The sequence below is a fragment of the Pseudophaeobacter sp. C1-32P7 genome, from assembly GCF_041008775.1.
Lineage (GTDB): Bacteria > Pseudomonadota > Alphaproteobacteria > Rhodobacterales > Rhodobacteraceae > Phycobacter > Phycobacter gallaeciensis_A.
Genome location: NZ_JAXGFR010000024.1, coordinates 1 through 43607, shown reverse-complemented (window position 1 = coordinate 43607; position 43607 = coordinate 1). Strand labels below are relative to the sequence as shown.

The following is a 43607-nucleotide window of genomic DNA, read 5'->3' as shown; positions in this document are numbered from 1 at the left end:
TGGTCCGAATGGACAGAGGTTGTGACCAGTGCAAACGTGCAGGCCAATGGGTTTGATCGGACCTCTGGGGCATTGCTCAAAGTCGGGGCGTTCGGGTTGGGCGGTCTGGGGGAGGTGATTAATGATTTCTCCACTGCCCCGCAATTTTGTGAGTTCATCGCGGGTGGCGGCGGAGGTGTGATAGACGGCCCCCCTGACAATGGTGCGTATCGTCCTGGGTTGGTGGCGTTTCGCTCCGCTTCTGACAGATCTTCAATTCTCATGTTCACAACCAATGGGATTGCGGTGCGCAACTACATTGCGGGCGCACCCGACGGTGACTGGATTACGTTGTTCAGCAACAAGAACCTGGTCGGAACCGTCTCCCAATCTGGTGGGGTTCCGACCGGCGCGGTGATCGAGCGCGGCAGCAATGCAAATGGGGAGTACGTGCGATACGCGGATGGGACGCAAATTTGTTGGTGTGAGAAAGCATCAACGGACGCGCAAAGCATTGGGTCAGGCGCGCTATATCGCACCCCCGGTGTGTCTGTGAGCTTTCCTGCCGCATTTTCGGATGCTTCGAAGGTGCAGGTGCTGCCTGGGCATAGCGACGATACGAGCGCTTGGTTCACCGCAGATAGCCCTGCCGCCACAGCAGCGTTTGTGCGGAGGATGGGAACTACCAACACGCCCACCAACGTCACATACCGCATTACAGCCATTGGCCCTTGGTTCTAAAGGAGCACTCACATGCAAATTACTTTCAACTGCATAGCCGGTATGCCCGGCCAGCCTGAAACAAGCGCCAGCGTCAGCGGTGACACAATCACCGTGGATGGCGTGGCTTATGACCTCTCCGCTATGCCCGAAGGCGGCTATGCCGAACCGGAGGGCGAGCATCCCTTCGTTGGCCAGATCGCCCGGATCGGAGGCGAGCTGCACCTGTCCCTGCGCTGGATCTATGACACCGCAACCGCTGAGCCGATCCAGCCCGCCGCCGCGCCCGTCCTGGCCGTTGCCGCCGGGGAGGTTCCAGACCCCATCACCCGAAAGCCCGTGCCACAGGAGGAACAGGCATGACCTTCGCCCTGAATATCACTACTGCCGCTGAAAAGGCCGCCACTGCCCGCGCGGCGCTGCAGGCCGATCTGGCCAATATCCGATGGCAGGCGGAAGCCGGTGGCGTCGCGCTGCCGAACGGCACAAACATCCCCACCGATCAGCAGACCCGCGTGTCGCTGACCGGCGCGGTGAATAGCCTCGACAGCGGCATGATGACCGAGCCTGTCGCATGGAAGTTCCCCGGCGGCTGGCAGGATCTGACTGCGGCCGAGATTAACGCTGCCGCTGCCGCAGTGGTCGCCCATGTGCAGGCCTGTTTCGAGGCAGAGCGCGCTGTGGAGGCGCAGATCGCGGGCCTGACCGACGCCGAGGTCGCGGCCTTTGATGCGCAGGCCGCCTTTGATGCGGCGCTTGCCGGGCAGGGCGCGTGATCTAAGCCGCGCAAGCAGACAGAAAATCCAATCCGAAACCACCCGCCTTTTCGGCGGGCTTTTTTGTGAAGGAGACACTATGAAACTGGAAACCCTGAGCGCTCTGTCGTCGGGAATATTCGCGACGGCTGGCTCTTGGCTGCTGGCAAATGGATCATCTCTGCCGATCTTGGTGATGGCCTTGATCGGTGCGGTGATTGCCGTTCTCGATCTGGAAGAACCGACCATCAAAAAGGCTGGCTCTCTGATCGTATTCAACACGGCAGTCGGCACGTTTGGCGGGCCGGTGCTGCTGACCTTTGTCGGTCTGCCGCCGAACCAGTTGCCACCAGCCGCATTGCTGCTGCTGCCGATGCTGATGGCTTGGGCTGGCCATTCAATGATCACAGAGCTCCGCGCGGGCTTTCTGGCCTTCCTTGTCAAGCGCATCGGAGGTTCGGGCAAATGAATCGCATCCCGCCATCAGTCCGGCGCGTGACAAGATCCCGCGCTTACCGGCTATGCAAAGCCATTTTGAGTGCCGCCATCATGGCGGCTCTTGTCGCTGCAATCGCGGCCTCTTCCTGACATTTCACGCAAAGGAGCTTGCCATGAAACTGGCCATAGTGGTCGGGCACAACGCCCGCTCACAGGGCGCGGTGCGCCCTGACACCGGCGAAACTGAATTCGCCTGGAATTCCCGGCTTGCCAAGATGATCGAGGAGGAGGCGCGCCTTTTTCCCCGGATCCGGGTAAAGACCTTTTTCCGCGAATACTGCGGCAGCTACCGGCGTGAGATTGCGGAGGTCTATGACCAGGTGGACGCTTGGGGTGCAGACGCCAGCAATGAGCTGCATTTCAACAGCCACAGCAGCCGCACGGCTACAGGCACAGAGGTTCTTTCCAGCGGGTCTGACGCCTCACTGCGCTACGCCAGAGCTTTGCAGGAGCGCATGGGCGCTGCGCTGGGGCTGAAGGACCGGGGAGTGAAGGTTCGCCGTTCTGGTCGGGGCTCTGAAAGCCTGATGAGCGGACGGGCCCCCGCCGTGTTGATCGAGCCGTTCTTTGGAAGCTCCCCGGAGGGGCAGGCGGCAACGGACGAAGAGCACGAGCAGCGCGCCTTGGCCAGATCCATCCTGCAGGCAACGCAGGACGCCTTCCTGTGATCCAGGCTTGGGTGATCCGCAACCTGCCTGCATTCGCTCTTGTCGCCGCGCTTGGTGCGGCGGTCTGGGTTATTGCGGACGCTTTCAGAGATCGCGCGCAGTTGCGTGCGGACTTGGCCGCGGCTGAAGACGAAATAGCCGCAAAAGCTGCGGCGCTGGAACGTGCTGCCGAGACAGCCCGTATCCACCGCGCCCACCTCGATCGCGCCGCCGATGAGGCGCGGCGATGGGATGCCATTTCCAATGAACTGCAGCTGATGGAGGGACGCGATGCGCCTTTGTCTCCTTTGCTTGCCGCTACTGCTGACCGGCTGTTTCGGTCTGGGGAGTGATCGGCCAGTGTCGCCGCCAATTGTGCCGGCCGATTTGCTTCAGCCAGCGCCTGGGTGGACTGGCCCGAAGCCTCAGACGGAGGGGCAGCTGTCTGATGCGCTGATAGCCGAGGCGCGGGGGCGCATGATTGCCAACGCGCGCCTTGCAGCGATTTCGGATATTCTGGAGGGAGCCGGGCCGCAGTAGGCAGCTGCGGCCTCCGGGGTTAGGTGGACTGTTCGTCCGCACGATTGAATTGATACCAAGGGTCGCCCGGTTCGGCTTCTCCGGTTTCGTCATAGTGACTTTCCGGGTCGAAGCCGCCGGGGATCGGTTCGAGGATATTGAAGCGCCGGGCGAGGTCGAATTTCTCAGACGCTTCGATGTCTCCGTGCATCCACCATTCTTCCATGATGGCCTGCCCGAAGCCTTTCCAGTCGGGCATCTTCTTTTTGGTTTCTTCTGCCATATCGGCCTCCGGGGTTAGCTGGACTGGGCCGCGCGGGCGGCGGCACCAGCCTCAAGGGCTTCTTGTTCGGTGCGCCCTTCCTTAAGCGCGCCGTAGTATCCTTCATCGAAGGCGGTCCATTCGTGCCAGAGCGCCCCGAGGCCACCGCACTCTGGGCATCCGCAGCCGCGATGGCACTGCATCGCCTTCGAGTATTCTCCGCTCGGGACGCCCTCGCTGCTTTCGTGGCAACCGCTGCAAGGATACCACCAGCCACCGTTTTCGGTCGTTACCTCTCGGAACGCTTCGACATTCAGGGTGTCGCCTTTCGTCGCCATTTTGGCCTCCGGCGGTTTCTGGATTAGGCGGCTGCCCGCCGCGCTGGGTGAAAGGTTTGGCCCAGGCTGGACGCTCGCAGCAGTGCTGCGGCGCCCTGCGCCCCGGCGGCGAAAAGGGTGGTACCAGTTCCTGGTTGCTCACCGATGCTGCCGTCTGGCCTCTCGAATTTGACCTTGGGAGAGACAAACAGAACGGCATCGGCCAGCGGGGCGAACTCCTGCCACCATGGCGCCGATGTGCGATCAGGCAGCAGAGCAATTCCGTTGCCATGGTCGAAGAATTTGCGGAGCCAAAGCCGCTTGGTGGATTGGTGGCCGAATGGCGGGTTCATCCAGACAAAGCCGGTCCATTCCAGTTCCAGTGATCCCTCCGAATAGAATGAATTGGCCGGGACGTACCGTGGCCCCTCCGGTGGGCAAGCCACGTCCAAATTGAAGGTCACGCCCAGGGCCTCGAAGATATAGGCCGGGGTGTACCACTCGTCGCTTTCGCCCTGTTTCTCGTAGCTTGCCATGGGTGCTCCTGCAGGCGGCGGTTTCTGGATTCAGAGTTCGGACAGAGCGAACGCGCACTGTCGGTGGACTTCATATTCGGCATCGGCATCGCCGCGATCAGCAGCTTCATCCTCGATCCAACCGCGCAGCGCTTTGATCCGCGCCCGCATTTCTTCGAGCTTTGCCTCGTAGTATCGCTCCGAGGTATCGTGAATGTCAGCGTCGATGTATCTGTGGAAATCTCGGTCGCGCTCTTTGTCGCCTTCCCATCGGGCCACTGTTGCATGTTCGGACAAGACCGCAGAGACAACGCCTTGATCGTGTTCGTCGCGCTCTGCCATCCAGATTTCGCGCGGCCATTCCGGGTTGTCTGTGTCGCTCATAGGTGCCTCCGGCGGTTTTAAGACTGTTTCGGGCGCGTCTCGCTGATCACCTGGTCAAAGGCGATCTGGGCGCACTCGCAGTGGGTTTCATCACAGGTTGATCCTGCCGGGGCGAAGCATCCGCCCGCCTGTTCTTGCCGTTCTTGGCGCAGCTTGTCGGCGGCGTCATAGTGCTCTTGCTGGGCGTTCATAGTGCCTCCTGGCGGTTTTAGGACTCAGGGTCCAAAATTATCTTCAAGCCCACGCGAGAGCAGGCACGATACAGGCGCTCGGCAACCTCATGTTGCGCCGCCTCATCTCCCCGATTGGCCGCAGGCATAGGCCCGGGATCATTCGCGAACCTGACGGCAGCTTTACGGATTGCGAGTACCCGTTTCGTTGGTGGATGGTGTGCAGGGTCGTGCATCTGTGCCTCCGGGGTTAGCTGGATTGTTCTTGGGTGGGGTAATGCTCTGCCACAGCCGAAACGATTTCAGTCGCTGCGCAGCGGTGGCCGCGTGTGAACAGAGGCTTCGAACCTTCGACCTGTATGTAGCAGCGCGGCGAAGGATCGTAGGCGATCCGGCGGGGGTTCAGTTGCATGTATCTGCGCAGGTCATGGCTGGCCTGCTGAACCGACATGCGAAACGCACGGGCGATGTCGCCGCGCTGAATCTGTCCTTCTTCCTCGATCAGGTCATCAATCCACATAAGGCGGACTACAGTGGCGAAAGCGTCGGTCATGGTGCCTCCGGGTTTAAGTCGATTGCCGCTCTTCACGACGGCAGTGGCGCAGATACGAAACGCTGATACCGGCGCGCCTGGCTTGGCGCTGATCAAGACGTCGCTGCAGGTCGCGGATAACGCAGGTCACATCCATCCACGCTTGAGTGTCCTCGGATGCCGAGGGGCTGGCATCATGCAGGATGCTCATTGCCCGCTTCGTCACTCGTTTGTGCCATGCTGCCCTCATAAATCTTAAAAGGTAGTCCTGAAACCTTTGCACAGTGCGCTTGCCTTGTCCAGTTAATTAGTCCAAATTGGTGCGGCAGAATCCAAGAAAGACAGTAAGAAAGTGGCGTCCGAATCCGAGAACCAGCCGACACGCAAGATCGGATACGCTCGCGTCTCCACCTCTGAGCAGAACCCAGACATGCAGATCCAGGCGCTGTTGAATTACGGTGTTCCGCGTGAATTGATCTTTGTGGACAGAGCCAGCGGCGGCACTATGAACCGGCCACAATTCATGAAGGCGCTGAAATATTCTCAGCATGAGGGGGCGGAGTTTGTTGTCTGGAAGCTCGACCGTCTCGGGCGCACTCTTGGGGGCGTTCTCGACACCCTGAAGCTGCTGTCAGATAGCGGCATTGTCTTCGTCAGCCTGACAGAGCGGATCGACACCACTGGCCCTATGGGCAAGGCTATGATCCACCTGCTGGCCGTCTTCGCGGAGCTTGAGCGTGACCTGATCGTGGAGCGCACCAAAGCCGGTATTGCGCGGGCGAAAGAGCGCGGCGACGTGGGAGGCAGGCCCAAGGCAATGACGCCGGAGCGGGTTGCCAAGGCAGAGGAAATGCTTGCCGCTGGTGAGCGCGGCAATACGGTCTGGAAGGCGATGAAAGAACTCGATGGCCCGACGATCAGCCGGGCGGCATACTACGCCTGGCAGAAGGAATGGGATGCGGGCAACCGTGCCCCGGATATCGTTGGCGAGTAATCTGAAAAAGGAGGAAATTATGCGTACATTGGAGCAACTAAAGGCAGCAAGAGAGCGCGCGGAGAAGCAAATTTCGGCTTGGGAAGAGGAAGACGCGAATTTCCCTGACGACAAAATCTATGACCAAGCGATTGCGGGGCAGAAGGCAGCACTGACCTACATCAACCGGAGAATTTCTGAAGAAGAATCCATCTAAGGAGCGCCCGCGAATGCATGACTGGCCGCACACAATTCCGGAAGACCTTCGTCAAGCGCTTGAGGCTGCACCGCATGAGGCATGGCTACCGGCATTCCGCAGCTGGGCAAAACAGCACGGCTTGCGCCTAAAGCTGCAATGGATTCCAGATCTGGAGCGGCGCGTGGGTGAGCTGGACAAATGGCGCTGGGCGCCCGGCCATCAGGATCGGTGGGGCGTCATGCGCGAATGGCTGGATGCGAAGCGCGTTTCGGCGCCGGAGAGCCTTCCGACGGCCCCAGAACGTCGCCACGGCGATCTTGGGCAAAGCACCCCGCCGCGCCGATAGTTATAACATAACTAATCTTATGCCGCTTTTTACGCTGGGCGGGCGGCGCCCTGTTCGGCGCGCGTGGCCTGATGATCGCTGCATAGTGTCTATATTAGTGTCTGTGCATCACCCGCCCCCTAGATGCTGAATCCTCTTGCCCGAATCTCTTTCCTTGGTAGTTATATACGGACAAGGCGCTACAGAACGCCCAAAACCGTAACAAACGGAAGAGCAAAGAGGCGGTAGAATGCATCAAACCATATCGCGCATCGACCAGCTGGTCGGCGACCATGCGCTGAACCTTTCCCGACAGCTGCAGGCGCTCCGGCAGCAGCATTACCCGCCAGACGCCCGCAAGGTAATCCGAAAATTCACCTCTGGCGAGGCTGCAGACCTGCTTGGTGTAAAGGACGCGTACCTGCGCAAGCTGCACCTCGACGGCAAAGGCCCCTCCCCTGAAATCCGCGGGAACGGGCGCCGGTTCTACTCCCCCCATGACATTCAGGATCTGCGCGTTTTGCTGGAGGCCGGCGCCAAGGCGCCAGGCACCTACCTGCCCGGCCGTCGCGATGGCGATCACCTCCAAGTGATCACGGTTATCAACTTCAAGGGTGGATCCGGAAAGACCACGACAGCCGCGCATCTTGCGCAAAAGATGGCGCTGGATGGCTACAAGGTGCTTGCCGTGGATCTCGACCCGCAGGCCTCGCTTTCGGCGCTGCACGGCTTTCAGCCTGAATTTGATCTGCTGGATGGCGGAACGCTTTATGACGCAATCCAATACGAGGATCCGAAGCCGCTTTCTGAGGTGATCCAAAAGACGTATCTGGCCAACCTTGACATCATCCCCGGCAACCTTGACCTGATGGAGTTCGAACACGACACCCCGCGCGCCTTGGCGCAGCGTGACGGCGAAATGTTCTTTACCCGGGTGAGCGATGTCCTGGCTACCGTCGAGGCGGACTATGACGTGGTGGTAATGGATTGCCCGCCGCAACTCGGATTCCTCACCATGTCCGCTCTGTCAGCTGCTACCGCCGTGCTGGTAACGGTGCATCCCCAGATGCTCGACGTCATGTCTATGTGTCAGTTCCTGCTGATGGTGTCGAACCTTCTTGGTGTCGTCGGCGAGGCCGGTGGAGACATGTCCTATGACTGGCTGCGCTACGTGGTGACCAGGTACGAGCCCGGCGACGGGCCGCAGAACCAAATGGTCAGCTTCATGCGATCGATGTTCGGGGAACATGTGCTGAATCACCCTGTTTTGAAGTCCACCGCGATCTCGGACGCCGGCATCACAAAACAGACGCTGTACGAGGTCGAGAAAGGCCAGTTCAACAGGGCAACATATGAGCGCGCAATGGAGAGCCTGAACGCAGTAAACGGTGAGATCGAGGCGCTGGTGCAGGCGGCATGGGGGCGGAACGATGGCACGTAAGAACCTGCTCAAAGGCCTGATGGAGGGCACAGCTGAACCGCAAGAGGGTGACGCCTCCCCTGCCCGCGTTGACGCATCGCGCCCGCGTTACAACACCGGCGCGATTGGGGTTGTCAGCAAATCCATCGCGGACCTGAAAAGCCGTTCCGTGACGGAGATCGATCCGGATCTGATCGACAGCGGCGGCCTTCAGGACCGGCTTGATGCCGGTGGCATCGATGAGCTTGCCCGCGCCATCCGTGATTATGGCCAGCAGGTGCCGGTGCTTCTCCGCCCGAACCCGGAAAACCCTGACCGCTTCCAGGTAGTATATGGCCGCCGCCGCGTCGCGGCGCTCCGAGCGCTGGGCGCAACGGTCAAGGCCATGGTACGCGCCCTTGATGACCGGGAGCTGGTCATCGCCCAGGGGCAGGAGAATTCCGCGCGCAAGGATCTGACGTTCATCGAGCGGGCCAACTTTGCGCGCCAGATGCGCGATGCGGGGTATGACCGAAAGGTCATCTGCGATGCGCTGCATACCGACAAGACGCTGGTGTCTCGCATGCTCTCTGTCGCCGACAGGATCCCGGTGGATCTGATCGAAGCGATTGGCGCAGCACCTGGCATGGGCCGCGACCGCTGGATGAAGCTGGCTGACAGCCTTGGTGGGCAGGATATGACATCCGAGGCGCTGGGCGACACATCGGACGCCCGTTTCGAAGCTGTCATGGCCGAGCTGAACGCGCCAAAGCCCCCTGCCCTGCCGCCTGCGGCGATCAAGGCAACGGATGGCGCCGATCTGGCAACAACGGACAGAAAGCGCGGCAAAACCGTGCTGACACTGAACACAAAATCCGCGCCGGGGTTTGACGACTGGTTGGTCGAAAACCTCGCCCGGCTGCATCGCGACTGGCAAAACAGCCGCGGGCAATAACCAAAGAGCAGCAACACAGGAGGCACGAAACAGACAGGACCAAAAGAAAAGCCCCCCGAGACGTATCCCGAGAGGCCCCAAAAAAGTCGTTTGTAGCAATCCGAACTTAGGGGCCTAGTTGACAGCTGTCAACAATCGCCGACTTCGGCGGGCTGAAAAGTTTTGTCTCGTGAAATTTGATGGAACGACTGACAGTGACGCCCTTCGGGCGGCGCCCGGTGACGGCTGGCCTGATGGAACAGGCCGCCGCCGCGCAAGCGCGCCCTGCCCTGCCCCATTTCAGCAAATGGGAGCTTTTCCGCGACCTCACCGCAGCCCGGTACGCCTTCGGGCTGTCTGACCGCGATCTGACGGTCCTCAACGCGCTGCTGACCTTCCACAAGGGCGACAGCCTGTCGGACAATGAAAACCTGATCGTGTTCCCGTCAAATGAGGCGCTGAGCGGCCGGGCACATGGCATGGCGGAAAGCACTCTGCGGCGCCACCTTGCCGCGCTGGTGCGGTCTGGGCTGATTGCCAGGCACGACAGCCCGAATGGGAAGCGCTACGCTGCCAGAGACGGCGATGGGCAGATCGTCCGCGCCTTTGGCTTCGATCTGCGTCCGATGCTGGTCTATGCCCGTCAGATTACCTCTGCCGCAGCAGAGGCCCGCGCAGCGGCAGAGCGCCTGAAGCGGCAGCGTGAAGAGGTATCATTGATGAAGCGGGATGCGCTGAAGCTGGCGATCTACGGCCAAGAGGAAGGCCTTACCGGCCCCTGGGACGTGATCGAGGCCGAGCTGCTGGACATTCACAAGCTGATGCGCCGAAAACTGGCGGCCGAAGATCTGGCGGCCCTTGGGGGTAAGCTGCAGGATCTGCTCGCACGGATCCGGGATATCGTCTCTAAAGCAGAAGAAATGGGCGGCAATGACGTCGATAGTGAGCGGCACTATCAGAATTCAAATACAGACTCCTTGGAATCTGAATACGCCATAGAAAAAGGCGAAGGCGGCTGCGTCGGCGATCCCTCCCCTGCCCCATCGCATCATGACCCCGAGCAAAACGCGCAGCGCAGAAAGGAGCCGAACATGCCACTTGGTCTGGTGTTGAAGGCCTGCCCTGATATCCTGCCCTATGCGTCGCAGGAGGTGAAGCGCTGGCGCGATCTGGTCGATCTAGCTGGGTTCGTAAGGGGGATGATGGGTATAAGCCCGGATGCATGGTCAGAAGCGCAACGGATCATGGGGCCAGAGGTCGCATCGATAACCGTGGCGGGAATCCTGCAGCGCGTGGATGACATTCGGTCGCCGGGCGGATACCTGCGGGCGCTGACGTCCAAGGCCGCGGCAAACAGGTTTTCCCCTGGCCCGATGATCATGGCGCTGCTCTCACCGGCGTCACAGAGTTGACAGCTGTCAACTCTTGCATGCGCTACTTGGATTTTCGGCGTTGCTTGCGTGCCGCCTTAATTTTATCCCGGTTCTTCCCGCGTGTTTTTCTTGGGCGAGCGGGAGACTTTTCTTCAGTGTGTGGGTTGGGTGGTAGAGCAAGCGTCGCAGCCAGCAATGCAGCGCGCAGCTTTGGGTTTGGCGTTGTCATTCCTACCTCTGCTGTCAGTTGGAAAGGCGTTTGCTGGCGCTCATGCCGCGATCCGAGAGGCAGTCACGCAAGAACCTTTCGTTTTCCCGCAGGCGCTCGATTTCATCAGCCATTTGCAGGATAAGGGTTTCGGCGTTCACGGCGCCAAAGCTGACCTTTGGCAGTAGATCGCTGCCCTTTGCGCGCCGCGCGAGTTTTACAATGTCAGGCATGCCTGTCTCCTAGAGGTGGTTGCCAGAGTTGACAGCTGTCAACTTTGACAACCTGATGGGGTTCGTTCCGGTGAATGCCATTGTCAGGGCATAATTGATTGGCCCTGACCGATTTTCTTGATCTGCGGTCGCGCGTATTCGGGCAGCCTCAGGTTGGTGGTCATAGGGGCCTTTCCGCCGATCACTGCCATTTCTGCTGCAGGTCGTTTGCCGGGCGACAGTTGGCCCCAAGGTTGCAGCTTGATGCTGACGCTACCCTTGATTCCGGAAGCCAGCCTGAATGCTTCCGTGTCACCAACTTCGGCAAGCTCAAGTTCAAGGATATGGTTTCTGCCTTGGTCATTGCTGAGCGCAATTTTCATCGCATCTTTTTCGGTATCCAGGACCCCGCCGAAGTGTTTTTCTTGGGCGGCCTTGGAAATGCCTATGCGGACGTGCTGTCCGTGCTTCCCGTCAGCGACTGAAATGGTGAACCCGGATTTTCCCGGTCCTTTTTGCTCGAACGGTTTTGGCCTGAATGGTGGCATTGGTATCTCCTTCCTTGGTTTTCGGTTGTCAAAGTTGACAGCTGTCAACTCTCGGTTTGGGATGATCCCCCTGCCCCGCTGGCACTGTCGCGCTCCCATGGCGCCGCTTGCATCGTTGGGGCCTTTGGCGCTCTGCCGACCATGGTGGCCTGCTGATGCGCCAGCCGTTTGATGGTCGTCATCGGGCGCGGGACGCGGTGAAGATGAATTGGCGGGTCCTGAAGCTCTTCTTCGCTCACGCCGCGGCCTCCTGGTCATTTGCCCAGCCGCCCCACTGGTCGGCAGCGGCGTTCATCATCATCGGAAAAGACCGGCTGCGCATACGGGCACGTTCAGGACCTGGCGGCATGCGGTGAATCCTGTTCCAGCTCTTCCATTCGTCAGAGCCTCGTTCCGGCTCCTGCAGGCGGTTGGTTTCGACCAGCTGGGGCAGGCCGCGCAGATACCAGCCAGTCGCCTTGTAGGCCGGTTCCCCGAACCAAAACGGCTGCACCATGTGGGGGACCGGAAGATCGGCAGGCATGCGGTCGCGCGCTAGATCGTTCATTTCCGGATTCTCGATGGCCACGCGATCAATCGGAGCTGCCCAGCAGGCCGTGAAGATGCTCACACCCTCTTCGAACTCAGCGCGCATGTCGGCCAAGCTGCGGCCCTTGGGCAGCTTCTTCGGCTCTGTCCATTTGCCCGGTCCAGACATCCAACGACGGCCAGAGCGACAAAGGCGCGTACAGGGTGGGTGCATGACCGCGAGCAGATCCCAGCCTTCGGACAAGATCCCGTCGCGAATGTCGCAGCGGATGTGGCGGTTTGATCCGTCTTCTGCGGATTCGATGTCGCAGGACCAGACGTCGTGCCCGCGATCGGCAAATGCCCGGCGCGCGATTCCAGAGGTTTCACACCCTATCAGGACCCGCAGCGGCCTCATGCTGTGGCCTCTTTTCTTGCCTCAGTGCGTGCAAGCGTCATGAGGCGTCCTGTCACAGAATTTGGCTTGCGGTTTAGCCGTCGCGCCATCTCTGACGCTGTCAGCCCAGCAGCCTCCATCTCGATCAGTTTGCGGTCTTCATCTGCGGTGAACCGTCTAACCTGATGGCCAGACCTGCACACGATCATAGGGCCGCGCTCTACTGGTGGTGCATGCTCTTGGCTCTTCGGACTGTCTGCGCCGAGACGCAGGCAATGCCAGTACACGGCGCCGTGTGACATTCCGAGCCGCTCAGCGATGGCGGCGTAAGACATTCCGCCTTCGCGCAACGTAGCGGCTTGATCCAGCAGGCTGTCGGAGTATTTTCTCGCTGGCATGTGTTACTCCTGGTTAGCTGTTTGTGGTTGAAGAAGCGCGTTCACAGGTCGCCCTCCCATCCAATGGGCGCCTGAAAGCCAGCCGCGCCGGGATGGCCGCCGCCGCCGTACTGCTCCGCGATCTTGGACACGTCCATGCCGCCCTCACGTGACCTGAGGGAGAAGATGCGGGCATCCGCCCGGTCGAAGTAGACAGCGGCGAATGGCGCGCCTTCGGCAAGCTGTCCCGCTGCATCTGACGCCATGGTGAATGGCAAGTTGACAACCGGCACCCGATGGCCACCGATCACCATGTCTCGCCGCAGCTCCGTCAGCAACTGCGCGATATCCTTGTCGTGCTTGCGCTTGATCGCAGTCCCTTCCTGCACCGCCTGACGCCATAGCCGCTCATCGTCCAGCATGTTCGCGCAACTCGCCCATGTTCCGAAGTCATAGGGGTGGCTATGCAGCCAGGCGGCAATCTCACGCGATCCCTCCAGCTCAAACAGCCAAAGGTCGCGGTCGGCCACGTAATCCACCAGCGCCGGTCGCATTTGCCCGGGGTGGAAAAAGTCCCATGCGATCTGCGCGCCAGATCGCTTCATGTCGAAGATCGCCCGCGGCAAGCCGGGCCCGATGTTCGATGCTGCCTCGCCAGAGGCCTCAGCCAGATGGTTATCCCAACTGTTGCGATCGATAGGGCAGGGGAGGCCAGCCAGATCTTTCGCTGCGCTTTTGTGGTGGTCCAGGACAAGGACCGTGCGCGCGGTGGTGGCCAGTTCTTCCAGCACCGGGCGCTTGTAGCTGAAATCGACCAGGACAACGTCCGCGCCACTGACGTCAGGCGGTGTTTGTCCGTAGACGCCCGGGACGAATTCGACCTGTGGGCCGAGCGCCACCTTGACCGCCCATGCGGCAGTGAACCCATCCGCGCAGTTGCCGTGGTAAATGCAGATTGTCTTTGTCATGCTGAATTCCCCTGATCGCCATCACTGCCCCCGCGCCGGGGGCAGACAAAGAGATCAATGAGCGCTGAACGTGACTGAGCTTTCCTCAGTCTTGAGTCTGGCAATCAGACAGAGCGGGACGCGTTCCAGCATCGCGCTGGCGTCCCTGCGCTCGACCTGTTCCGCGAGGCTGCTTTCCAATACGGCCATGCAGGCGCGTGCGATTTCCGTGTCACCGTGGTCCGCGACCTTGGCCAGAACGCTGCGCGCCTGCGCCAGTTCCCCCGGTACTGCTACCCCGTGAGTGGCGGAAGGAATCCCGGCAGCACCAGGGCCGCCGGGAAAGTTGCCTGCGGTCAACCCGCAGGTCAGGGAGGAACGGGAAACACTCATTGGAACACCTTCAAAAACCCGATCTTGCGGGCGCAGTCGCGCATCAGTTCGCGCAGCTTCTGCTGCAGGCCTGACACCTTTTCCGGATCAGCTGCGGAGTCAGCGCCATCGATGCGCCGTAAAAGGCTCCCGGCCTTCTTCACCAATGTGACGGGATAGCCCTTATCCTTGGCGGCCCAGGCAATGTTCCGCTGCGCATCGCTGGGAGCGGTCTGACCAATGACATGCTCACTGGCGTAGCGCTGGGCGAAGCCCATCACCTCGCGCTCCATCGCCTTCCAGGCATTCGCCTTCACTGCAAGGTCGGCTTCGGTTTCGACCAGGTAGCTCGACACGCTCATGCCGCTACCTCGGCGAAAGCCGCCTCCGTGCGTGTGGGCAGCTGTTGCACCGCTGCGGCCCGCCAGTTCTCGATCGCACCGGTTGCGCTGTCACCCCGTCCGAGGACGCCGAACATCTCGATTTCATAGAAATGGGACGTGATGCGCTGGGCGGGGGCTGTGGGGTCAACCCAAGATCCGCACCCGGCGCGAACGGACGCCAGCGTTATGGCGTAAAATTTGTCAGACCGGAAGGTTCCGAAGGCCTGAAAGAAAGTCACGAGCGGGTCGACGCCGTTCATCGCCTCAAGATCGCGCAGGACCTGATTGCACCATGCGCCAAGAGCATCGCCTTGTCCTGATCCGGTGATGGTAAGGCCATGGATCGAGACGGAGCACAGACCGGGCCGCTCACTGATCACGGCGCCAAGGCACGACACAGAGAGATCAGCCGCAGACTGTGGCCCAGCCACCTCCAGCCACTCTAGGATCGCAGCGGCAGATCTGGCCATTTGCGCCACTGGAACATGACCAGGTTCAGCGCCCGCGCAATTTGCGGCGGTCACCCTGTGCTGTAGCGCTGGAAGCCTATCAAAAACGCTCATTGTATCCTCCGACTCTCTGCTATGAGACATAAATATATCCGCTAAAGAGGATAGTCAACATATACGTCCGCTATTGAGGATGTCGGATTTACGCGAGTGAGTACCCAAATGGGATTGTCCGAGGGTGAGATTTTGGGTTTAGGTTCTGGAATACCAGCCAGAATTTTCCGCAAAGGGGTACGGATATTGTTTGGAGTTATAGAGAAGGGGAACGTGATCGGCGCGTGCACAACGCACCTCGCAGAGCGCGGCCTGCGCATCGAGCAGGTGACAGAATACGATAGGATTCCTGAAATTGTTGAGCGCGCCCAAAAGGAGTATCTGACCCCGGTCGTCTCGCCTGTTCATAACGATCTCACCCAGGGCAATTGCATTTGGCTTGTTGCGTGGCTTGGTGATCAGCCTGCCATGGTTGGAGGCGCTAGGCTGGAAGCTTTAGGGGCGGAGTCTGTATCAAGTTTCTGGCCGCGCAGCTTAGGCCGGATGTATGGTCGGGAACCTGGCGAACTTATCCATTCTGTTTCCTCAGAGATATCGTCGCGGTTGAACGGGAATCTGGCTTACTTCGGCGATCTGCATGTGAACCCAAGCATGAGGGGGATGCTTTCAAATCTTAGGGCTTTCATTGCGATCGGGCATATGGCGGTGTCACTTAATTGGGATCCCGATTTCACCTATGCCTTTGTTCGTGAGGCTGATGTTATGCGGGGCGCAGCAGCGCGATACGGATTTCTTGACGTATTCCCTCAGCCCATGGTGTGGAATAACCCGCCGAAACCTCGCTCTAATGGAGAATGGTGTGGGGTTTTGCCGCGAGATAAGTTGCGGATTATGGCAACGTCAGTAGTGCAGGGCCTTTCCGTTGCGCCCAAGTCCAATCCCGGGGCTCAGGCGATCAGACAGCAATATGAAAGCACCTCAGACGAGCCTGTCGCATCAGTGACATGAAGTAAGGTCCTGATGTAGTCCATCTTCACGCGCACTGGCTTGTTTGGCATTTGGATGTCCAGTTCTTCGACCGTGCATAGGCAGCCGCGGCTTTGCGCCTCCAGGTGATCGGCTATCAGCTTGGCCCTGAACCCTTCGTTTGGCGCAGTGTTCAGCGCAAGCTGAAGGACAGAAGCGTCATTCGTGCCCATTGTCACCCCAGCAAGGCTTTTGCGCCCGACCGCTTTTACAGACAGGCAGTCGTCGCCAGATGAAACGCAGTGATAGCGATCACAATACTTGAGCAGATGCTCGAACCCTTCCAGCATACCTCCGGTGCGAACATAGGTTCGCATCATAGCCTGTGGTGTTGGTGGGGTGACGCCATGCGTGAACTGGCCTGCAGAGGACGCAGCAAATCGCTCAACTGCGAGAGCGAAATCACGCTCCCCCTGTGTTATTTCTCGAGACGCGTTTTCACGTCCTGCCAGCCAATCGATGCTGACCCCAAGCAGGTTTGCGATTCGCGCGATGGAGAATAGGCCGGGTCCCGTCTTGGTGACGTCGATGCTCTCATTTGACAGCATATTTGAGACAGTACGCTCCCCGAGCTCTGCGTCTATCGATAGGGATCTGTAGCTATTTTTGTACTTTGACCCTTCGATGGCAGCGCTCAATCTGTTCCTAAAGTCGTTCACTTCAAATCTCCAACAATGTCCTAAATTTAGGACATGCTAACAACTCGGTTGACGGCGCGCAATCTGGAATCGCAATCTGCGGTTGAAGATTGTTTGATTTAGGTGATTACATGAAGATCTCAGATCTGGTCCGCGTACTGTCAAATATGAGCGAAGCTGAAAAGGCGGAGAAGCGGCGCGAGATCGAGAATCACCTCAGTCGCGAAGCAGGGCGAGGATGCTGTCCCGTTTCTCTGGGTTCATCTCAATCAGCGAAACAAGGGCCTCGGTCTCCTGGCTGAGTTCTATGCCGTACAGGACGTAACCAAGGCTCAAACCTGCAGCGTCACAGACCTTCGCTAGGCTTGTAACTGTCGGTTCTTTCCCTTCCTTCAGGATCGAGTGAACAAAGCCGGGGTTCAACCCTGCTTGCAGCGAAACAGACCGCCTTGACAGACCTTTCTCCTTTAGAGCTGATCCTAAGCGGGTGCGCATTGCGTCTATGTCGAAGTTGCCAGTCATGCCCAACGGTACAGTAATCATTTGCCTAAGCATTATCCGCGTTTGCGGATAAATTGCACGTCCTAACTAGAGGACGTTGACCTATCCGCTAAAGAGGATATACAGATATCCTTATGAGCGGATTCCAAGCACACCCAGACATGATCGCCCTCCTGAAGCGGGTTGAGGCATTCCTTGCAAAGTCGAGGATGGGGCCGTCGTATTTCGGCAGGCGAGCCGTCGGCAACTCTGAATTGGTTGAACGCCTGCGTAAGGGCGGCGAGGTGAAGAGACGGACGGAAAGATCTGTTCTCCAGTTCATCGAACGAGAGTGTGAATCGCGCTTTGGCATGACGATTGATGACATTCTTGCGGAAGCGGAAGAGGCAGAGGAAGAGCCTGAGACGGAGGGTGCGCCATGACCGGGGAGCAGAGGCTATGGCAGACCGTCCTCATGCTGGCGCTGGCTGACGCGACATCGGTTTCGCAGACGATGACAGCGATCAGGCAGCGCGACGCCGCGGACTCTTGGATCCGGGACTGCCGCAAGGACTTCCGCAAGATCTGCACTCTGGCCGGGTTCGATCCTGCCGTGGTGCATGATGCATACATCAATGGGCGGATCGATGGTTCGCAACTGGTTTATCACCGGGAGCCTCGCCAACAGCCAGGCGCCGCGCAGGAGGGCGCCCCGGTTGGCACGATCCTGTATCGCGGTGCCTCATACCGGAACGCCTCAGAACTGGCGAGAAAGCTCTGCTGCAATAGGGGGGCGATCTACAAGGCGCTGACCCGCGGCACCTTCTTCGGCCATCCAATCTGCCGCGTTGAGTCAGGGCAGGGAGGGTCACAGTCATGAGCGCCAGGGCCAGACAGCAGCGTGCTGCTGAGGAACGTTATCTGCTGATGCTGGAAATGCGGCGTGACGCGATGTCCGTCGCTGAAATCTCCGAGGCGCTGGGCGTCGCAGAACCAACGGTGACATCAGCCACGACCGCGATCCGCAAGGCGGACGAAGAGGAAGCCGCCAAGAGCGGCGAGGATACCTCAGGGGCCTACTGGCCCGTGCAGCGCGGGCGCCCGCGCAAGGCGTAGCTGGATTGAATTTCAGGTCGCCACGCGCGGCCGGGCCCGGTCAGGGCAGAACAGGCATAGGAGAACACCATGGGGCAGGCGATCAGGCTGCGCAGGCGGTCAAACTTCACCACCATCCCGAACGGACTGATCCGCGACGCGGGGCTGTCGGCAGAGGCGCGGCTGATGATGATCTACATCATGAGCTGCAACGACAACTGGGTGTTTTACCGCGACCAGTCGATGAAGGTCCTCGGCTGTGGCCGCGACAAGTACCAGCGCATCATCCGCGAGCTGAAGGAGGCGGGATATCTGGTTGTCTCACCAAATCGCCGCGATGACGGGACCATTCATGGTCAGATCTGGGACATCATCGATGAGCCTGAAGCACAGGATGCTGCGCCATCGACCCCTAGCGCCACACAAGATGTTGCGCATCCAGCAAATGACCGGGAGCCTGAAAACCCGGCTCACGGTGAAAAGGTTAACACCGGGAGCCTGAAAAACCGGGACCCGGTTGAACCGCCCGGCGGTTTTTCAGGCCCCATAAGAAAGAACAACAAACAAGAAAGACTAAAAGAAAGTTGCGCGGACGATCCGCGCACACAGGATTTCGATTTTGATCAGTTCTTCGAGGGCTTCGCCAAGGCCTATCCCCGGATGGGCGACCGAGAGGCGACGGAGGACGCGCTGCGCACTGCGATCGAGAACGGCGCGGACCCTGCGGCCATCCTGAAGGGCGCCAAGGCCTATGCCGTCGAGCAGCAGGGCAACCGGGCCATGTACATCGCCTATTCCCAGAATTGGGTCAGCGAAAACCGATGGCGCGAGCATGTGACAGCCGACGCCCCGGCCTCCACTGCCGATACGCAGAAGGTTCTGGCCTACTGGGCAGAGACGATCAAAGCCGTTGCTGGCGGCGGTCAGGCGTTCATGCGTGGCCGGGTGCCGCCCAGCATGGCAGCGGACTGCTTCGCCGCGCAGATGGTGACCCGCGAGGAATGCCGGGCCGCAGGGGTGGCGCTATGAGCCGTTTTCACAGCAACCCGGACGCCCATGGCATGCAGTTCGGCAAGGCCATCGTAACCGTCGATCTGGATCTGATGGATTGCATGATCCGCGCCCCGCGCCCGGCAAAGGGCTCCATGATCGGGGATATCGTGCAGAGCCGCAGGTTCCATTCGCTCGATGAGATCGAAGGCGCCAGGGCGCAGCAGCTGAGACTTCATGCGGATGGCGACGAGGTGGCGGGCGACATTGCCCGTGCCCTGAAGTTCGCCGCTGGCCAGATCAGTTCAAAGCAGGGGAAACGCAGATGAGCGGCAGCGTGAACAAGGTCATCCTGATCGGTAACCTCGGGCGCGATCCTGAGGTGCGCAGCTTCCAGAACGGGGGCAAGGTCTGCAACCTGCGGATTGCCACCTCGGACACCTGGAAAGACCGCAACACCGGAGAGCGGCGCGAAAAGACCGAATGGCACAGCGTCGCCGTCTTTAGCGAAGGTCTGGTGCGCGTCTGCGAGCAGTACCTGCGCAAGGGCGCCAAGGTCTACATCGAGGGCAAGCTGCAAACCCGCAAATGGCAGGATCAGAACGGGCAGGACCGTTACACCACCGAGGTGGTCCTGCAGGGCTTCGGCGCGACCCTGACCATGCTCGACACACGTGGTGGTCAGTCCGGCAGCGGTCAGGGCGGTGGCTACGGCTATGACAGCGGCCCATCCGGTGGCGGCTATGGCCCCGACGGAAACCACGCCGGAGGCTATGACAGCGGCCCGCAGGGCGGCGGCACCGGCATTGACGACGACGAAATCCCCTTTTGACAGGAGCAACGACCATGGACTTACAAAAACTTCGCGCGGCCAATGTGGCCCGGCAGGCCGAATGGGGCGGAAACGAACAGGCGGATCTGGAGTTCCGCGCGCTGGAGGTGGCAGACGAGACAGGCGAGCTGTGCGGTGCGGTCAAGAAGCTGGTCCGGGCGCAGCGCGGCATCACGGGCTCCACGCTGTCCGTCGGGGACGTGGCGGACGAAATGGGCGATGTCCTGATCTCGATCGATCTGCTGGCCTCGCAGTTGGATCTCGCCTTGCCGTGGCCCGGTATGACAGGTTCCGGCGGGACAGCCTCCGAAATCAACATGGCCCTGCGCCTGGACGCGGTTGTGGGTGATCTGTCGGACGCCGTGATCGCCCACATCGCCGATTTGGAAACCACGTCCAGCACCGGGCAGCAGGATCTCGGCGACATCTGGGAAAGCATGCGGCGCGCGATCTTCTGGGTGGCGCAGCTGGCGGCCCGGTTGTCGATCGACCTTGGCCAGGCCGTTGCCGCCAAGTTCAACAAGACCTCCATCAAATACGGCCTGCGCACCACCATGCCTGAAACCGCAGCCGCCTGATGCCTCTTTCTGCCCCCGTCGGTCGGGGGCAGCGACGGTCAACAGGAAGGGAGCCGGTTATGGATATGAACGAAAACGACAAGAGCGAGAACTACCGCGTCACTGCGGGCGAGCTGCGCCAGTTCATTGAGCGCTTTGAGCGCCTGGACGCGGAAAAGAAGGACATCGCCGAACAGCAGAAAGAGGTGATGGCAGAGGCCAAGGCGCGCGGATACGACACCAAGGTCATGCGCAAGGTCATCTCCGAGCGCAAGCGCGACAAGGATGACATCGCCGAGGAAGAGGCGGTGTTTGAAATGTACAAAGAAGCGCTGGGCATGTGATCATGACCTGTATCGCGAAAATCTATTTCGAGCGGGACGAAGAGGGCAGAGGCGCACGCCCCCCCATCTTCCAGATCATCCGGACAGAGTTTCAGAGCTTCTCTGACCTGCTGGACGCAATCGAGGCTGACGAGAACATCCGCGGTCAAAAGCTGTTCACACGTCGTGCAGAGGCAGAGAACACGATGGAGGTGGTCCGCGTTCAGCCGACCTACTTCCGTGGTGTATCCGTCATGCGGGCATATCTGCCAGAGTGGGTCTATGTCGATACGACCGCGTCCCACCCCTGTCGGGAAGGGGCGTGAGCCATGGAGCGGATGTCGGCCAAAGACTTCCTTGCCCAGCAGGCGAACGGTGGCGGTGAAGACCGCCGCCGGGTGCGCGGAACCAAGCGGACCACCAGTGCAGACGGGGTCACCCACGACAGCGCGCATGAAGCGCAGCGCTGGGCGCAGCTCCGGCTTCTGGAGCGGGCCGGGAAGATCCGCGACTTGCGGCGCCAAGTGCCTTTCGATCTGGAAGGCCGGGACGCCCCGATCCTGACCAAGGGCGGCGGGCGAACCCGGCGCTACATTGCGGATTTCGTATATTTCGACGTCGCGCTGGGCGTAGAGGTGACCGAAGACGCCAAGGGGCACGATACGGAAACCTCCGAGCTAAAGCGCGCGATCATGGCCGCGATGGGTCGCGAGGTGGTGCTGGTATGAGCGGCAAGAACACACAACGCACCCAAGCGGAGCGCATGGTTCGCGTGATCGAGAGCAGCCGCGTCAACGTCACCAACGAAGCTGCCGCACAAGACGCGATCCACGTTGCCCTCCAGCGAACAGGCTTGGACATCGCGCGTGAGGTCCGTCTTAGCGCCCGCGACCGCATCGACATCCTGTCGGGTGGCGTAGGAATCGAGGTCAAGGTGAAGTCCCGCCAAAGCCGCCGCGAGATCTTCAAGCAGCTGGAGCGATACGCCGAGCACGACGAGGTGCAGGCGCTGGTTCTGGCAACCGCCGCTGCATGGCCAGGCAACATCAGCGAAGTGAAGGGCAAGCCGCTGCTGGTCGCCTCGCTCACACGGGGATGGCTATGACAAACGGAACGCTGAGCTATGAGGCGGGCACCTGGCACGTCGCAGATCTGAAGCCGCATATTTCAATCCGGTTCAAGCAGGTCTTTCAGGGCATCCAATACGGTTCAACACCGCCCTTCGCCCTGCGGGACCGGCCAGACCTCGCCGCTGATCTCGATTGGTTCATGCAGCGCTATCCGCTGCACATGTCCGACGAGGCAAAGGCCCGGCTCGGGGTGCAGCTGACAGAACACGCCAACGTGCAGGCCCGCATCGAAGAGCTACGCCGTCCCGATTACGTTCCGGGCATCCGCCAAGGCTTCAAGGAACCGGAACAGGCAGAGGGCTACCAGCTCCGCGCCGCCGAAATGCTGCGCAGCACCGGGCGCCTCCTGCTGATGGATGACGTAGGGCTGGGCAAGACGGTTTCCTTCCTCGCATCCGTTGCGGATGGTTGGGGACTGCCGGCCGCCGTTGTCGTGCAACCGCACCTGTCCACACAGTGGGTCACAGAATACATCCAGCGCTTTACCCATCTGTCAGCGGTAGAGGTGAAGGACCGCAACGTGCGGGACCTGCCTGCCGCCGATATCTACGTTTTCCGGTATTCCAACATTGCCGCATGGGCAGACTACGCCGATACGCTGGGGATCAAGACTGTCTGCTTTGATGAGGTGCAGGAGCTGCGCCACGGCAACAGCACGAGCAAGGGGCATGGGGCAAAGGCCTTTTGCGCGGCAGCAGAGTACCGCATCGGTCTGACTGCAACCCCGATCTACAACTACGGGTCCGAGATCTGGAACGTGGTCGAGTTCATTGCCCCCGGCGCGCTGGGCACATGGATGGAATTCCAGATCAACTGGTGCACCTCCCACGGATCGCACTGGATCGTCAAAGACCCGGCTGCGCTGGGCGCCTTCATGATCGATGAGGGGATCGCGCTGCGCAGGACCAATGAAGACGAAGAGGTCGCGCGCAGCCTTCCCCCCTTGTCTAAGGTCGTGACAGAGGTCGGATGGAACGAAGGTGACGCGCAGACGGACCGGGAACTGCAACTGCGATTGGCGCAGCGGGTTTTGTCGGGACACTTCCATGATCGGGGCCTGGCCGCCCGGGAGCTTGATGTCATGCTGCGGCAGGAAACCGGCATCGCCAAGGCCCGGTCGGTCGCAGCCTATGTCCGGACGCTGGTGGAATCTGGCGAGCCAGTTCTGTTGGCAGGCTGGCACCGTGCCGTCTATGACATCTGGCGCGATGCGCTGGGCGATCTGTCTCCCATCATGTTCACCGGCAGCGAGACGCAACCACAGAAGCGGAAAGCCAAGGCGGCCTTTCTGGCGGGTGACACTGGTCTGATGATCATGTCCCTGCGATCTGGCGCGGGCCTCGACGGCCTGCAGAGTGTCTGCGCCCACGCGGTTTATGGCGAATTGGATTGGTCGCCACAGGTTCACACACAGTTCACCGGGCGCCTGCGTCGCCGGGGGCAGGACAGGCGGGTTACAGCGCATTTCCTGCATGTGGACGGGGGATCTGATCCCGTCATCATGTCGACGCTCGGCCTGAAGGCGTCACAGTCGCATGGGATCCTCAATCCATTTGCAGACCTGGAGAGCAGCACGCCGCAAGACGACACCCGCATGCGAAAACTGGCCAAGTCAGTGCTGGAGGCCGCAGAAAATGGGTGACCGCGCCAAAACACGAAAATCGGTGCCTGCGTCGGGCAGAAACCGCACAATAGGCAACTTCTGCCACTGGCAGGATACCGAAAGCACCGGGCATTCGTTGCACAAATCGAACAATCCGGCGAAATTCGCCAACATTTTGACCACTGTTAACCGTTAGAGGGCGCCATGGGACGACGTTCGAACTTCAAGCGCATCGACAAGGACGCTTACGACACATTCGACCGCAAAGCTTATCCGCCTCTCCTGCGGCAACTGACGCGCCCGGTGAAGTTCTGGGAGCCGTGTGGTGGGAAATATGACATGGCCGAGGCGCTTGAGGAGGCTGGGCATGATTGCGTCATCGCATCAGACATTGCCCCGCGCGATGAACGGGTGTTCCGGGTCGATGCGATGGACGTCACCGCTGAGGATGTAGACTGCACTGGCGTCGAATACATCATCACAAACCCGGTTTGGTCGCGCCCGCTTATGCACCGGATGATTTGGAAATTCTCCGGGTTTCGCCCGACATGGGTGCTGTTTGATGCCGCCTGGGTTCACACAACACAGGAGGTACCCGCGCGCAAATATGGCGTCCCGACAGCGCCTGAGCTGATGGAGCATTGCCATATGATCGTGAGCGTCGGTCGCCTGCAGTGGATCGAAGGCACCAATCAACGCGGCGTAGACGACTGCTGCTGGTACCTGTTCGACCGCACCCGGGAGCGCTTGACAGCCTACCCGCTGTTCGTCGGCCCCGAAATTACCCCGCGCCGAGCGGCGTGAACACCCCACAACAAAACAAACGGAAACAGGCATGACATACACGATCGGGCAAGAGGTGGCCTTTGGAAAGATGCGGCGCCTGATGGGGGATCCCCTACAGGACAGCGCACAATGGTTTGTGCTGAAGACGGCGCCGCTGAAGGAGTTCGAGCTGCGTGAGTGGCTGAAGCGAGAGGAGGGCGTCCTTGACGCTTGGCTGCCCACAGAGAAGGCATGGCGGTCCATGCCGCGCAGTCGCCGACGGAAGGCTGCTTACGAGAAGAAGATTGCGCCTGGTTACGTCTTCGTATGCGTTGACCGTTCGGTTGCCTGGGATGTTCTGAGGGAGCGTGCGAACGGTAAGGTGGCTGGTGTGGTCGGTCGGGATGGTCGGCCTTTGCCGGTGCCCGATGAGGAGATGCGCCGCATGCGTCGCCTCCCGTCCACGATCAAGAAGATCTATGCGGATCAGCAGGAAGCCAAGAGAATCCGGCCGGGGGACAAGGCCCGGATGCTGGATGACGCAGGCGTGATGGCAGATTGGGTGGTCGATGTCTCAGCGGTTAACGGAGGCATTGCACGGATCTTTCTGCCGTTGCTTGGCGGGCGTGAAGCGACAGTCTCTGTCGATACGCTTGAGCGCATACACAATGTTGCGTGATGCTGCCGGATCTGGTAGGGGTTGGGGCGTGGTGAGTAGCGCCAATGTGCGTAGAGAAGCCCGTCCCAGCTCGGCCCCAGCCTTCTCTTAGGTGCAGCCGATGCAAGTGCGTAAGCAATTCCAGAACAAGACAGGCAGGCACCCATTCGCGGGAAGGGCTGGCAGCAAGTCTAGGGATCAGCTGGCCGTCCAGCTATACGCCGCCCAGAGCGGCAAGTGCCGGATGTGCGCGTCGCCCGTGCCCGCGACGCTGCGGGGCAGGGCAGGCGACAGGGCCGCAGTCGTGGACCACCTCAGGCCGTGGCGCCTGCGCCCCGACCTTGCGTTCGATCTGTCGAACTTGCAGCTGATTTGCCGGTCCTGCCATGCGACCTGCGACAGCATCGAGAAGAACAACTGGCCAGACGCGGAATTGATCGCTGAGGCCAAGGGGCGCGCCGGGCAGACCTGGTAGCGCACCACCATCAGACCACCTATCAGCGCCGCTCTCTGCGCCCCTCTCGCACCATTGCGGCATGGGGGGGGGAGGGCAAAAGTTCAGCGCCTCCGGCCCGGAAACCCGCGCCTAAGGTGCGCGCGAAATATCAGCTCGAAAAAAGGGGGTGTCCCCTGACCTATCAGGAGGCCGCATGAGGAGACCTCGATACGGCGACATTTTTGCCGGTCATGACGAAGGCCAGGAGCTCGCTGCACAGGCAAAGGTACTCTGGGAGGAGTACAAGGCGGATCTTGAGGCGAGGGGGCTGTTCAACAAGGCACGCGGGCGGACTTTGGACCGGCTGGTGCGCGCAATGGTCGAGTATCTGCAGCTGTATCCTCTGGCGATTGCGGAGGGGCCGGTAAGGACATCAAGGGACGGCGGCCAGTACGTCAACATGCGGTGGTCGATGGTGCAGAAGCTCAGCGACCAGATCATGAAGCTTGAGAAATCATTGACCCTGACGCCGGAGAGCGTTGGCGAGAAGAAGGGGGCAAGTGGAAATGGCAATGCCCCAGAAACGGCAGCTGATGAATTCCTCGGCGCTCACTGACCAGACCACGCAATATGCGCGTGACGTGGTGGACGGGAAGATCATTGCCGGTGAATTCGTGGTGGCGCAATGCAAGCGGCACCTGGATGATCTGGAAGCTGGCGGAGAACGCGGTTTGGTCTGGGATCTTGACCAGGCGGAGCGCGCAATCCGGTTTTTCCCGGCGATGCTGTCGATCACAGAGGGCGCAAAAGAAGGTGAGCCGTTCTCTCTGCTGCCATGGCACCTGTTTGTCGTGGGGTCTATTTTTGGCTGGCGCACGTCCGAGGGGTTCATCCGGTTCCGGTTCGTCTGGCTGGAAACGGGGAAGGGGCAGGCGAAATCACCGCTGATGGCGGCGGTCGGCATCTACCTTGCGGGTTTCTATGGCCGGAAGCGCGCCGAGGTCTACTGCATCGGCGAGAACAAGGACACGGCAAAGGTCATGTTCCGGGACGCCGTCGCGATGCTTCGGGCGCCGATCCCCGGCAAGGGCGGCATGACGTTGGCGGATGAACGGTTTGTTATCCGAGGCACCGGTGATCTGGCCTACAAGGTGGAGGATCCGAAAACCGGTTCGTTCATGCTTCCCATCGCGAACAACGATGCGGTGTCTGGTCCTAAGCCCATCCTAGTGGCGGGCGATGAGATCCACGAGATGAAGACAAACAAGGCCATCGAGATGTGGCGCGCCGCTGTGACGAAGAAGTACGGCGATTCCATCATGATGCTTGGCACGAATACGCCATCGGCTGACCAGCAGGTAGGCACGGATTACAGCGAGTTCTGTCAGAAGGTCGTGACCGGCGACTACGTGGACGACAGCGTTTTCGCCTATATCGCACGGGTGGACGCGAAAGATGATCCGCTGGAGGATGAAAGCTGCTGGATCAAGGCGCTGCCCGCGCTCGGTCTGACCTATCCGGTTGAGAACGTGCGGAAGCTGGTGGTTACGGCCAAGCAGCAGATCAGCACACAGCTCACCACCAAGCGGCTGTATTTTGGTATTCCGGTCGGCTCGGCTGGCTTCTGGACGTCGCAGCAGGCCTGGGAGGAATGCCAGGGGGCCGTCAAGGAAGAGAAGATGTTGGGGCGCCGGGCGCATCTGTCCCTCGACCTGTCCGAGAAAAACGACCTAACGGCCCTTTCTGCGGCCTGGGAAGGCGAAAGGATCGACGTCAAGACATGGTACTGGACGCGTGACTTTGAGGTCGAAGAACGATCAACGGCGGATGCGATCCCTTATCGCGAACTGGAGGCGGCGGGCCTTATCAAAATTACGCCGGGGCGCGTGATTGACTACACGTTCATTGCAGCCCAGGTCATTTCCTTCTGCGGGCGGCATGACGTTGCGCAGATGGCAATTGACTCGGCCCATATGGAGAAGCTTTGCGAGGCCTTCGACAAAGCGGGGTTTTCCTACTGGATCGAAGAAGGTGACGACCGGCCGGGCAGCGGGCTCAAGATCGTTCGTCACAAGCAGGGCACGAATGTCAGCTTTGACGGCAAGTATCTCTGCATGCCGACATCGATCACTCAGCTTGAGGATCACATGCTGAACGGGACGGTGAAAATCGACCGGAACAAACTCACCAGCATCTGCGCCCGCAATGCGATCATCCGGGAGGATGGGTTCGGGAACCGGATGTTCGACAAGTCGCGGTCGCGCGGGCGGATTGACGGGGTTGTCACTCTGGCAATGGCCGTCGGGTCGGCCACTGCGGCAATGAAAGATCAAACTAGCGTCTATGAAGGGCGCGGGATTCTGACACTCTGAGGCAATTCATGGGTATTTTGGACTTGTTCCGCCTCAAGGGTCGGGACCAATCAGACGTGGGCCAGGCAAAAGCAATGGCTGGTGAAGGCATGGCTTTCTCGGGACTTGATGACCCTGCCCTTTACGAATTTATCAGGGGCGGAGACGCTGGTGTTACGCAGGCCGGGGTTCCCGTTTCCGTTTCATCCGCGCTCAAGAACACAGCTGTCCTTCGGTCCGTGTCCCTCCTGTCTTTTTCTATTGGCATGTTACCGCTTCATCTGAAGGAGAAGGCGACCAAGGACGTTGCGGCACAGCACTCCGTTCACCGGCTCCTGCATCGCAAGCCGAACGGATGGCAGACGGCATTTGAGTTCCGTGTACTGATGCAGCAGCGCGCCCTAACCAAGGGGGATGCATGCGCGCTAAAAGTCCGCAGTGGCAATCGGATCATTCAATTGGTGCCTTTGGCGAATGTTAAGCCTATCCAAAATAATGACTGGTCGATCACCTATCAAGTGACCCGGAAAGACGGTCGCAAGATCGACTACCATCAGCGCGACATCTTTCATCTTCGCTACGGCCTTTCAGATGACGGCGTGTCCGGTTTGTCGATGGTAAAGCAGGCGGCGGAGGCCATTGGCCTCGCCCTGCAAGCCGAAAAATCAGCTGCCAGCATGTTCAGGAACGGCATGGTCCTTGGGGGGGCCCTTAAACACCCAAATACGCTTTCACCGGAAGCGTACGGACGGCTGAAAGAGTCGATGGCGCAAGGTGAAGGCGCCGCAAACGCCCATAAGTGGAAAATCCTTGAAGAAGGGCTGGAGATCGAGACGTTCCGGGCGCCCGGGAAGGACGCCCAGGGGCTTGAGCAACGCCAGCACCAGATCGAGGAGATTGCCCGCGTCTTTGGCGTCCCGCGCCCGCTTTTGATGATGGACGATACATCGTGGGGGTCCGGTATTGATGTGCTGGGTCAGCTCTTCGTTCGCTATTCGCTGAACCCGTGGTTCGAAGCGTGGCAGCAGGCAGTCGAGCGTGATCTCCTGACCGATGCGGAAGCGGACACCTACGAGGCCAAGTTCAACGCGGGCGGCCTTCTTCGCGGGTCGATGAAAGATCAGGCAGAGTTCTTCGCCAAAGGCCTTGGATCTGGGGGGCATCAGCCATGGCTGCATCCAGACGAGCCGCGCGAATGGCTGGACCTTCCGAAACGAGATGACCTGCCTGAACCGATGGGCGCAAAGAAAGGGGCAAGCAATGAGCCTTCGTGATCTTCCCGAGATGAGAGCTGGGCGCCTTCCGAGCGTTTGCGCGTTCGAGCCTGATGCAGACGCATTGGAACGGTGGAACGCTGGCCTCCAGCCCAGAGCGGCGGCGGACAACACGATCACCATTCTTGATGTGATCGGTGAGGACTACTGGTCCGGTGGCGGCGTGACGTCCAAGCGGATTTCTGCGGCTCTGCGCGCGATCGGTGACCAAGATGTTGTTGTCGAGATCAACAGCCCTGGCGGTGACTTCTTCGAGGGCGTGGCGATCTACAATGCGCTGCGCGCGCATCCGCATAAGGTGACCGTTCGGGTTATCGGTCTGGCCGCCTCTGCCGCCTCCGTTATCGCGATGGCCGGTGATGAGGTCGAGATCGGCAAGGCTGGCTTTCTCATGGTTCACAACGCGTGGGTTGTTGCACTTGGCAATCGCCATGACCTCACGGAAGCGTCCGAAACCCTTGAAACCTTCGACGATGCAATGGCCGCACTCTATTCCGACCGTTCCGGCGTCAAGAAGTCAAAGGCGGCGGAGTGGATGGACAACGAGACATACTTCAATGGCCAGCAGGCTGTTGATGTGGGGCTCGCGGATGGGTTTCTCCCCGCTGACGCCGTTACAGAAGACACAACTAAGGCAGAGGCGATGCAGGGCGTAAACGCAACGCGCCGGATTGATGCGCGCCTCGCCAAGACAGGAATGCCTCGCTCAGAACGCCGCGCGCTTCTGGCTGATGCAAAAGGGGGCACGCAGGACGCTGCCCCAACCGTCATGCACGACGCTGACGAACTGAAAGCCAGCCTTGAAAGGCTGCGCACAACCCTGAAGTCATAAGGACAAAGATCATGAATGCGATCATGACCCCCGCGAAGGCTCGCGGGATCATCGCCGTGCGTGCTGATGCCTCCGGCGATGTGAACAAGATCCTTGCTGCGCTGCAAAGCGACTGGCAGGCGTTCAAGGACACGCAGGACGAGAAAGACAAGGAGGTTAAAGCCAAGTTTGACGACGTGGTGACGACCGAAAAGATGCAGCGCATCGATGCCAGCGTGTCGGAATTGCAGGCTGCTGTCGATCAGGCAAACGCCCAGCTGGCCGCGCTGGCCGCGAATGGCTCCGGCCCGGGCCAAGTCAAGGACCCGGAGTATTCCGAAGCTTTCCGCGCCCATTTCCGCAAAGGCGATATCCAGGCAAACCTGAATAAGGGTGCAGCTGATGAAGGCGGCTATCTTGCGCCGGTCGAATGGGACCGCAGCATCACCGACAAGCTGATCGAGGTCTCGGCCATGCGCCAGATCGCCAGCACACAGTCGATTTCGGGCAACGGCTTTACCAAGCTGTTCAATCTGCGCGGAACGGCGTCCGGCTGGGTTGGCGAAACGGCGGCGCGTCCTGGAAGTGGCACCGCGACATTCGGTTCCATGACCTTCAATACCGGTGAGATCTACGCCAACCCGGCCGCCACCCAGCAGATGCTGGATGACGCCGAGGTTGATCTGGAAGCGTGGATCGCTGGCGAGGTGGAAACCGAATTTTCCTACCAAGAAGGCCTGGCGTTCATTGCAGGGGACGGTGCGAACAAGCCGAACGGTTTCCTGACCTATGTGACCGGCGGCACCAATGCAGCTGCGAACCCTCTTGGCGCCATCGAAAAGCAAACGGCGGCATCCACTACGGCTGTCACTGAGGACGAGCTGCTTGAGCTCATCTATGCCGTGCCTTCGGCCTATACCGGGAACTGCCGGTTTGTGATGAACCGCAGCACGATGGGCAAGATTCGCAAGCTGCGCGATGCTGACGGTCGTCAGCTGTGGCAGCCGTCCTCGCAGGCCGGTCAGCCGTCGCAGCTGCTGGCGTACCCGGTCACTGAAATGCCGGGCATGCCGGATGTTGCAGCCTCGGCGCTTCCCATCGCCTTCGGTGACTTCCGCCGCGGTTATCTGATCGTGGACCGGACCGGCGTGCGCGTTCTGCGCGATCCGTTCACCAACAAGCCCTATGTGCACTTCTACACCACCAAGCGCGTTGGCGGTGGTGTGGTGAACCCGGAGTGCATCAAGGCGATGGAAATGGCCGCTGTCTAAGCGGTGACATGTGGCGGGCCGTAGTGGCCCGCCTCTAACCTTTCAGGAGTAAGACTGATGGCAAATACGAAAAATGCTGAGGCCGAAAAGGACAAACCGGCGGACGAAAAGGTGGCATCCCGCCAATCCATGACCCCGGAGACGGCGAAAGAACTTGGCCTTGACCCGGGTCCCTACGGCAAGCCTGCGAAGAAGTAAGCGCAGATGTTCCGCCCCACCCTAAAAACGCCCCCAGCTGCGCCGCCGGTGACGCTGGAAGAGGTTAAAGCCCACGCCGTTGTGGAGTTTGACGATGACGACGTCATTTTAACCGGCTTGCGGGACGCGGCTGTCGCGCACCTTGACGGTTTCCGTGGCATTCTGGGGCGGGGCATCGTCAGCCAGGTATGGGAGCAGGCGCAGGCCTGTTGGCGCCGTGCGTTCGTTCTGCCGGTGCCGGATGTGTCTGCGGTGACGATCAGCTATGCCGATACGGCGGGCACAAGTCAGGTTGTCGATGCTGCGCATGTGAAGATCTTACCTGTATCGGTCGGGACGCGCATTGTCCTGTCAGATGCTTTTGATCTTCCGGCGCTCGAAGATGGAAACCCGGCGCCTATTACAGTGGAATTCACCTGCGGGTTCGGGGACGCCGCCAATGTCCCGGCTGACCTCAAGGTTGCGATCGCGGCTTATGCTGCGTGCTGGAACGAGGCCAGGGGCGAAATGCCCATCGGAATTGCCCCAGTGATCAACAAATACAGATGGACGAGTGTCTGATGCGGGGCGCGCAAAAGAAACGGGCAGGCGGGCAACTTGTCGAGCGTGTGGCGTTTGACGCCCCAGCAAACAACCCGGATGGATCTGGCGGTGTCGAGGACGGTTGGGCGGAGCATCACGCCACCCGGGCAGAGTTCATCTATTCCCGAGGATCTGAGGCCGTGGACGCGGCAAGGCTCCAAGGCCGCGCAATCTACAAGGTTAGAATACGGTCATGCGCTGCCGCTCGGGCCGTGACTACGGATTTTCGGATGCGTGACGTTCGTCGCGGTCTTCCGGCCGGGGAGGGGATCGGGGATCCGCTGCCTGGCACTCGCTATCAGGTGCGGGAGGTTGACGCGATCACGGACCGGCGTTGGATCTATATCGTGGTGGAGTCGGGGAGGGCGCAATGAGCGCGAGTGTCGAGCTTCAAACGGCGATCTACAATGCCCTTCTTGCAGATGCTGGTGTCGCTGCTCTGGTTGGTGACCGGGTCTATGACGGCGCCCCGTCGAACCGGGAATACCCCTGCATCACCTTCGGGCCGATGGATAGTGTGCCAGATGACATGGAATGCATTACCGCCAGCAGTGAAACTGTTCAGCTGGATATCTGGTCGCGGGAACAAGGCCGCTTGCGCCCATGCAAAGAGATTTGCAGCGCGGTGAAGAAAGCCCTGCACGACGCTGATCTAGGACTGACTGTCAACGCTTTGGTCCAGATCCGGACGGAGGGGATGCGGGTCTTTCTTGATGCCGATGGCAGGACAGCGCATGGGGTGGTCACAGTGATGGCCGAGCTGGAGGAGGCGTAGTGGTTCAGGGTCTGGACCGCATGAACAAGCGCTGGAAGGCGATCCCGGTGAACGCCAGGAAGAACGTGCGCGCCGCAATGGAGGACGCAGCCAGCGACATCGTAGATGAAATGTGGAGCCGGGCGCCATATCTGGAAGGCGTTTTGTCTGCCTCGATCGGATGGACATGGGGCGATGCGCCCGCAGGGTCCATGGTGATCGGCAAGGTTGGCGGCGCTGAATACGGCACGATGCGGATCACGATCTACGCCGGTGGCGGTGACGCATTCTATGCCCGATTCCACGAGTTCGGAACGATTGCCATGCCAGCCAACCCGTTTTTCTTCCCCGTCTGGCGCGCGCGCCGGAGACGGGTGAAATCACGGATTTCGCGGGCGATGTCGAAGTCCCTCCGAGAGAGTTGATGAACTCATTCCAAGCTAAGGCAGAGACCGGACAAAGATTTTATATAGGTATCGAATCCGAGTTCTACCTCCGATTTGAGCGCATGGGCGGCACTGGTCGCATCTTCCGCAGCGGCGGATTCTGGGCTCTCTAGTTTGAACATGCGCGTCATTCCGGTGTGATAAAAAATCGCGTCTGAAAAACTCTCTTTTAGGTCGTGCGCGTTGCTCAGGACCTCCAAGCATTTCTGCTGGTCCAGTGGTGACGCCGACACTCCAGAGCTTGCGGTTAAAAATGCAGCAAGGAAAAGCCACTTCATAGGAGAACCTCTCATGAAAATAAAAACTGTCTATTCGGGAGAGCCAGGGCAGGCCGAAGCGTAAAGCTTGCCTGATGCTAGGTTTGCTCCCTCAACGGCTTCAATGAGCTTTCCGATAGAAGCCGCCGCTTCGAGCGCCATCACCCGGCGCTCTGTAGGTTGCTTTTGATCCATAAGGACCAAGCGGAGATCCTGAAGCTTTAGGTTCACATTTTCCAGGTTGGTCCTGTCAAGACCCCACCCCAAGCAGGCAATAACATGCCCCTGTTCGGCGCTGACCTCTGCGCGCAGCGGGATCGCTGAGAAGACAAGAACGGCTGCAAGTGTAAATCGCATAGGAGAAACCTCTCATGAAAATCAAAATTCTGACTGATTGCCACCATCGCATCAGTTCCGCGCTTTCGCAAAGTTTTAGCGCGAATTCCGTTGTGGATGTGCCCAAGAAAACCGCTGAGGCACTGATCGAGCGGAAAGTGGCGGAGACCACTACCGAGACCGTAACCCAGAAGAAAGAGGCCTGATATGGCAACCGGAAAGCAAACAACCCGCCTGATCATCCAGCTTGGTGACGGTGTCACGCCGACCGAAGGATTTGCCCATACCTGCGGCGCAAACACCTATGGTATTACCCTGACCAATAACCTCGGGGAAAACACGGTTCTGGACTGTGACAACCCGCTTGACGTGCCTGCTGCCATTACACGCAACCTGGAGAGCCAGGACACCAGCGCCACCATCAGCGGTATGGTCACCACTGAGGCGTGGCCGACCTGGCGGAACTGGGCGGACTCCGGCACAGAGAAAAACATCAAGCTTCTTCTCGATGAGAGCGCCGCGGACAATGGTGGGTTCTGGACGCTGCCGGCCTATCTGCAACAACTGCAGCTTGACAAGGAAAATTCCGGCAAGGTCAAGTTCACTGCCACGATCAGTGGTGCAGGCCAGCGTGTCTGGACGGATGCCGCCTGATGGATACGGTGGTGTGTGAGTGGGCCGGAAAGGAACGTTCTTTCCGGCTTCCGTTTGGCGGCGTGATGGATCTGGAGCAGGCCGCAGGGGACAACATCGGGCGCATCTTTGCGCGGGTTGTCGGATCCCAGTTTTCGGCAAAGGACGTCTATCACACGATCCGCCTTGCGCTGATCGGTGGGGGGGCAACAGTCACCCAGGCCAAGGTCTTGATGACAGACCATTTCGACGCACGACCATACCTGGAAAACGCATCGGTTGCCGCTGAGATCCTCTGCGCCTTGATGACCGGCGTTGAGGAAGAAGGAGAAGACGTCGATCAATCCGGCGAAGCAACGTCTTACAAGTTTTCCGACGTGGTTCAGATCTGCCGGGTATTTCACATGTCACCTGCGGAACTGCGCGACATGCGATATGCGGATTTTGTGAACATGGTTCGCGGGTTTAACGCAGCATCTGATACCAAGGCACCGCATCTTTCAGAGGAGGAATTCGAGGACATTCTCCGCCGGTATGAGCCGGAGGCCGTGACCTGACATGGCCCAGTCTGTCGAAGATACCCTGCTGGTCCGCATGGAGGCCAGCCTGCGCAAGTTCGAGCGCCAGATGGAGGGGGGGAGAAAAGCCGCCGAGTCATCTGCTGTTCGGTCAGAGCGGGCATGGAAACGGGCTGGCGACAAGATCACCGCGAACTCCAACCGTGCGGCCTCGGGGCTGCAGCGGCTCTCCAGTGTGGGCGGGCAGGGGCGTTTCGTGTTGCAAAATACCGCCAACCAGATCGGGGATATTGCTGTGCAGATGCAGGGCGGCACCAGTGCAAGCCGCGCGCTAGGCCAGCAGCTCCCGCAGTTGTTTGGCGGATTCGCTGCTCTTGGCGGCCCGTTGGGGCTGATTGGCCCGCTTCTGGGCACGGTGGCCGCATTGGGCCTCCCTGTGGCCGGTGTGCTGATCAACATCGGCGATGCCGCAGAGACGCTTGACGACAAGATGAAGTCTCTCAAGGAGAGCATTTCGGCAGTGAAGTCAGCGCAGGAGCTTTCCGCAACATCCGGAACAGACCTTCTGAAAAACTACGGTGATTTGGCCGACGAGGCGCGGGCAATCTTCGAGATTAACCGCCAAATCGCATCGATCCGCGCATCTTCCGCCCTTACGGATGTGGGACAGAAGTTTGGGGGAAAGATTGGCGTGAAGGGCTTGTTCGGCGTCCCTCCTGAGGAGGTTCGTGAACTTGAGGAGGCTGTCGCAAGCTACGAGCGGGAACTGGAAGGATTGAACCAAGCCTACAAAAAGTCCGACCAAGAATTTGCGAAAGCGGATCGACGCATTGATGAGATTAACGCGAAGCTGGCCAGCTTAAGGGAAGTTCGGGGCAGTATTGGCGACATTGCCGAGATGTTCGGTGTAACCGCCGATCAGGCCCGAGAGCTGGCCGCGCAGATTGCCGCCGCTGGGGCCGCGCAGGGCGCTGATCAGCAGGCGCAAGCGTGGTCTGATGTATCTACATACTTGGAGGCGGTGGTCGGTACAGAGCGCGAGGCCACCGATGAGGGGAAAAGGTTCCGCGAGCAGATTGTGGAAGTCGCCATCAAGGCGCTGCAGCTGTCAAAAATTGACCTTGCGAGTGGTATAAGCGCCGGGGCAGATCAGGCGGAACGGCTTAAGGAAGAGCTGGCCGCCGCACTTGCGCTGCAGAACAGGATCAACTTTCAGGACAGCAAAGAATACAGTGGGCGCGGTGGAGACCCGCGCCGCGTTGGGAACGACGATTATACCAGCGACCTCAATTACAAAAGCATCGATGATATCATTTCAGACCTCACCAAGAGCCGAGGTGGCGGATCAAGTGTCTCCAAGGGGCTGCGGGAGGCGCAGCGCCTTTATGACGACACCAGAACGGAAGCTGAGCGGTATGCTGCGGAACTAGAGCGCATCGAGCGGCTGCACCGCGAATTCCCAGAGGTGATCACCACAGAGGTTCGTGACCGTGCGGTCGAGGCGTTGAATGATGCTGCAGGTGCGGCGGAAGGCATGGCAAAGCGGCTGGAGAGCGGTTTCACGAATGCTTTCACCGCCCTGGTGACTGGGGCCGGTAGCGGTCGTGAGGCTGTTCAGGCCCTTATCGCCGATCTTGCCCGCATGGCGGCACAGTCCGCGTTCAAGAGCCTGATCGGAGGTAGTGATTTCTTCGGAGAGGCCGCATCGTTCTTGTTTGGCGGCGCTAACGCGAATGGCAATGTGTTCCAGGGCGGATCGGTCACGCCATTTGCGAACGGTGGCGTCGTCGGCGGGCCGACGTTTTTCCCGATGGCAGGCGGAAGAACCGGGCTGATGGGTGAGGATGGAGCGGAAGCGATCATGCCGCTGGCGCGGGTCAATGGTAAACTCGGGGTCAAGGCTGCAGGCGGAAATGGCGCGTCCGGACGCGTTCTTGTTGACGTGCGCCTGACAGACGATCTTGACGCGCGGATCGACACCCGGGCGGAAGGGGTTGCCACCAGGGTCACCCGCAGCGGCATCCAGCAATATGACAGGTCCGTTCTGCCGCAGTCATTCAGGCAACTGCAAAAAGACCCAAGGAAGGTGCGCTGATGCCTCTGCTATTTCCTTTGAGCCGCAACATCTTCATGGGGAAGTTGAACCGCCTCATCACCAAGGCGCGTTTCGAGCCGCAGGATCAACGGCAAATCACCGGCCTCACTGGCGGGGAAATCCTCAGCGCAGAGGTCGCCCCGACATACTGGGAAGGGAGCATATCGCTTCGGCCACTGGACGCGTATCAAGCAAGCGAGATTATACCGATGCTGCAGGCGCTTGATAGCCCTGGGGCGTCTTTCTTTGCATATGATCCAGACCGGTCGGGGCCACTATATGATCCAACTGGCAGCGGCCTCGCCGGATACAACCCAGTTGTTGCGACCTACGATGCAGCGGACAGCACGGTTCAGATTTCCGGGTTGCCCGATGGCTACGTCATTAGCCCGAACGACCTGATCAGCTGGACCTATGATGGGAAATACGCCCTGCACCGCTTCATCGAAGGCAAGGTCGTTGTGGCGGGATCTACCGGCGCGCTGCAGGTTGGGCCGCATATCAGGGGCACCATTGCCGCAAACGAACCTGCTGAACTGGTAAAGCCGTATTGCAAGGCCGTCATTGTTCCGAATTCCGTCAACTACGGCGAGAAACAACAACGGATGCTGCATGGTGTTTCGTTTCGCTTCCGCCAATCTCTGAGGTGACACGGCATGCGCGTTTTTGAGGCTGCTTCGTACGCTCTGCTTGCCGCCCGTGGTGGGCTCGTTTCGCATCGTCTCGTCTGGATCGAGGCGCGCAATATGTCATCCGGCCTTGTTGAGACTATAGGGCTGTGCAGCGCTGAAGAGGATTTGACCGTCGATATTGACGGAAACATGCGCAGCTATCTCGGGGCTGGAGGTCTGCTGCAGGCCGAACCGATCACCGCGGGATCTGGGCTATCTGTGCGTGAGCATCAGCTGCAGCTGTCTGCCGTTGCCCCGGAAGTGGAAAATCTGGTTAAGGCCTATGACACCAGGTTTGCACCGGTCGAGATGCACCGGGCGCTGTTTGACCCGAAAACACGCCAGCTGGCAGGCGCCCCGCGCCGGGTGTTCCGTGGTATGGTCAACGGCATTGAGTTTCCGCGCGCTGAACCCGGCGGAACGCCTGCCTGCATAGTTTCTGTCGTTAGCGAAACCCGCGCATTGACCCGCACTCTGGCCTCCAAGAAATCCCACCAGAGCCACAAGGCGCGCGGTGGAGACAAGTTCAGGATCTACGGTGATATTTCTGGCTCTGTTCCTGTCTACTGGGGCGAGCTGAAGGTATCACCGCCAGCTGAGGCAGCGGAGCCAGCCACCGAAGCTGAAGAAGCAAGCAACACCGAATATCTGGGACGATGACAATGTCTGATTCTGAGGCACTGCACCGCTTGCCCGATTGGCGCCAGCGGTTGGAGATCTATGTCCAGAGGGTAGCCCGCAGCCCATTCCGACCCGGCCAAAACGACTGCGCGTTGTTCGCGGCCGGTGCGGTGGAGGCTATGACTGGCGCCGATCTGGCGGCAGAGTGGCGCGGCACCTACCGCCGTCTTGAGGATGGTCAAGCCGCGCTGAAATCCGCAGGATTCGCCGATCACCTCGCATTGGCTGCGTCCTATTTCGCGGAAGTTCCGCCAGCCTTGGCGCAGGTCGGTGACCTGGCGGTGATACCGGCCGAGGGAACTGGGGCGGCGCTAGGGGTCATCCAGGGCGCCGCTGTCTACGTCATGCATCCCAGCGGCCTCGGAATTGTCAGCCGTATGCGAATGAAGAGGGCTTTCAAAGTATGAAGGACCGAACAACCTTCTGTGCCGTCCTGGTGGTTGCGATGCTGGCACCGGTAGCGGCCTCGGCGGACCCGATCACGGCATGGGTTGCCAGCACCTTTGCTGTCAGCGCCACAACTGCTGCCTTCATCGTCAGGACGGCTTTTTCGCTTGCCTTGACGGCTTTGTCTTCCGCCCTGGCTAAAAAGCCGGGCCAGCCGCGTCATGCCGGGATCAAGACGGAAACCACGACCACTGGCGGCACCAATCCGCAGACTTTCATTCTGGGGAAATATGCAACGTCCGGTAACATGGTGGCGCCGCCATATTCCCACCCAAACAGCGGCACAGTCCCAAACGAGTGGCTAACCTATGTAGTGGACGTCTCAGATATTCCCGGTGTGCAGTTGTCGCGCATAATGGTTGGCGGACAATATATCACAGATTTGGAGGATTCAGGGGTCCTTATCCAGCAATACCCGTCGAGCGCCGCAGCAGGGGCGCACGATGTTGGCGGGATGATCGATGATGATGGCCCGTATTTCTTCATGACATGGCATGACGGCACGCAAACAGAAGCCGACGCCTACATGATGGAAAATTACAGCGATCACCCTGATCGCCCTTGGTCTGCGGACATGGTGGGAACGGGCGTAGCCTATGCAGTCGTTTCCTTTGCCTATAATCGAAAACTATTCAATCAGCTGCCAGCAGTTCGGTTCGAGGTTCTTGGCATTCCCCTATATGACCCTCGAAAGGATGGCTCTGTTGGGGGAGCCGGTGCCCATCGCTGGAACGATCCGAGCACATGGGAACACAGTCAGAACCCGATCGTGATGGTATACAACATCCTGCGTGGGGTCACCCTGCCGGATGGACATCGCTGGGGTGGTGGTGTGGCTGCAGATGATCTGCCGCTCGATAACTGGTTCGCAGCGATGAACGAGTGTGATCTGGCGGTGCCTCGAAAGAGCGGCGGAACCGTGACGCAGTACCGTGCGGGCCTAGAGGTGTCCCTTGACCAAGAGCCTGCTGGAGTCATTGACGAACTGCTGAAGGCATGCAGCGGTGAGATTGCGGAGATGGGCGGCGTCTACAAGGTGCGGGTTGGGCCGCCCGCCTTGCCAGTCTATTTCTTCACTGACGACGACATTTCTGCAGACCACCCCCAGAACCTTGCGCCTTATCCGGGCCTTGATGGTGTTCACAATGCCATCCATGTTTCGCATCCGTCGCCTGCCTCTCTCTGGGAGACGCGTGATGCGCCGCCGCGGTACAATGCCGAATGGGAGGTCGAGGACGGTGGGCGACAGCTGGTGGCGTCTGTGGACCTGCCTGCCGTGTTTTCCGGCAATCAGGCGCAGCGTCTAGCCAAGGCGTGGATCGAGGATGAACGCCGTTTTCGCCGCCACAGCCTGACGCTTCCGCCTGATGCGGCAATCCTGGAGCCGCTGGACACAGTGGGCTGGACCAGCGCCCGCGAAGGGTACGATGCCAAGGTGTTTGAGGTTGGCGAGATTACCGACGATCTGGTGACGTGCTTTCAGACCGTAGCCATACGTGAGCGTGACAGCGGTGATTTCGCATGGTCCCCAGAGGTCGATGAGGTCGAAATCACCGATCCAAGCCCCTTGGTGACACTGCCAGCGCCGCGAACAGTTTCCGGTTTTAACCTTCTGAGTTTCAGTCTGGTAGATGGCGCCGCATTGGCCCGCCGCCCTGGCCTTCGCCTCGTGTGGGACGCTGCGCAACTGGCGGAAACAGATGTGCTGAAATGGCGTTTGCAGTTAGCTGATGGGACGCCGGTTGCTTCGGGGACGGTGGCGGACCCGGAAAGCGGTGAGTTCATCATTTCGGCGGGCATTCTTCCGGTGACCGAGTACCGCGCAAAAATGAGGGTCATTTCGCGCTTGGGTGGGGAGTGGACGGCATGGGATACGGCTGTCACCAGCGCGGTGCGTTTCGGTCTTGGCGATCTTGATCAGGCTGCGCTGGATGCAATCCAGGATGACGCAACCAGCATAGCCAGTTCTTTGGACGCCGATGTGATCGCAGAGCGCATCGAGCCAATTGACGCGGCTGTGGCCAATTTGAACCGTGACTTGCAATTGCAGTCGGTTGATCAGCGCAGCGCCGCCGAGGCATTGGCCGTGATCGGGGATCAGGTCTTGTGGGCGATTTCTCGCATCTCAGATGTGGACGGGCGCATGGCTGACGCGGGGATCGTTGTTGACCCGGATACCGGCACGGTACGGATCTACGCGCTGGAGCAGGAAGCCGAGCGGATCAGCGAGACCGAAATCCGCCTGAATGCTGCCGAAGCAAATATCGCCCTGTCCGCTACGCAGACATATGTGGATCAGCGGGTCTCCGAGGCGGTTCTGGACCCCACACAAGTTCCACTCCTCGACAACCTGCAGGTCCAGGTCAATCAGGTGACGCTTGATCTGGACGCGGTTGAGGCGGCGCTGGAGCTGAAGGCAAGCCAAACCGTGGTCGATGGGCTGTCGGTGAGTTTGACCGAGGCTGTGGCGGATATTGACGCGCTCAACGAGGCGATCACCTTCAAGGTCGATCAGGCATCATTTGATGATTATGCCTCACGTCTGGAAACCGCAGAGGTGCAGATCAGCACTCTGGATGGGCCGCAGATCAGCCAAACGGTCGCAGATAGCCGCGCCCTGCAGGATGCTGCTGATCTAGCCGACATTGCGACCCTTGGGGCGCTCCTGCAGGCATACGAGGATCGCGAGTCCGCACGGCAGGATCTGGCATATGCAACGCAGGATTTGCACGCCCGTGTCGATGATGAACGCGAAGCTCGGGCAGCGGTGACTTTCTCGCTGGGTGCTGCGATTGATGAGAATATGGCCTTGATCGAGGCCGAGCGGAAAGTTCGCGCCTCGGAAACAGCGGCCATTGCCAGCGATGTGGTCCAGCTGGATGCGCGTCTGACCAGCGCAGAAGGAAATATCTCCGGTCAGGCGACGGCAATCTCCTCGCTGACGACGCAGGTCACCGATAATGAAACCGGATTGGTCACCTTGTCGCAGGACTTGGTGGATCTGTCGGCTCGGGTCACCACTGCCGAGGGCAATGTGGCGGGAAATGCCGGTGCCGTGCAGGCGCTGGATGCCCGCGTCACTGATGCAGAGGGTAATATTTTCGCCCAGGCAACGTCTCTCACATCGCTGTCAACGACAGTCGGGCAGAATTCCTCCTCGATCAGTCAGGCGCTGACCAGCATCGACGGGATCAGCGCAGAATACACCCTGCGGATCGACAATAACGGCGTGGTCTCTGGCATGGTGCTACGCTCGGATCTGGATGATAACGGTACTGCGGCCTCCGAGGTGGCCTTTGTATCCGACAAATTCGCCATTGTTGCCCCCGATGGCAACGACCGGACCGTGCCCTTTGCGGTCTACACGACGCCCCGTGTCATTGATGGGATCACCTACCCGGCGGGCGTCTACATCAAAGACGTCTTTCTGGGCCGCGCCGCCATCGGACGCGCCCAGATCGAGGACATCATCCAGAGCGACAACTATGCCCAAGACGCGGACGGCACCCCCACCAGTGGGCTGCGGATGAATTTCAATACCGGCAAGATCAAGGCCGCTGGTCCCGTCATAAGCCGCAATATCATCGCCGCAGAGGGTAGCTTCTGGACCGGCGGGCCGATCACCGTGAACCCGGCGAACGGCCTCTATCAGGTTACGTCTTGGGACCTGGTGGAGACGGGTCTGGAGGTCCCGGTCAATCAGGTCTGGATGGCGTCGAACAAGACCTACATCGCTTATGCCGCCTTTGACGGGCAGGCCACGGCACCCGGCGGGATAAGCGGCACTAATGAGTTCTGGGGCTGTAAGGTTGAGGTCCAGCCTTTCGCCCGCTGGTCCGGCCCGCAACAGCTTTATCTGCGGATCGAGCTGTGGGCTAAGGGCATCAGCGCCCTGACCCGTTCCGGGGAAGTCACCAAGGGCGGCAAAATCCACTGGAAACTATACGAGGTAACGTAACATGGCATGGGTAAAAACAGGCACGGTGGCCGTCACAAACGGCTCCACCACAGTCACCGGCACCGGCACCAGCTGGTTCGGCGCGCTGCAGACGGGGTGGGGCTTTGTTGGTCCCGATCAGGGCATCTATGAGATCCTGACCGTTGACAGCGCCACAGAGATCACCCTGGCAACGCCTTACCTCGGCGCGAATGCATCAGCGCAAAGCTATGCGGCCTTCCCGACGAATTCGTTGAGCGCGGATCTGACGGCAACCCTGCAGGCGCTGATTGCGAACTATCAGGGCGTCTATGACACGGTTGGTCAGGGCCGTTTTCTGGACGGAGTACTGGCCGCGCCCGGAATGGCCTTTGATGCGGATCGTGACACCGGCATTTTACGCCCTGGAGCAAACATCCTTGCCCTGGTGGCCGGTGCCGTTGAGCAACTGCGGCTGACCGACGGGGTGGCCAGTGGGGCGGCGGTACAAAGTACGGCATCTGATACCGATGGTGACGGTAAATTGGTACGGATGGAGGGGGCCGGAGCCGCCGCGCTGAGCCGTTTTGGCATCTATAAATCATCGGGCGACGGGTACAATATCGACCAGGCTGTGGCTGGTGATCTGGGGCTTGTCTCAACCAGCAACCCCGGCACATGGCCGTCTGAGAACCCCGGGCCATTTGCGTGGGTAACTTCCCAGAGCATCTATAGTGATGCCGCCGTATTGCAGCGTGCCATTTACGGTTATGCCTCAACGGGAACCCCTGGCAACGTGCGTACGTTCGAGCGTATCCGTGCCAATGATGGCTCCGCGTGGTCCGAATGGACAGAGGTTGTGACCAGTGCAAACGTGC

64 protein-coding genes and 2 pseudogenes are annotated in these 43607 nt (G+C 59.9%); 47 read left to right on the top strand and 19 right to left on the bottom strand.

Going from position 1 to position 43607, the window contains the following annotated elements; genetic code table 11:
* From SM763_RS21640 to SM763_RS21615, 6 genes and pseudogenes are all read left to right on the top strand, one after another.
* A pseudogene (locus SM763_RS21640) lies at positions 1 to 720 on the top strand (hypothetical protein); the annotation flags it as partial.
* 12 nt (positions 721 to 732) lie between these two features.
* Complete coding sequence (locus SM763_RS21635; protein ID WP_368999727.1) at positions 733 to 1062, top strand: hypothetical protein; 330 nt, start codon at positions 733 to 735, stop codon at positions 1060 to 1062.
* The gene (locus tag SM763_RS21630) at positions 1059 to 1475 is read left to right on the top strand and encodes a DUF4376 domain-containing protein (protein WP_368999726.1); all 417 of its coding nucleotides are present in this window, start codon (positions 1059 to 1061) and stop codon (positions 1473 to 1475) included. Before SM763_RS21635 ends, SM763_RS21630 begins: the two co-directional genes overlap by 4 nt.
* Before the next feature lie 79 nt (positions 1476 to 1554).
* Positions 1555 to 1923: a hypothetical protein gene (locus SM763_RS21625; protein ID WP_368999725.1), complete on the top strand. Its 369-nt coding sequence runs from the start codon at positions 1555 to 1557 to the stop codon at positions 1921 to 1923.
* A gap of 142 nt (positions 1924 to 2065) precedes the next feature.
* The gene (locus tag SM763_RS21620; RefSeq protein ID WP_368999724.1) at positions 2066 to 2620 is read left to right on the top strand and encodes an N-acetylmuramoyl-L-alanine amidase; all 555 of its coding nucleotides are present in this window, start codon (positions 2066 to 2068) and stop codon (positions 2618 to 2620) included.
* Between the two features lie 11 nt (positions 2621 to 2631).
* Positions 2632 to 2952, top strand: coding sequence for a hypothetical protein (locus tag SM763_RS21615; RefSeq protein ID WP_368999723.1), 321 nt, complete (start codon positions 2632 to 2634; stop codon positions 2950 to 2952).
* A gap of 206 nt (positions 2953 to 3158) precedes the next feature.
* On the opposite strand, the gene SM763_RS21610 is transcribed toward SM763_RS21615, so the two are convergent.
* From SM763_RS21610 to SM763_RS21580, 7 genes are all read right to left on the bottom strand, one after another.
* Positions 3159 to 3401 carry a hypothetical protein gene (locus SM763_RS21610; protein WP_368999722.1) on the bottom strand — a complete coding sequence of 81 codons (243 nt, stop codon included), beginning with the start codon at positions 3399 to 3401 and terminating at the stop codon, positions 3159 to 3161.
* 14 nt (positions 3402 to 3415) lie between these two features.
* A complete protein-coding gene (locus SM763_RS21605) occupies positions 3416 to 3718 on the bottom strand; it encodes a hypothetical protein (protein WP_368999721.1) in 303 nt (100 codons plus the stop codon).
* A gap of 23 nt (positions 3719 to 3741) precedes the next feature.
* Complete coding sequence (locus SM763_RS21600; protein ID WP_368999720.1) at positions 3742 to 4233, bottom strand: DNA N-6-adenine-methyltransferase; 492 nt, start codon at positions 4231 to 4233, stop codon at positions 3742 to 3744.
* A 30-nt stretch (positions 4234 to 4263) separates the two neighbouring features.
* On the bottom strand, positions 4264 to 4596 hold the full coding sequence (locus SM763_RS21595) for a hypothetical protein (RefSeq protein ID WP_368999719.1): 333 nt from the start codon (positions 4594 to 4596) through the stop codon (positions 4264 to 4266).
* Between the two features lie 17 nt (positions 4597 to 4613).
* Positions 4614 to 4787: a hypothetical protein gene (locus SM763_RS21590; protein WP_368999718.1), complete on the bottom strand. Its 174-nt coding sequence runs from the start codon at positions 4785 to 4787 to the stop codon at positions 4614 to 4616.
* Positions 4788 to 5016: 229 nt separating this feature from the next.
* A complete protein-coding gene (locus tag SM763_RS21585) occupies positions 5017 to 5319 on the bottom strand; it encodes a BrxR family helix-turn-helix transcriptional regulator (RefSeq protein WP_368999717.1) in 303 nt (100 codons plus the stop codon).
* A gap of 13 nt (positions 5320 to 5332) precedes the next feature.
* A complete protein-coding gene (locus tag SM763_RS21580) occupies positions 5333 to 5509 on the bottom strand; it encodes a hypothetical protein (RefSeq protein WP_368999716.1) in 177 nt (58 codons plus the stop codon).
* Positions 5510 to 5650: 141 nt separating this feature from the next.
* Between SM763_RS21580 and SM763_RS21575 the strand changes: the two genes are divergently transcribed.
* The 6 genes from SM763_RS21575 to repC all read left to right on the top strand — a co-directional run bounded on the left by SM763_RS21575 (position 5651) and on the right by repC (position 10540).
* Complete coding sequence (locus tag SM763_RS21575) at positions 5651 to 6292, top strand: recombinase family protein (protein WP_368999715.1); 642 nt, start codon at positions 5651 to 5653, stop codon at positions 6290 to 6292.
* A 19-nt stretch (positions 6293 to 6311) separates the two neighbouring features.
* Positions 6312 to 6488 carry a hypothetical protein gene (locus SM763_RS21570; protein WP_368999714.1) on the top strand — a complete coding sequence of 59 codons (177 nt, stop codon included), beginning with the start codon at positions 6312 to 6314 and terminating at the stop codon, positions 6486 to 6488.
* Positions 6489 to 6501: 13 nt separating this feature from the next.
* Positions 6502 to 6816, top strand: coding sequence for a hypothetical protein (locus SM763_RS21565; RefSeq protein ID WP_368999713.1), 315 nt, complete (start codon positions 6502 to 6504; stop codon positions 6814 to 6816).
* A gap of 229 nt (positions 6817 to 7045) precedes the next feature.
* Positions 7046 to 8236, top strand: a complete 1191-nt coding sequence (repA, locus tag SM763_RS21560) for a plasmid partitioning protein RepA (RefSeq protein ID WP_368999712.1) — start codon at positions 7046 to 7048, stop codon at positions 8234 to 8236.
* Complete coding sequence (repB, locus tag SM763_RS21555) at positions 8226 to 9149, top strand: plasmid partitioning protein RepB (RefSeq protein ID WP_368999711.1); 924 nt, start codon at positions 8226 to 8228, stop codon at positions 9147 to 9149. Before repA ends, repB begins: the two co-directional genes overlap by 11 nt.
* A 179-nt stretch (positions 9150 to 9328) precedes the next feature.
* Positions 9329 to 10540, top strand: coding sequence for a plasmid replication protein RepC (repC, locus tag SM763_RS21550; RefSeq protein ID WP_368999710.1), 1212 nt, complete (start codon positions 9329 to 9331; stop codon positions 10538 to 10540).
* Between the two features lie 204 nt (positions 10541 to 10744).
* Here repC and SM763_RS21545 read toward each other — a convergent pair whose 3' ends face one another.
* The 8 genes from SM763_RS21545 to SM763_RS21510 all read right to left on the bottom strand — a co-directional run bounded on the left by SM763_RS21545 (position 10745) and on the right by SM763_RS21510 (position 14922).
* A complete protein-coding gene (locus SM763_RS21545) occupies positions 10745 to 10942 on the bottom strand; it encodes a hypothetical protein (protein WP_368999709.1) in 198 nt (65 codons plus the stop codon).
* Positions 10943 to 11025: 83 nt separating this feature from the next.
* Positions 11026 to 11469: a hypothetical protein gene (locus SM763_RS21540; RefSeq protein ID WP_368999708.1), complete on the bottom strand. Its 444-nt coding sequence runs from the start codon at positions 11467 to 11469 to the stop codon at positions 11026 to 11028.
* Between the two features lie 235 nt (positions 11470 to 11704).
* On the bottom strand, positions 11705 to 12394 hold the full coding sequence (locus SM763_RS21535; RefSeq protein WP_368999707.1) for a hypothetical protein: 690 nt from the start codon (positions 12392 to 12394) through the stop codon (positions 11705 to 11707).
* Positions 12391 to 12708 carry a hypothetical protein gene (locus SM763_RS21530; protein WP_368999728.1) on the bottom strand — a complete coding sequence of 106 codons (318 nt, stop codon included), beginning with the start codon at positions 12706 to 12708 and terminating at the stop codon, positions 12391 to 12393. Before SM763_RS21530 ends, SM763_RS21535 begins: the two co-directional genes overlap by 4 nt.
* A gap of 104 nt (positions 12709 to 12812) precedes the next feature.
* The gene (locus SM763_RS21525) at positions 12813 to 13718 is read right to left on the bottom strand and encodes a DHHA1 domain-containing protein (protein ID WP_368999706.1); all 906 of its coding nucleotides are present in this window, start codon (positions 13716 to 13718) and stop codon (positions 12813 to 12815) included.
* Positions 13719 to 13772: 54 nt separating this feature from the next.
* Complete coding sequence (locus SM763_RS21520; RefSeq protein WP_368999705.1) at positions 13773 to 14090, bottom strand: hypothetical protein; 318 nt, start codon at positions 14088 to 14090, stop codon at positions 13773 to 13775.
* Positions 14087 to 14431 (bottom strand): hypothetical protein, encoded by a 345-nt coding sequence (locus tag SM763_RS21515; protein ID WP_368999704.1) that lies wholly within the window; start codon positions 14429 to 14431, stop codon positions 14087 to 14089. Before SM763_RS21515 ends, SM763_RS21520 begins: the two co-directional genes overlap by 4 nt.
* On the bottom strand, positions 14428 to 14922 hold the full coding sequence (locus SM763_RS21510) for a hypothetical protein (protein WP_368999703.1): 495 nt from the start codon (positions 14920 to 14922) through the stop codon (positions 14428 to 14430). The genes SM763_RS21515 and SM763_RS21510 overlap by 4 nt, the downstream gene beginning before the upstream one ends.
* A 189-nt stretch (positions 14923 to 15111) precedes the next feature.
* Here SM763_RS21510 and SM763_RS21505 point away from each other — a divergent pair, with 189 nt between their 5' ends.
* Positions 15112 to 15963 carry a hypothetical protein gene (locus SM763_RS21505; RefSeq protein ID WP_368999702.1) on the top strand — a complete coding sequence of 284 codons (852 nt, stop codon included), beginning with the start codon at positions 15112 to 15114 and terminating at the stop codon, positions 15961 to 15963.
* Here the strand turns inward: SM763_RS21505 and SM763_RS21500 are convergent.
* On the bottom strand, positions 15903 to 16529 hold the full coding sequence (locus SM763_RS21500; protein WP_368999701.1) for a hypothetical protein: 627 nt from the start codon (positions 16527 to 16529) through the stop codon (positions 15903 to 15905). The two genes, SM763_RS21505 and SM763_RS21500, sit on opposite strands and share 61 nt — an antisense overlap.
* A 306-nt stretch (positions 16530 to 16835) precedes the next feature.
* A complete protein-coding gene (locus SM763_RS21495; RefSeq protein WP_368999700.1) occupies positions 16836 to 17162 on the bottom strand; it encodes a helix-turn-helix domain-containing protein in 327 nt (108 codons plus the stop codon).
* A 119-nt stretch (positions 17163 to 17281) separates the two neighbouring features.
* Here SM763_RS21495 and SM763_RS21490 point away from each other — a divergent pair, with 119 nt between their 5' ends.
* From SM763_RS21490 to SM763_RS21370, 25 genes are all read left to right on the top strand, one after another.
* The gene (locus SM763_RS21490; protein ID WP_368999699.1) at positions 17282 to 17542 is read left to right on the top strand and encodes a hypothetical protein; all 261 of its coding nucleotides are present in this window, start codon (positions 17282 to 17284) and stop codon (positions 17540 to 17542) included.
* Positions 17539 to 17979: a hypothetical protein gene (locus SM763_RS21485; RefSeq protein WP_368999698.1), complete on the top strand. Its 441-nt coding sequence runs from the start codon at positions 17539 to 17541 to the stop codon at positions 17977 to 17979. The genes SM763_RS21490 and SM763_RS21485 overlap by 4 nt, the downstream gene beginning before the upstream one ends.
* The gene (locus SM763_RS21480; RefSeq protein WP_368999697.1) at positions 17976 to 18215 is read left to right on the top strand and encodes a hypothetical protein; all 240 of its coding nucleotides are present in this window, start codon (positions 17976 to 17978) and stop codon (positions 18213 to 18215) included. The genes SM763_RS21485 and SM763_RS21480 overlap by 4 nt, the downstream gene beginning before the upstream one ends.
* Before the next feature lie 69 nt (positions 18216 to 18284).
* Positions 18285 to 19223, top strand: coding sequence for a helix-turn-helix domain-containing protein (locus SM763_RS21475; protein WP_368999696.1), 939 nt, complete (start codon positions 18285 to 18287; stop codon positions 19221 to 19223).
* On the top strand, positions 19220 to 19513 hold the full coding sequence (locus SM763_RS21470) for a hypothetical protein (RefSeq protein WP_368999695.1): 294 nt from the start codon (positions 19220 to 19222) through the stop codon (positions 19511 to 19513). The genes SM763_RS21475 and SM763_RS21470 overlap by 4 nt, the downstream gene beginning before the upstream one ends.
* Entirely contained in the window at positions 19510 to 20016 is a 507-nt protein-coding gene (gene ssb, locus SM763_RS21465) for a single-stranded DNA-binding protein (protein ID WP_368999694.1), read from the top strand. Before SM763_RS21470 ends, ssb begins: the two co-directional genes overlap by 4 nt.
* 14 nt (positions 20017 to 20030) lie before the next feature.
* Entirely contained in the window at positions 20031 to 20594 is a 564-nt protein-coding gene (locus SM763_RS21460) for a MazG-like family protein (RefSeq protein WP_368999693.1), read from the top strand.
* A gap of 59 nt (positions 20595 to 20653) precedes the next feature.
* Positions 20654 to 20917, top strand: coding sequence for a DUF2312 domain-containing protein (locus SM763_RS21455; protein WP_368999692.1), 264 nt, complete (start codon positions 20654 to 20656; stop codon positions 20915 to 20917).
* 2 nt (positions 20918 to 20919) lie between these two features.
* Positions 20920 to 21222, top strand: coding sequence for a hypothetical protein (locus SM763_RS21450; protein WP_368999691.1), 303 nt, complete (start codon positions 20920 to 20922; stop codon positions 21220 to 21222).
* 3 nt (positions 21223 to 21225) lie between these two features.
* Positions 21226 to 21624, top strand: a complete 399-nt coding sequence (locus SM763_RS21445; protein WP_368999690.1) for a DUF1064 domain-containing protein — start codon at positions 21226 to 21228, stop codon at positions 21622 to 21624.
* A complete protein-coding gene (locus tag SM763_RS21440; RefSeq protein ID WP_368999689.1) occupies positions 21621 to 22001 on the top strand; it encodes a hypothetical protein in 381 nt (126 codons plus the stop codon). The genes SM763_RS21445 and SM763_RS21440 overlap by 4 nt, the downstream gene beginning before the upstream one ends.
* On the top strand, positions 21998 to 23668 hold the full coding sequence (locus SM763_RS21435) for an SNF2-related protein (RefSeq protein ID WP_368999688.1): 1671 nt from the start codon (positions 21998 to 22000) through the stop codon (positions 23666 to 23668). The genes SM763_RS21440 and SM763_RS21435 overlap by 4 nt, the downstream gene beginning before the upstream one ends.
* 165 nt (positions 23669 to 23833) lie before the next feature.
* Complete coding sequence (locus SM763_RS21430) at positions 23834 to 24433, top strand: hypothetical protein (protein WP_368999687.1); 600 nt, start codon at positions 23834 to 23836, stop codon at positions 24431 to 24433.
* A gap of 31 nt (positions 24434 to 24464) precedes the next feature.
* On the top strand, positions 24465 to 25073 hold the full coding sequence (locus SM763_RS21425; RefSeq protein WP_368999686.1) for a transcription termination/antitermination NusG family protein: 609 nt from the start codon (positions 24465 to 24467) through the stop codon (positions 25071 to 25073).
* A gap of 100 nt (positions 25074 to 25173) precedes the next feature.
* A complete protein-coding gene (locus tag SM763_RS21420; protein ID WP_368999685.1) occupies positions 25174 to 25527 on the top strand; it encodes an HNH endonuclease signature motif containing protein in 354 nt (117 codons plus the stop codon).
* A gap of 175 nt (positions 25528 to 25702) precedes the next feature.
* Positions 25703 to 26104 (top strand): P27 family phage terminase small subunit, encoded by a 402-nt coding sequence (locus SM763_RS21415; RefSeq protein ID WP_368999684.1) that lies wholly within the window; start codon positions 25703 to 25705, stop codon positions 26102 to 26104.
* The gene (locus SM763_RS21410) at positions 26061 to 27860 is read left to right on the top strand and encodes a terminase large subunit (RefSeq protein ID WP_368999683.1); all 1800 of its coding nucleotides are present in this window, start codon (positions 26061 to 26063) and stop codon (positions 27858 to 27860) included. Before SM763_RS21415 ends, SM763_RS21410 begins: the two co-directional genes overlap by 44 nt.
* A gap of 8 nt (positions 27861 to 27868) precedes the next feature.
* The gene (locus SM763_RS21405) at positions 27869 to 29113 is read left to right on the top strand and encodes a phage portal protein (protein WP_368999682.1); all 1245 of its coding nucleotides are present in this window, start codon (positions 27869 to 27871) and stop codon (positions 29111 to 29113) included.
* A complete protein-coding gene (locus SM763_RS21400) occupies positions 29100 to 29945 on the top strand; it encodes a head maturation protease, ClpP-related (RefSeq protein ID WP_368999681.1) in 846 nt (281 codons plus the stop codon). Before SM763_RS21405 ends, SM763_RS21400 begins: the two co-directional genes overlap by 14 nt.
* A gap of 11 nt (positions 29946 to 29956) precedes the next feature.
* Positions 29957 to 31195: a phage major capsid protein gene (locus SM763_RS21395; protein ID WP_368999680.1), complete on the top strand. Its 1239-nt coding sequence runs from the start codon at positions 29957 to 29959 to the stop codon at positions 31193 to 31195.
* Positions 31196 to 31252: 57 nt separating this feature from the next.
* Entirely contained in the window at positions 31253 to 31393 is a 141-nt protein-coding gene (locus SM763_RS21390; protein ID WP_368999679.1) for a hypothetical protein, read from the top strand.
* Between the two features lie 6 nt (positions 31394 to 31399).
* Complete coding sequence (locus tag SM763_RS21385; RefSeq protein ID WP_368999678.1) at positions 31400 to 31954, top strand: head-tail connector protein; 555 nt, start codon at positions 31400 to 31402, stop codon at positions 31952 to 31954.
* The gene (locus SM763_RS21380) at positions 31939 to 32349 is read left to right on the top strand and encodes a phage head completion protein (protein WP_368999677.1); all 411 of its coding nucleotides are present in this window, start codon (positions 31939 to 31941) and stop codon (positions 32347 to 32349) included. The genes SM763_RS21385 and SM763_RS21380 overlap by 16 nt, the downstream gene beginning before the upstream one ends.
* Positions 32346 to 32750 carry a DUF3168 domain-containing protein gene (locus SM763_RS21375; RefSeq protein ID WP_368999676.1) on the top strand — a complete coding sequence of 135 codons (405 nt, stop codon included), beginning with the start codon at positions 32346 to 32348 and terminating at the stop codon, positions 32748 to 32750. Before SM763_RS21380 ends, SM763_RS21375 begins: the two co-directional genes overlap by 4 nt.
* A complete protein-coding gene (locus SM763_RS21370; RefSeq protein WP_368999675.1) occupies positions 32750 to 33154 on the top strand; it encodes an HK97-gp10 family putative phage morphogenesis protein in 405 nt (134 codons plus the stop codon). The genes SM763_RS21375 and SM763_RS21370 overlap by 1 nt, the downstream gene beginning before the upstream one ends.
* 5 nt (positions 33155 to 33159) lie before the next feature.
* On the opposite strand, the gene SM763_RS21365 is transcribed toward SM763_RS21370, so the two are convergent.
* Entirely contained in the window at positions 33160 to 33453 is a 294-nt protein-coding gene (locus tag SM763_RS21365) for a hypothetical protein (RefSeq protein WP_368999674.1), read from the bottom strand.
* Between the two features lie 30 nt (positions 33454 to 33483).
* The gene (locus SM763_RS21360; RefSeq protein ID WP_368999673.1) at positions 33484 to 33789 is read right to left on the bottom strand and encodes a hypothetical protein; all 306 of its coding nucleotides are present in this window, start codon (positions 33787 to 33789) and stop codon (positions 33484 to 33486) included.
* A 14-nt stretch (positions 33790 to 33803) separates the two neighbouring features.
* Between SM763_RS21360 and SM763_RS21355 the strand changes: the two genes are divergently transcribed.
* The 9 genes and pseudogenes from SM763_RS21355 to SM763_RS21315 all read left to right on the top strand — a co-directional run.
* A complete protein-coding gene (locus SM763_RS21355) occupies positions 33804 to 33974 on the top strand; it encodes a hypothetical protein (protein ID WP_368999672.1) in 171 nt (56 codons plus the stop codon).
* A 1-nt stretch (position 33975) separates the two neighbouring features.
* A complete protein-coding gene (locus SM763_RS21350) occupies positions 33976 to 34422 on the top strand; it encodes a phage tail tube protein (protein WP_368999671.1) in 447 nt (148 codons plus the stop codon).
* On the top strand, positions 34422 to 34958 hold the full coding sequence (locus SM763_RS21345) for a gene transfer agent family protein (protein WP_368999670.1): 537 nt from the start codon (positions 34422 to 34424) through the stop codon (positions 34956 to 34958). The genes SM763_RS21350 and SM763_RS21345 overlap by 1 nt, the downstream gene beginning before the upstream one ends.
* Position 34959: 1 nt before the next feature.
* Positions 34960 to 37014, top strand: coding sequence for a hypothetical protein (locus SM763_RS21340; protein ID WP_368999669.1), 2055 nt, complete (start codon positions 34960 to 34962; stop codon positions 37012 to 37014).
* Entirely contained in the window at positions 37014 to 37664 is a 651-nt protein-coding gene (locus SM763_RS21335; RefSeq protein WP_368999668.1) for a hypothetical protein, read from the top strand. Before SM763_RS21340 ends, SM763_RS21335 begins: the two co-directional genes overlap by 1 nt.
* Positions 37665 to 37670: 6 nt before the next feature.
* Positions 37671 to 38345 (top strand): hypothetical protein, encoded by a 675-nt coding sequence (locus SM763_RS21330; RefSeq protein ID WP_368999667.1) that lies wholly within the window; start codon positions 37671 to 37673, stop codon positions 38343 to 38345.
* A 2-nt stretch (positions 38346 to 38347) separates the two neighbouring features.
* A complete protein-coding gene (locus tag SM763_RS21325) occupies positions 38348 to 38773 on the top strand; it encodes a DUF6950 family protein (RefSeq protein ID WP_368999666.1) in 426 nt (141 codons plus the stop codon).
* Complete coding sequence (locus SM763_RS21320; protein ID WP_368999665.1) at positions 38770 to 42771, top strand: phage tail protein; 4002 nt, start codon at positions 38770 to 38772, stop codon at positions 42769 to 42771. Before SM763_RS21325 ends, SM763_RS21320 begins: the two co-directional genes overlap by 4 nt.
* 1 nt (position 42772) lies before the next feature.
* Positions 42773 to 43607, top strand: a pseudogene (locus SM763_RS21315) (hypothetical protein); the annotation flags it as partial.

Coding starts and splice junctions, on each gene's coding strand:
- SM763_RS21635 (WP_368999727.1), top strand. CDS start 733: ATGCAAATTACTTTCAACTGCATAGCCGGTATGCCCGGCCAGCCTGAA.
- SM763_RS21630 (WP_368999726.1), top strand. CDS start 1,059: ATGACCTTCGCCCTGAATATCACTACTGCCGCTGAAAAGGCCGCCACT.
- SM763_RS21625 (WP_368999725.1), top strand. CDS start 1,555: ATGAAACTGGAAACCCTGAGCGCTCTGTCGTCGGGAATATTCGCGACG.
- SM763_RS21620 (WP_368999724.1), top strand. CDS start 2,066: ATGAAACTGGCCATAGTGGTCGGGCACAACGCCCGCTCACAGGGCGCG.
- SM763_RS21610 (WP_368999722.1), bottom strand. CDS start 3,401: ATGGCAGAAGAAACCAAAAAGAAGATGCCCGACTGGAAAGGCTTCGGG.
- SM763_RS21605 (WP_368999721.1), bottom strand. CDS start 3,718: ATGGCGACGAAAGGCGACACCCTGAATGTCGAAGCGTTCCGAGAGGTA.
- SM763_RS21600 (WP_368999720.1), bottom strand. CDS start 4,233: ATGGCAAGCTACGAGAAACAGGGCGAAAGCGACGAGTGGTACACCCCG.
- SM763_RS21595 (WP_368999719.1), bottom strand. CDS start 4,596: ATGAGCGACACAGACAACCCGGAATGGCCGCGCGAAATCTGGATGGCA.
- SM763_RS21590 (WP_368999718.1), bottom strand. CDS start 4,787: ATGAACGCCCAGCAAGAGCACTATGACGCCGCCGACAAGCTGCGCCAA.
- SM763_RS21585 (WP_368999717.1), bottom strand. CDS start 5,319: ATGACCGACGCTTTCGCCACTGTAGTCCGCCTTATGTGGATTGATGAC.
- SM763_RS21580 (WP_368999716.1), bottom strand. CDS start 5,509: ATGAGCATCCTGCATGATGCCAGCCCCTCGGCATCCGAGGACACTCAA.
- SM763_RS21570 (WP_368999714.1), top strand. CDS start 6,312: ATGCGTACATTGGAGCAACTAAAGGCAGCAAGAGAGCGCGCGGAGAAG.
- SM763_RS21565 (WP_368999713.1), top strand. CDS start 6,502: ATGCATGACTGGCCGCACACAATTCCGGAAGACCTTCGTCAAGCGCTT.
- repA (WP_368999712.1), top strand. CDS start 7,046: ATGCATCAAACCATATCGCGCATCGACCAGCTGGTCGGCGACCATGCG.
- repB (WP_368999711.1), top strand. CDS start 8,226: ATGGCACGTAAGAACCTGCTCAAAGGCCTGATGGAGGGCACAGCTGAA.
- repC (WP_368999710.1), top strand. CDS start 9,329: ATGGAACGACTGACAGTGACGCCCTTCGGGCGGCGCCCGGTGACGGCT.
- SM763_RS21545 (WP_368999709.1), bottom strand. CDS start 10,942: ATGCCTGACATTGTAAAACTCGCGCGGCGCGCAAAGGGCAGCGATCTA.
- SM763_RS21540 (WP_368999708.1), bottom strand. CDS start 11,469: ATGCCACCATTCAGGCCAAAACCGTTCGAGCAAAAAGGACCGGGAAAA.
- SM763_RS21535 (WP_368999707.1), bottom strand. CDS start 12,394: ATGAGGCCGCTGCGGGTCCTGATAGGGTGTGAAACCTCTGGAATCGCG.
- SM763_RS21530 (WP_368999728.1), bottom strand. CDS start 12,708: ATGTCTTACGCCGCCATCGCTGAGCGGCTCGGAATGTCACACGGCGCC.
- SM763_RS21525 (WP_368999706.1), bottom strand. CDS start 13,718: ATGACAAAGACAATCTGCATTTACCACGGCAACTGCGCGGATGGGTTC.
- SM763_RS21520 (WP_368999705.1), bottom strand. CDS start 14,090: ATGAGTGTTTCCCGTTCCTCCCTGACCTGCGGGTTGACCGCAGGCAAC.
- SM763_RS21515 (WP_368999704.1), bottom strand. CDS start 14,431: ATGAGCGTGTCGAGCTACCTGGTCGAAACCGAAGCCGACCTTGCAGTG.
- SM763_RS21510 (WP_368999703.1), bottom strand. CDS start 14,922: ATGGCCAGATCTGCCGCTGCGATCCTAGAGTGGCTGGAGGTGGCTGGG.
- SM763_RS21500 (WP_368999701.1), bottom strand. CDS start 16,529: ATGCTGTCAAATGAGAGCATCGACGTCACCAAGACGGGACCCGGCCTA.
- SM763_RS21495 (WP_368999700.1), bottom strand. CDS start 17,162: ATGATTACTGTACCGTTGGGCATGACTGGCAACTTCGACATAGACGCA.
- SM763_RS21490 (WP_368999699.1), top strand. CDS start 17,282: ATGATCGCCCTCCTGAAGCGGGTTGAGGCATTCCTTGCAAAGTCGAGG.
- SM763_RS21485 (WP_368999698.1), top strand. CDS start 17,539: ATGACCGGGGAGCAGAGGCTATGGCAGACCGTCCTCATGCTGGCGCTG.
- SM763_RS21480 (WP_368999697.1), top strand. CDS start 17,976: ATGAGCGCCAGGGCCAGACAGCAGCGTGCTGCTGAGGAACGTTATCTG.
- SM763_RS21475 (WP_368999696.1), top strand. CDS start 18,285: ATGGGGCAGGCGATCAGGCTGCGCAGGCGGTCAAACTTCACCACCATC.
- SM763_RS21470 (WP_368999695.1), top strand. CDS start 19,220: ATGAGCCGTTTTCACAGCAACCCGGACGCCCATGGCATGCAGTTCGGC.
- ssb (WP_368999694.1), top strand. CDS start 19,510: ATGAGCGGCAGCGTGAACAAGGTCATCCTGATCGGTAACCTCGGGCGC.
- SM763_RS21460 (WP_368999693.1), top strand. CDS start 20,031: ATGGACTTACAAAAACTTCGCGCGGCCAATGTGGCCCGGCAGGCCGAA.
- SM763_RS21455 (WP_368999692.1), top strand. CDS start 20,654: ATGGATATGAACGAAAACGACAAGAGCGAGAACTACCGCGTCACTGCG.
- SM763_RS21450 (WP_368999691.1), top strand. CDS start 20,920: ATGACCTGTATCGCGAAAATCTATTTCGAGCGGGACGAAGAGGGCAGA.
- SM763_RS21445 (WP_368999690.1), top strand. CDS start 21,226: ATGGAGCGGATGTCGGCCAAAGACTTCCTTGCCCAGCAGGCGAACGGT.
- SM763_RS21440 (WP_368999689.1), top strand. CDS start 21,621: ATGAGCGGCAAGAACACACAACGCACCCAAGCGGAGCGCATGGTTCGC.
- SM763_RS21435 (WP_368999688.1), top strand. CDS start 21,998: ATGACAAACGGAACGCTGAGCTATGAGGCGGGCACCTGGCACGTCGCA.
- SM763_RS21430 (WP_368999687.1), top strand. CDS start 23,834: ATGGGACGACGTTCGAACTTCAAGCGCATCGACAAGGACGCTTACGAC.
- SM763_RS21425 (WP_368999686.1), top strand. CDS start 24,465: ATGACATACACGATCGGGCAAGAGGTGGCCTTTGGAAAGATGCGGCGC.
- SM763_RS21420 (WP_368999685.1), top strand. CDS start 25,174: ATGCAAGTGCGTAAGCAATTCCAGAACAAGACAGGCAGGCACCCATTC.
- SM763_RS21415 (WP_368999684.1), top strand. CDS start 25,703: ATGAGGAGACCTCGATACGGCGACATTTTTGCCGGTCATGACGAAGGC.
- SM763_RS21410 (WP_368999683.1), top strand. CDS start 26,061: ATGCCCCAGAAACGGCAGCTGATGAATTCCTCGGCGCTCACTGACCAG.
- SM763_RS21405 (WP_368999682.1), top strand. CDS start 27,869: ATGGGTATTTTGGACTTGTTCCGCCTCAAGGGTCGGGACCAATCAGAC.
- SM763_RS21400 (WP_368999681.1), top strand. CDS start 29,100: ATGAGCCTTCGTGATCTTCCCGAGATGAGAGCTGGGCGCCTTCCGAGC.
- SM763_RS21395 (WP_368999680.1), top strand. CDS start 29,957: ATGAATGCGATCATGACCCCCGCGAAGGCTCGCGGGATCATCGCCGTG.
- SM763_RS21390 (WP_368999679.1), top strand. CDS start 31,253: ATGGCAAATACGAAAAATGCTGAGGCCGAAAAGGACAAACCGGCGGAC.
- SM763_RS21385 (WP_368999678.1), top strand. CDS start 31,400: ATGTTCCGCCCCACCCTAAAAACGCCCCCAGCTGCGCCGCCGGTGACG.
- SM763_RS21380 (WP_368999677.1), top strand. CDS start 31,939: ATGGACGAGTGTCTGATGCGGGGCGCGCAAAAGAAACGGGCAGGCGGG.
- SM763_RS21375 (WP_368999676.1), top strand. CDS start 32,346: ATGAGCGCGAGTGTCGAGCTTCAAACGGCGATCTACAATGCCCTTCTT.
- SM763_RS21365 (WP_368999674.1), bottom strand. CDS start 33,453: ATGAAGTGGCTTTTCCTTGCTGCATTTTTAACCGCAAGCTCTGGAGTG.
- SM763_RS21360 (WP_368999673.1), bottom strand. CDS start 33,789: ATGCGATTTACACTTGCAGCCGTTCTTGTCTTCTCAGCGATCCCGCTG.
- SM763_RS21355 (WP_368999672.1), top strand. CDS start 33,804: ATGAAAATCAAAATTCTGACTGATTGCCACCATCGCATCAGTTCCGCG.
- SM763_RS21350 (WP_368999671.1), top strand. CDS start 33,976: ATGGCAACCGGAAAGCAAACAACCCGCCTGATCATCCAGCTTGGTGAC.
- SM763_RS21345 (WP_368999670.1), top strand. CDS start 34,422: ATGGATACGGTGGTGTGTGAGTGGGCCGGAAAGGAACGTTCTTTCCGG.
- SM763_RS21340 (WP_368999669.1), top strand. CDS start 34,960: ATGGCCCAGTCTGTCGAAGATACCCTGCTGGTCCGCATGGAGGCCAGC.
- SM763_RS21335 (WP_368999668.1), top strand. CDS start 37,014: ATGCCTCTGCTATTTCCTTTGAGCCGCAACATCTTCATGGGGAAGTTG.
- SM763_RS21330 (WP_368999667.1), top strand. CDS start 37,671: ATGCGCGTTTTTGAGGCTGCTTCGTACGCTCTGCTTGCCGCCCGTGGT.
- SM763_RS21325 (WP_368999666.1), top strand. CDS start 38,348: ATGTCTGATTCTGAGGCACTGCACCGCTTGCCCGATTGGCGCCAGCGG.
- SM763_RS21320 (WP_368999665.1), top strand. CDS start 38,770: ATGAAGGACCGAACAACCTTCTGTGCCGTCCTGGTGGTTGCGATGCTG.